This is a genomic window from Pseudoalteromonas sp. NZS100, assembly GCF_015864815.1.
Taxonomy (GTDB): Bacteria; Pseudomonadota; Gammaproteobacteria; order Enterobacterales; family Alteromonadaceae; genus Pseudoalteromonas; species Pseudoalteromonas distincta.
In genome coordinates, this window is record NZ_JADYWM010000002.1 from 112,996 (window position 1) to 170,666 (window position 57,671).

At 40.4% G+C, this 57,671-nt stretch carries 49 protein-coding genes and 1 pseudogene (3 of these 50 cut by a window edge); 23 read left to right on the forward strand and 27 right to left on the reverse strand.

What is annotated here, in order from left to right:
• On the forward strand, positions 1-4 hold the 3' end of the coding sequence (locus I6E69_RS02340; protein ID WP_101216351.1) for a 2OG-Fe(II) oxygenase. Its footprint begins 359 nt before the window's first position; only the last 4 of its 363 coding nucleotides appear in the window; its start codon lies beyond the left edge, outside the window; it ends in the stop codon at positions 2-4.
• A protein-coding gene (locus I6E69_RS02345; RefSeq protein ID WP_197120552.1) for a DUF1272 domain-containing protein crosses the window boundary here: on the forward strand, positions 1-246 show its 3' portion. The gene continues 3 nt to the left of window position 1, outside the view; the window shows 246 of its 249 coding nt (coding positions 4-249); its start codon lies beyond the left edge, outside the window; its stop codon occupies positions 244-246. Before I6E69_RS02340 ends, I6E69_RS02345 begins: the two co-directional genes overlap by 7 nt.
• Positions 247-289: 43 nt before the next feature.
• Positions 290-592: a hypothetical protein gene (locus I6E69_RS02350; protein WP_004334655.1), complete on the forward strand. Its 303-nt coding sequence runs from the start codon at positions 290-292 to the stop codon at positions 590-592.
• A gap of 127 nt (positions 593-719) precedes the next feature.
• On the opposite strand, the gene I6E69_RS02355 is transcribed toward I6E69_RS02350, so the two are convergent.
• The 7 genes from I6E69_RS02355 to I6E69_RS02385 form a co-directional block, all read right to left on the reverse strand.
• Positions 720-2,003: an allantoate amidohydrolase gene (locus tag I6E69_RS02355; protein WP_197120553.1), complete on the reverse strand. Its 1,284-nt coding sequence runs from the start codon at positions 2,001-2,003 to the stop codon at positions 720-722.
• Positions 2,004-2,017: 14 nt separating this feature from the next.
• The gene (locus tag I6E69_RS02360; protein ID WP_004334657.1) at positions 2,018-3,247 is read right to left on the reverse strand and encodes an alanine--glyoxylate aminotransferase family protein; all 1,230 of its coding nucleotides are present in this window, start codon (positions 3,245-3,247) and stop codon (positions 2,018-2,020) included.
• Positions 3,248-3,250: 3 nt separating this feature from the next.
• Entirely contained in the window at positions 3,251-4,075 is an 825-nt protein-coding gene (locus tag I6E69_RS02365; protein ID WP_197120554.1) for a sulfite exporter TauE/SafE family protein, read from the reverse strand.
• On the reverse strand, positions 4,063-5,646 hold the full coding sequence (locus I6E69_RS02370) for a gamma-glutamyltransferase family protein (RefSeq protein ID WP_197120555.1): 1,584 nt from the start codon (positions 5,644-5,646) through the stop codon (positions 4,063-4,065). The genes I6E69_RS02365 and I6E69_RS02370 overlap by 13 nt, the downstream gene beginning before the upstream one ends.
• Positions 5,643-6,845 (reverse strand): amidase family protein, encoded by a 1,203-nt coding sequence (locus I6E69_RS02375; RefSeq protein ID WP_197120556.1) that lies wholly within the window; start codon positions 6,843-6,845, stop codon positions 5,643-5,645. The genes I6E69_RS02370 and I6E69_RS02375 overlap by 4 nt, the downstream gene beginning before the upstream one ends.
• A gap of 409 nt (positions 6,846-7,254) precedes the next feature.
• Entirely contained in the window at positions 7,255-7,737 is a 483-nt protein-coding gene (locus I6E69_RS02380; protein ID WP_039488377.1) for a putative 4-hydroxy-4-methyl-2-oxoglutarate aldolase, read from the reverse strand.
• Positions 7,738-7,740: 3 nt separating this feature from the next.
• On the reverse strand, positions 7,741-8,394 hold the full coding sequence (locus tag I6E69_RS02385; protein ID WP_004334664.1) for a TetR/AcrR family transcriptional regulator: 654 nt from the start codon (positions 8,392-8,394) through the stop codon (positions 7,741-7,743).
• Positions 8,395-8,839: 445 nt separating this feature from the next.
• Between I6E69_RS02385 and yddG the strand changes: the two genes are divergently transcribed.
• On the forward strand, positions 8,840-9,757 hold the full coding sequence (yddG, locus tag I6E69_RS02390) for an aromatic amino acid DMT transporter YddG (protein WP_197120557.1): 918 nt from the start codon (positions 8,840-8,842) through the stop codon (positions 9,755-9,757).
• 56 nt (positions 9,758-9,813) lie between these two features.
• Here the strand turns inward: yddG and I6E69_RS02395 are convergent, their stop codons facing one another.
• Positions 9,814-10,329: an ankyrin repeat domain-containing protein gene (locus tag I6E69_RS02395; protein WP_197120558.1), complete on the reverse strand. Its 516-nt coding sequence runs from the start codon at positions 10,327-10,329 to the stop codon at positions 9,814-9,816.
• Positions 10,330-10,457: 128 nt separating this feature from the next.
• Complete coding sequence (locus I6E69_RS02400; RefSeq protein WP_197120559.1) at positions 10,458-11,984, reverse strand: catalase; 1,527 nt, start codon at positions 11,982-11,984, stop codon at positions 10,458-10,460.
• Between the two features lie 427 nt (positions 11,985-12,411).
• On the opposite strand from I6E69_RS02400, the gene I6E69_RS02405 reads away from it, so the two are divergent.
• The 5 genes from I6E69_RS02405 (at position 12,412) to I6E69_RS02425 (ending at position 19,238) form a co-directional block, all read left to right on the forward strand.
• Positions 12,412-13,086 carry an HAD family phosphatase gene (locus I6E69_RS02405; RefSeq protein WP_197120560.1) on the forward strand — a complete coding sequence of 225 codons (675 nt, stop codon included), beginning with the start codon at positions 12,412-12,414 and terminating at the stop codon, positions 13,084-13,086.
• A 210-nt stretch (positions 13,087-13,296) separates the two neighbouring features.
• Positions 13,297-15,018, forward strand: a complete 1,722-nt coding sequence (locus tag I6E69_RS02410) for a cytosine permease (RefSeq protein WP_004334683.1) — start codon at positions 13,297-13,299, stop codon at positions 15,016-15,018.
• Positions 15,019-15,065: 47 nt separating this feature from the next.
• Positions 15,066-16,589, forward strand: a complete 1,524-nt coding sequence (locus I6E69_RS02415; protein WP_197120561.1) for a mannitol dehydrogenase family protein — start codon at positions 15,066-15,068, stop codon at positions 16,587-16,589.
• Between the two features lie 2 nt (positions 16,590-16,591).
• Positions 16,592-17,509, forward strand: a complete 918-nt coding sequence (locus I6E69_RS02420; protein ID WP_007584308.1) for a carbohydrate kinase — start codon at positions 16,592-16,594, stop codon at positions 17,507-17,509.
• Positions 17,510-17,768: 259 nt separating this feature from the next.
• A complete protein-coding gene (locus I6E69_RS02425; protein ID WP_182711730.1) occupies positions 17,769-19,238 on the forward strand; it encodes a carbon starvation protein A in 1,470 nt (489 codons plus the stop codon).
• An 82-nt stretch (positions 19,239-19,320) separates the two neighbouring features.
• Here the strand turns inward: I6E69_RS02425 and I6E69_RS02430 are convergent, their stop codons facing one another.
• Entirely contained in the window at positions 19,321-19,839 is a 519-nt protein-coding gene (locus tag I6E69_RS02430) for a TetR/AcrR family transcriptional regulator (RefSeq protein ID WP_002960086.1), read from the reverse strand.
• Positions 19,840-20,230: 391 nt separating this feature from the next.
• On the opposite strand from I6E69_RS02430, the gene I6E69_RS02435 reads away from it, so the two are divergent.
• From I6E69_RS02435 to I6E69_RS02445, 3 genes are all read left to right on the forward strand, one after another.
• A complete protein-coding gene (locus I6E69_RS02435) occupies positions 20,231-20,851 on the forward strand; it encodes a glutathione S-transferase family protein (protein WP_182681513.1) in 621 nt (206 codons plus the stop codon).
• A 49-nt stretch (positions 20,852-20,900) separates the two neighbouring features.
• Positions 20,901-21,593: a cupin domain-containing protein gene (locus I6E69_RS02440; protein ID WP_182681514.1), complete on the forward strand. Its 693-nt coding sequence runs from the start codon at positions 20,901-20,903 to the stop codon at positions 21,591-21,593.
• Positions 21,594-21,714: 121 nt separating this feature from the next.
• Positions 21,715-22,095, forward strand: coding sequence for an STAS/SEC14 domain-containing protein (locus I6E69_RS02445; protein ID WP_002960091.1), 381 nt, complete (start codon positions 21,715-21,717; stop codon positions 22,093-22,095).
• Between the two features lie 95 nt (positions 22,096-22,190).
• On the opposite strand, the gene I6E69_RS02450 is transcribed toward I6E69_RS02445, so the two are convergent.
• Positions 22,191-23,078 carry a LysR family transcriptional regulator gene (locus tag I6E69_RS02450; protein ID WP_138490298.1) on the reverse strand — a complete coding sequence of 296 codons (888 nt, stop codon included), beginning with the start codon at positions 23,076-23,078 and terminating at the stop codon, positions 22,191-22,193.
• 119 nt (positions 23,079-23,197) lie between these two features.
• Here I6E69_RS02450 and I6E69_RS02455 point away from each other — a divergent pair, with 119 nt between their 5' ends.
• The 3 genes from I6E69_RS02455 (at position 23,198) to I6E69_RS02465 (ending at position 25,239) form a co-directional block, all read left to right on the forward strand.
• Positions 23,198-24,076, forward strand: a complete 879-nt coding sequence (locus I6E69_RS02455) for an MBL fold metallo-hydrolase (RefSeq protein WP_197120562.1) — start codon at positions 23,198-23,200, stop codon at positions 24,074-24,076.
• Between the two features lie 40 nt (positions 24,077-24,116).
• On the forward strand, positions 24,117-24,767 hold the full coding sequence (locus I6E69_RS02460) for a DsbA family protein (protein WP_182695368.1): 651 nt from the start codon (positions 24,117-24,119) through the stop codon (positions 24,765-24,767).
• An 82-nt stretch (positions 24,768-24,849) separates the two neighbouring features.
• Positions 24,850-25,239: a nuclear transport factor 2 family protein gene (locus tag I6E69_RS02465; RefSeq protein WP_197120563.1), complete on the forward strand. Its 390-nt coding sequence runs from the start codon at positions 24,850-24,852 to the stop codon at positions 25,237-25,239.
• 45 nt (positions 25,240-25,284) lie between these two features.
• Here I6E69_RS02465 and I6E69_RS02470 read toward each other — a convergent pair whose 3' ends face one another.
• From I6E69_RS02470 to I6E69_RS02480, 3 genes are all read right to left on the reverse strand, one after another.
• A complete protein-coding gene (locus tag I6E69_RS02470; RefSeq protein ID WP_197120564.1) occupies positions 25,285-26,232 on the reverse strand; it encodes a carbohydrate kinase in 948 nt (315 codons plus the stop codon).
• 113 nt (positions 26,233-26,345) lie between these two features.
• Entirely contained in the window at positions 26,346-28,742 is a 2,397-nt protein-coding gene (locus I6E69_RS02475; RefSeq protein ID WP_182692364.1) for a TonB-dependent siderophore receptor, read from the reverse strand.
• Between the two features lie 171 nt (positions 28,743-28,913).
• Positions 28,914-30,140 carry a sugar MFS transporter gene (locus tag I6E69_RS02480; RefSeq protein WP_197120565.1) on the reverse strand — a complete coding sequence of 409 codons (1,227 nt, stop codon included), beginning with the start codon at positions 30,138-30,140 and terminating at the stop codon, positions 28,914-28,916.
• 176 nt (positions 30,141-30,316) lie between these two features.
• Between I6E69_RS02480 and gtfA the strand changes: the two genes are divergently transcribed.
• The gene (gene gtfA, locus I6E69_RS02485; RefSeq protein WP_002960098.1) at positions 30,317-31,789 is read left to right on the forward strand and encodes a sucrose phosphorylase; all 1,473 of its coding nucleotides are present in this window, start codon (positions 30,317-30,319) and stop codon (positions 31,787-31,789) included.
• A gap of 95 nt (positions 31,790-31,884) precedes the next feature.
• Here the strand turns inward: gtfA and I6E69_RS02490 are convergent, their stop codons facing one another.
• Entirely contained in the window at positions 31,885-32,916 is a 1,032-nt protein-coding gene (locus tag I6E69_RS02490) for a LacI family DNA-binding transcriptional regulator (RefSeq protein WP_197120566.1), read from the reverse strand.
• A 452-nt stretch (positions 32,917-33,368) separates the two neighbouring features.
• On the opposite strand from I6E69_RS02490, the gene I6E69_RS02495 reads away from it, so the two are divergent.
• Positions 33,369-34,241 (forward strand): trypsin-like serine protease, encoded by an 873-nt coding sequence (locus I6E69_RS02495; protein ID WP_197120567.1) that lies wholly within the window; start codon positions 33,369-33,371, stop codon positions 34,239-34,241.
• 152 nt (positions 34,242-34,393) lie between these two features.
• Positions 34,394-34,687 (forward strand): annotated as a pseudogene (locus I6E69_RS02500) (peptidase); the annotation flags it as partial.
• Between the two features lie 51 nt (positions 34,688-34,738).
• Here the strand turns inward: I6E69_RS02500 and I6E69_RS02505 are convergent.
• From I6E69_RS02505 to I6E69_RS02550, 10 genes are all read right to left on the reverse strand, one after another.
• Positions 34,739-37,672, reverse strand: coding sequence for a TonB-dependent receptor (locus I6E69_RS02505; protein WP_197120568.1), 2,934 nt, complete (start codon positions 37,670-37,672; stop codon positions 34,739-34,741).
• 65 nt (positions 37,673-37,737) lie between these two features.
• A complete protein-coding gene (locus I6E69_RS02510) occupies positions 37,738-40,398 on the reverse strand; it encodes a glycoside hydrolase family 16 protein (protein ID WP_197120569.1) in 2,661 nt (886 codons plus the stop codon).
• A 261-nt stretch (positions 40,399-40,659) separates the two neighbouring features.
• Positions 40,660-41,451 carry a sterol desaturase family protein gene (locus tag I6E69_RS02515; RefSeq protein WP_197120570.1) on the reverse strand — a complete coding sequence of 264 codons (792 nt, stop codon included), beginning with the start codon at positions 41,449-41,451 and terminating at the stop codon, positions 40,660-40,662.
• The gene (locus I6E69_RS02520; RefSeq protein ID WP_197120571.1) at positions 41,444-42,124 is read right to left on the reverse strand and encodes a CDP-alcohol phosphatidyltransferase family protein; all 681 of its coding nucleotides are present in this window, start codon (positions 42,122-42,124) and stop codon (positions 41,444-41,446) included. Before I6E69_RS02520 ends, I6E69_RS02515 begins: the two co-directional genes overlap by 8 nt.
• A gap of 32 nt (positions 42,125-42,156) precedes the next feature.
• On the reverse strand, positions 42,157-42,795 hold the full coding sequence (locus I6E69_RS02525; RefSeq protein ID WP_024595098.1) for an ATP-binding cassette domain-containing protein: 639 nt from the start codon (positions 42,793-42,795) through the stop codon (positions 42,157-42,159).
• 71 nt (positions 42,796-42,866) lie between these two features.
• Positions 42,867-44,621, reverse strand: coding sequence for an ABC transporter permease (locus I6E69_RS02530; protein ID WP_197120572.1), 1,755 nt, complete (start codon positions 44,619-44,621; stop codon positions 42,867-42,869).
• Positions 44,618-45,952: an ABC transporter substrate-binding protein gene (locus I6E69_RS02535; protein WP_197120573.1), complete on the reverse strand. Its 1,335-nt coding sequence runs from the start codon at positions 45,950-45,952 to the stop codon at positions 44,618-44,620. The genes I6E69_RS02530 and I6E69_RS02535 overlap by 4 nt, the downstream gene beginning before the upstream one ends.
• Positions 45,939-46,757 (reverse strand): DUF547 domain-containing protein, encoded by an 819-nt coding sequence (locus I6E69_RS02540; RefSeq protein ID WP_197120574.1) that lies wholly within the window; start codon positions 46,755-46,757, stop codon positions 45,939-45,941. Before I6E69_RS02540 ends, I6E69_RS02535 begins: the two co-directional genes overlap by 14 nt.
• A gap of 2 nt (positions 46,758-46,759) precedes the next feature.
• Positions 46,760-48,913 (reverse strand): FAD-dependent oxidoreductase, encoded by a 2,154-nt coding sequence (locus I6E69_RS02545; protein WP_076924241.1) that lies wholly within the window; start codon positions 48,911-48,913, stop codon positions 46,760-46,762.
• A gap of 19 nt (positions 48,914-48,932) precedes the next feature.
• Positions 48,933-51,293 (reverse strand): TonB-dependent siderophore receptor, encoded by a 2,361-nt coding sequence (locus I6E69_RS02550; RefSeq protein WP_197120575.1) that lies wholly within the window; start codon positions 51,291-51,293, stop codon positions 48,933-48,935.
• A gap of 418 nt (positions 51,294-51,711) precedes the next feature.
• Here I6E69_RS02550 and I6E69_RS02555 point away from each other — a divergent pair, with 418 nt between their 5' ends.
• Together I6E69_RS02555 and I6E69_RS02560 are read left to right on the forward strand one after the other, a co-directional pair.
• Positions 51,712-52,125 carry a hypothetical protein gene (locus I6E69_RS02555; protein WP_096794390.1) on the forward strand — a complete coding sequence of 138 codons (414 nt, stop codon included), beginning with the start codon at positions 51,712-51,714 and terminating at the stop codon, positions 52,123-52,125.
• Between the two features lie 287 nt (positions 52,126-52,412).
• Complete coding sequence (locus tag I6E69_RS02560; protein ID WP_197120576.1) at positions 52,413-54,929, forward strand: plasma-membrane proton-efflux P-type ATPase; 2,517 nt, start codon at positions 52,413-52,415, stop codon at positions 54,927-54,929.
• A gap of 124 nt (positions 54,930-55,053) precedes the next feature.
• Here I6E69_RS02560 and I6E69_RS02565 read toward each other — a convergent pair whose 3' ends face one another.
• The gene (locus I6E69_RS02565; protein WP_024600492.1) at positions 55,054-55,479 is read right to left on the reverse strand and encodes a hemerythrin domain-containing protein; all 426 of its coding nucleotides are present in this window, start codon (positions 55,477-55,479) and stop codon (positions 55,054-55,056) included.
• Positions 55,480-55,930: 451 nt separating this feature from the next.
• Between I6E69_RS02565 and I6E69_RS20585 the strand changes: the two genes are divergently transcribed.
• The 3 genes from I6E69_RS20585 to I6E69_RS02580 are packed head-to-tail and all read left to right on the forward strand — an operon-like array spanning position 55,931 to position 56,653.
• Complete coding sequence (locus I6E69_RS20585) at positions 55,931-56,080, forward strand: hypothetical protein (RefSeq protein ID WP_231619689.1); 150 nt, start codon at positions 55,931-55,933, stop codon at positions 56,078-56,080.
• Between the two features lie 59 nt (positions 56,081-56,139).
• Entirely contained in the window at positions 56,140-56,397 is a 258-nt protein-coding gene (locus tag I6E69_RS02575; protein ID WP_024591905.1) for a hypothetical protein, read from the forward strand.
• 37 nt (positions 56,398-56,434) lie between these two features.
• The gene (locus I6E69_RS02580) at positions 56,435-56,653 is read left to right on the forward strand and encodes a DUF6500 family protein (protein ID WP_024600489.1); all 219 of its coding nucleotides are present in this window, start codon (positions 56,435-56,437) and stop codon (positions 56,651-56,653) included.
• Positions 56,654-56,689: 36 nt separating this feature from the next.
• Here the strand turns inward: I6E69_RS02580 and I6E69_RS02585 are convergent, their stop codons facing one another.
• Positions 56,690-57,671, reverse strand: partial view of a GGDEF domain-containing protein gene (locus tag I6E69_RS02585; protein ID WP_197120577.1) — the 3' portion only. The gene runs 938 nt beyond the window's last position; 982 of the gene's 1,920 nt are visible here — the last part of the coding sequence; its start codon lies off the right edge, out of view; its stop codon occupies positions 56,690-56,692.

Consider the following 57,671-nt stretch of genomic DNA (forward strand, 5'->3'; position numbering starts at 1 on the left):
CTAGATTTAAGACCTAATTGTGAATGTTGTGATAAGAATCTACCTGCACAGTCCACAGAGGCTTTTATTTGTTCATTTGAATGCACATTTTGTTCTGGCTGTGCTCAAACGGTGTTAAATAACGTGTGCCCAAACTGCTCAGGTAATTTGGTTCAGCGGCCAATTCGCCCTTTGGCTGCACTAAAAAATTACCCAGCATCGACTAAGCGGGTGTTAAAAGAAAGTGCTTTTGCGCCAAACACATAAGAACACAAAGTATAATAATTACATTTCTGGGTATGGAGATCTGATGAGAAAATCCTTTGAATTTACTATTAAGTCAATCAAAGTTAAAATAATTAACACTTGGTTTAGTGGTGCTAAATTATATGTGAATGGTGACTTACGAGATACTGACAAAACTTTGTTAGCTATTAGGAATAATACTTTACTATCTGCAAATTTAGGTGAGTTGGGTGTTCTAGAAATCAAGCCATTATCGGGTTTAATTACCGTCGAAATGGATGCATATTTGGTTAATGGTACAAACATTCAACATGTATATAGCTCACATAAACGCCTTAGCCTAAAAGAGCAAAGGGCAGCCCGATAAAGCTACTTTAAATAACGTATATTCCTGCATTTACCTGCCTTCAGTAATAACCTCCAAATGACTTTGAGGAGGTTTAAGCCCCTAAGCATACCAAGTTAATATACTTGGTTTACTCGATTACCTTAAATCACTCACACTCTTTCACATAAAGTAAAAGCGCGCTGTACATTACACTTAGTGCCTTTGTTACATCGCTGTCGATAACCGCTTCTGCTGGGTGATGGCTTATACCGCCAGGGCTGCGTATAAACAACATGCCAACGGGGCAAATTGGAGCGATTGCCATTGCATCGTGCCCTGCGCCTGAGGCAAGTGAAGGCGATGCTTGGTTATTGAGTTTACATGCGCTTGAAAACAAATGCTGAATAGTGGTGTCGCACGCTACGGCATCGGCGGCATGCGTCCATTGCCAATCAAGCGTTAAATTGCGTTTGCTTGCTATAGATTGTGCGCTGCTTTGTATGGCGCTTAGTAAGTTAGCGAGATCGGTGTCGCTTTGTGCGCGTGCGTCTAGGCTAATGGTCGTTTTACCTGCAATCACGTTTGTAGCCCCAGGGCGAGACTGTATTTTCCCTACGGTGGCAACTTCGCCATTTTTAGCATTACTTGCTAGTTTTTCAATTTCGGTTACTAATTCAGCGCAGCCTGCTAACGAATCCTGCCTCAAGTTCATTGGCGTTGTACCCGCATGACCGCTTTGGCCTGTTAGGGTAAGCATGGCGCGCTTTGCTCCTGCGATTGCAGTTACAACTCCTAACGCCTGATTAACCGATTCGAGTACAGGACCTTGTTCAATATGAGTTTCCCAGTAACCTAGTAATTCGTTTTTGTTTAGTGCGGCCTTTGCATAGTCGTTGGGGTTTAAACCAAAGTCCAGCATGGCTTGGCGCATAGTTATGCCGTTTGTGTCTTCAATGTTTAGCCACTGTGGGTCAAATTCGTTAGCGAGGGCTTTTGAGCCAATTAAAGTGGTGGCAAAGCGGGTGCCTTCTTCATCGCAAAAGCCCACTACATCTAAATGAAAGGGCAGGTCGAGTTTTAACTTATGTGCAAGCGCTGCAATTTCTATCCCCAGTAGTACACCTAAAATACCATCAAACGCACCTGCGTTTGGTACTGTGTCGAGGTGCGATCCTATAATTAAACGTTTAGCATGTGGGTTTGATGATTTTAGTCGCCCCCAAAGATTGCCCACTTCGTCTTGCCACGATTGCATGCCTGCCTCAACCATCCACGATGCAGTAACAGCATTACACTCTTTGTGCTCTTTTGATAAGTACACGCGGTGAATACCGCCTTGCATTTGCGATAATGCGCTGAGGGTTTTACAGCGAGATAAAGCGCGTTTTGCGTATTCATCAGCAAGTTCTTTGTCTAATAAAGGGCTGTGTTGTGGGCTTACAATCGTCATGCTAAATCCTTTTTTTATTTATAGTGAGCAAGGGCGGCAATGGCGGCTTCGCCTTTAGGGCCTTTGTAACCGTTGGCATGTAAGCAAGCGTCTAAGCTTGCAAGTGTTTGTAATACAGCATCTTTGCGGGCATTGTAGCCCATAGTGCCAATACGCCAAATTTTGCCATGCAGCGGGCCAAACGAGGTGCCAATTTCTATTCCAAAATCGGTTAGCATTTGTCCGCGTACGTGATCGGCATTAATGCCCTCGGGTATATACACACCCAGTACGTTGTTCATTTTATGTGTTAAATCACCAAATACATTTAAGCCGAGCGCTTGAATGCCTGTTAGCATGGCATCGCCATGTAATTTGTGGCGCGCTACGCAGTTATCCACGCCTTCTTCAATGACTATGCGGGCGCATTCTGAGGCGCAGTACAGCATGCTGGTGGCTTCGGTATGATGGTTGAGGCGCTCCTCTCCCCAGTAATTCATGATCATGCCTAAATCAAAATAGTTTGAGCGTACAAAGGGTTCTGTGCCGTCGGTATGGTCGGCCGTGCGAATACCTGCTTCTACCTTTTTACGTTTTTGGATCCACTCGGCGCATTTGTCGCTAAGCGTTAATGGCGCAGACCCAGAAGGTCCGCCTAAACACTTTTGCAGACCAACAGAAAGTGCATCGAGTTTCCATTCATCGGCAGGAAGTTCGTTACCCACAATAGATGCGGTGGCATCGCAGTAAAATAGTACATCGTGCTTTTGGCAAATATCGCCAATATGCTCAAGAGGTTGGTTCATGGTGGTGGATGTATCGCCTTGTACCATAGCAAGTACATGGGGTTTTACATCAACAATGGCTTTTTCGATTTGCTCTGGCGTAAACACTTCGCCCCACGGTACTTCTATTGTGTGCACCTTTGCGCCAACACGTTCTGCTATTTCAGCAAGTAGGTGGCCAAAGCGCCCCATAATTGGTACTAGTACTTTATCGCCTGGGCGTAAAATTGAGCATAATACGGCTTCAATCCCTGCGCGCGATGTGCCATCTATTAGCATGGTCCATTCGTTTTTAGTTTTAAAAATTTCGCGGTAACGCGCCATGGTTTCGTTCATAAAACCGGTCATTACTGGGTCGTATTGGCCTATAAGCTGCGCCGACATAGCACGTAAAACACGAGGGTCGGCATTAATAGGGCCTGGTCCCATTAATAAACGCTGTGGTGGGTTTAAGGTTTGAACTTGCGTGTTATTAAACATATTTTAGGCTCCCAGAGTCTGAATGAGCATGCGAATACCGGTTATCATTAAGACAACGGCAAAAGCGCGTTTTAGTTGTTTTTGGTCCAGCTTGCTACCAATTTTTACGCCAATAGGTGCAAATAAAATAGTCAGCGGAATAATAAGAAAAAAGGCCGGGAGGTTAACCAACCCCCACGTACCTAGGGGAGCATCGGTTGGCGTTGTGCCAATACTTAATAAGGTAATAACACCTGGTAGCGCAATTAATAAACCAAAAACGGCCGCAGTTCCTACTGCAACATGGGCGCGTACATTAAATGCGTTTAGCATAGGTACGCCAATAGTACCGCCACCTATGCCAATCATTACCGACAAACCACCTACAATACTTGCCATAACGCCTTGACCAAATTTACCTGGCAGTTGTTTTACAAGCGCGGGTGCGCCGGCTCTAAATAACATGTTAAGGCTTACCAAAATGGCAATGCAGGCAAACATGAGAACTAATGCGTTACCGCGAACGGTATGAGCAATAATACTACCGACTACCGCCATAACTAATATAAACGGTGCCCAGTATTTTATTAGCGCAAGGTCAATATTTCCTTTGCTATGATGCGAGCGAATAGATGAAAGCGAAGTAGGTACTATGGTTGCAAGTGATGTGGCGGTGGCTATCATCATTGCCGACTCTGGGCTTACGCCAAAACCTTGCAGTAAAAAATACAGCACAGGGACGATAACAATACCGCCGCCTACACCAAAAAGTCCTGCTAAAATACCGGCAAAAATACCGGTTGCTATTAAGGCTACTATAATTGGCCATTGATTTATTATTTCTGACATTGTGTTCCTGCTGTAGTTACTGTTGCACGTCCATCTGAACGAGGATCTGTTGCAGCTTCAAGGCGTGTAGGTGTATCTAAAATAGCCCCAGCGTGCCCCATCATTTCGTTATTATTATCAACGCTTACCCAATCGTGGTCACGTTGATTTAATTCATGTTCTATATGAAAAACTAACTCTTTTTCAATTTTTAAATTTGTACTTGTATCGCCCCATGTACGTCCAAGTAACCAACGAGGGTCGCTAATCGCTTGTTTTATTGATTTATTTCGCCATGCGTAGCCTGCAAAAACAGCGGCTTGGGTTTGTGGTTGCCCTTCACCGCCCATTGTTCCGTAAGCAAGTCGACGACCATCGCTAAACTTTGCCAGTGCTGGGTTAAGTGTATGAGCGGGCTTTTTATTTGGAGCAAGGGCGTTGGTATCTTGATTGTTTAAACTAAAGCTTAAACCACGGTTATTCCACACAAAGCCGCCTTCACTCATTAATATTCCGCTGCCAAATTCCCAGTAAATACTTTGGATAAAGCTGACTAATTGCCCGTTTATATCTCTGGCTGCCATCCATACAGTATCGCCAGGCTCTGCGTTAAATGGCCATTTTTTGGCTTTACTCATATCAATATTATTAGCAAGTTCGCTTAAGCGATTATCGGTTAGTGCGTTTTTATAATCGTCTCCTAATGCTTCAGGGTCAGCCCAAAGGGTAGGGCGATGGGTAAAGCTTTGTTTAGTTGCCTCAACAATTAAATGTGTCCAGTCGGCATCGGTTTTAGCTAAATGCTTTAACTTATTTACGGCACCAATTATTTGTAGTGAATGCACGCCTTGTGTTGGCGCGGGTAAGTTGTAGCAATTAATACCACTGAGGTTTGCATTTAGCGCAGTAACTACCTCGGCTTTAGTATTTGCAATGTCACCTGCGGTAATTGAGCTGCCTGCTTTTGCTAAGTCGGCGGCAAATGAGTTGGCAAGTGCGCCTTCATAAAATGCGTTTAAACCATGCTTTGCTAGGTATTCAAACGTTGCTGCAAGTTTAGGGTTTTTAAAATGTTGACCTGCTTGCAAGGGCTTGCCATTGGGTATGTAGAGGCTTTTAAACGCCTCATTGGTATTGTTAGCAGTGGCTAGTTTTTCGCAGCCTGCTTGCAAGCTTTTTGTAACTGTAAAGCCCTCGCGCGCAAGCTCAATAGCGGGTGCTAAAATTTGTGACAGTGGTAGTGCCGCATGCTCATCTAGTTCAAGCGCTTTTTGCCAGCCGCGTATTGTGCCCGCTTGAGTCAGTGCGCTTAATCCGCCGCGCTCTGGTATTTGCGTGAGCGTGTTATAGGGCGTTGTATTAGTTGCTGCGCGGCCGCAGGCGTCAATAGCGGTAGGCGTTTTTTGGTTTGGGTTATCGATAAGCCAAAAGCTGTCGCCACCAATTGAGTTCATATGTGGATATACGACGCTAATCGCAGCAGCAGCCGCTACCATAGCCTCGGTAGCTGTACCGCCTTGTTTTAGTATATTTATACCCGCCTCTGTTGCCGAAAAATGAGACGCGGTAAATGCAATGTTGTGTGTGGTCATGCCGATGTGTCCTGTTTAAAGTGTGCAGCTAGGGGCTTAACGCAAGCAAGTAGGCTTTTATCGTTACCGTGGCTCATCATTAATGAAAAACCATACGGATGATCATTTGCTAAATCAGCCAGTGGTAAATGCACTTGCGCTGAGCCACTAAGCCCTGCAATTGCCGAAAGCGTAATAATTTGCATGCGTAAGGCGCTTGTGTCGGCGCCTAATTTAGGTGCGGTTGTGGGGGTGGTTGGCAAAAATAAACAGCTGTTTGTATTTAGGTTTTTAGCTATTAGTGTTTGCCATTGGGTTTGCACTTTTAGTGCTTCTTGTTCTTCTTGATCAGTTAGGGCAAGCGCCATATTAAAACGTGCCGCAATTGCTGGAGCAAACTGGGGAAGTTGCCCCTGCAATTGAAGCCAATCTTTATGCGTTTTTGCGATTGCTCGCCCTTGCAGTACTCTAAAACTATCAGCAAGTTCATTTAATAAGTTGCTGTTAGGTAGTTCAAATTCTTTATGGTGCTTAAAATTAGGCTTGGTTTTTTCAAGCAATTGTTTAAGTGGGGCTTGTAAAGCAGAGTCAACGAGTTCAAATAACGGCTCGCAAATAACTAAGGTATCAACGTTATTAATAGCTTGATTTGGTAGCAGTACATTACCTACATCGCTTAATAGCTCAGCGCTTTGGGTAAACCAACCTATGGTATCAAAAGGGGGAGCCAACGGTATTAGGCCGTCTTTTTCAATCACGTTATGGCTTGGCCTTATGCCATATAAACCACAATAGCTGGCGGGTATTCTAATTGAGCCGCCGGTGTCGGTGCCTAAGCCAATATCAGCTAAGTTTGCAGCAACTGCAGCAGCAGACCCCATACTCGAACCACCGCAAGCATGCCCTTTTAATTTAGGATTTTGCGCAGCGCCATAATGTATATTATTACCCTCTAAGCTATAAGCTAGCTCGTCAGTATGGGTAAAGCCTATAAAGTTACAACCAGCGGTCATGAGCTTATTAACCGAGCTTGCCGTATTTTGAGCCGGTTTAGCTGTTTTAAACCAGTGTGGGTTGCCTGCGCTGTTACGCTCGCCCTTTACTGCAAATACATCTTTTACAGCTAAGCGATTGTTTGCAAGCACTCCAGAGTGGTTTGTTTGCCACAGGGTAGGACCGTGATTGCAAAATATACCTTTGTTGTTTTTTTTATCACTCATTTGCAGCTCATTATCATAAAACTGACCAAGTACTTACTTATTAAGTTAAGAGTGATTAAAAAGCGGGCTGGTTATTATTATTATGAATACCAATTTTATTAAAAACATGATCATTTTATCGGATTAAATAGCGCACTCACTGCGTCATTTTCTTCGCGTTATAATAGATCACTAATTTAATGTAATTGGTATAACTCCGCTTTTTAATCGGTAGTTTTGATTTTATAGTGCTTAGACTAAGCAAGAGGAATGCCATAAATTAAAATCCTGTCCAACTGGTCAGGTTTTGTTGGGTTATATGAGATTTGTAAATGTGGGCTATAGAAATAGTGAGATTAAAATGAGCTAAAACAAACCAATTTGGTGCGCAGATGCACCAAGTTGGTCTTTATTTATATGGTTTTGAGTGCTAAATAAGGGGCGTTTTACTGATGATTAAACCGTTAATATCGGCGTAAACCCAATCGTTAGGTTCTATGGTGGTGCTAAGCATGGTAATAGCTTGGTTTTTATCACCAAAGCCGCGCTTTAAGGTACTACGTGGTGTAGAGCCTAGCGCCATTACAGGTAAGTTCATCGTGGCAAGTATTTCTATATCTCGGCAACAGCCATTTATTATTACGCCTTCCCAGCCATTACTTAAGGCACGCTCAGCCATAATATCGCCTATAAACGCAAAGCGTTTGCTCGCAAACCCGTTTATAACCAATACTTTACCTTCACCATTTTCATGTAATATATCGGCGGCAAAAGAGTTGTCTTCTGGGCAGGTAACGGTAACTACTTTGCCATAAAACGTGGTTTTTTTACCAAAGTGATAAAGGCCGCTGTCTGCTACTTGTACGTTATCGCGATGATCGTCAAATAAATCGGGTGTAGTAAAGGATGTCATGGGTTAAGTCTCACTTTGCTCAGGTATTTTAAGACCAATACCTTTTAAAATTATGTGGGCAATTGATTGCGTAATTTGTGCCACATCGGTTTCGTCGTACTCTAATTTGTTCATTACGAGTAAAACCTCAGCCTGAAAGTCGGCGTAATATTGTGTGGTAGACCAAATAGTAAAGAGCAAATGGTAGGGGTCAACCTTATCCATTTTATCTGCGTCCATCCATGCTTGAAGTACATCAACCTTTTGTTTAACCCAAGGGCGGGTATTGGTTCTAAAGTAGTTTTGTAAATAGGGTGCACCGCGCAGTATTTCACTAGCAAATAAGCGAGATTGCATTGGCTGATTTACGGCCAGTATTACTTTGCTTTTAATATAGTTATAAAGCACGGTAGCTGGATCGTCGTTAATTGTGACGTTATCAAGCCCTAAGTTCCAATTAGCTATTATGCGGTCAATCACAGATTCGTACAGACCATCCTTACTTTTAAAGTAATACAAAATATTAGCTTTTGGCACCTGCGCTTCTTTAGCAACCATGCTCATACTTGCTCCGTCGTAACCTAATTGCGAAAACAATTGCTCGGCGGCATCTAAAATTAGTTTTTGGTTTTTCTCGCGTGTCACTTCTTTTTTATTTGGTTTTATTTGTGTGGTCATTATTGAGTTTGCGTGTTTAACGTATTGATTGATTGTAGCTTTACTGACCAAAAGGTCAATTACTAAAAAGGGTGAATGCTAAAAACAAACGAGAGGTTTAAGCTATTAACTTTAGGGTCTGTTGAACTTTGCGGATTAAAATTTGTTCAAACTAGGGGCTATTTAATCGCGGCGCGAGATTTGTAACCTAGTGGGCTAAGTAAAAACCGAGCAACAAAGAGTAAGTAGCCCCTAGGAAGAACCCTTTGGGCAGCGCCTGTTTGGCATTAATGCTACGTTATCGCCCATTAATGGGGAATAACCACACTATATAGGCTCTGCCTTGCCTAAATACCAAACAGACTGCTGCAAATTTAACCTTGAAAGATCAACAGACCCTTATTGTTTAATTAAATAATTACTGTTAGTTTAGTTTCAAATTTACGAGTAGTACTTTAGGTTTAATATGGAGTTTTTAAGCAAAAATAAATACACGCTTTATGGAGTCGCGGCCATATTACTGTGGAGTTGCTTAGTTGCATTACTACGAGATATTTCTGAGTTGTTTAGCCCTATTGGTGGTGCGGCGGCTATGTATTCTGTCAGTGCGATATTTTTAATTTTGGTTATGGGAGTGCCCAAGTTTAGTGGGTTTTCAAAACGTTACTTGGTAATAGGTACTTTATTATTTGTATCGTACGAAATTTGTTTGGCGCTTTCTATTGGTATGGCAAATAGCCGTCATCAGGCAATGGAAATGGCGGTTATTAATTATTTATGGCCCACGCTGACTATACTGCTCTCTATTATTGGCCGTAAAAAAGTAAATTTCTGGGTTTACCCAAGCATGATCATTGCTTTTTTAGGCGTTGCTTGGTGTATTACGGGCGATCAAAAAATGTCACTCGATACGCTTGTTACTAACTTTGCTGATAATCCTGCTACTTACTTAATGGCATTAGCTGCAGCGTTTATATGGGCTATTTATTGCGTAGTAACGCAAAAGCTGAGTAATGGTAAAAATGCCATTACGTTATTTTTTGCGGTTACGGCAATGAGTTTGTGGGCGCAATATGGTTTTAGTAATGAAGCGCCATTAACGTTTTCACTCAGATCAAGCATAACATTGCTATTAGCTGGTGTAGTCGTGGGGAGCGGTTATGCACTGTGGAATCAAGCTATAATTGGCGGTAACTTAATGCTGTTGGGGACGCTTTCGTACTTTACACCGGTGTTTTCTACTATTATTTCGGCGTTGTATTTATCTATTACGCTGAGCGCTTCGTTTTGGCAAGGGGTTGTACTGGTAACAGTGGGCTCGCTAATTTGCTACTTTGTAACGCGAGAAAAGCCTAAACAACCTCAAATAGCGTCTGCAACATAAGACTAATTTTATTAAAAATAAGCCCTATTATTTTAGGGCTTTTTGTTGCGTGCAGATTATTTTGCATTATTTACCTTTGCTAGTAACTCTATAACTTTTTGTTGACCAAATGTTTGTGCAAACTGCTCGGCTGTTTGACCGGCTTTGTTTTGATGCGCGTTGTCGCAATCAAGTGATACGAGTGTTTTAGCTATACTAAATTCACCTCTAAAAATAGCGGCCATTAGCGCTGTGTTGCCACGGTTATCTTCTAGACAGGCATTAGCGCCTAAGTGTAAAAGTGTGTTAACCGTGTTTTTATTACCATGGTAGGTAGCAATCATTAACGCGGTGTAGCCTTTATTGTTGTAACTGTCGATAGGAATACCGGCATTTACAAATTGCTCTATTACAGCTGTGTCGTTTGTGCGTGCTGCGGCAAAGTAATAAGCAAATAAACTATCGTATTGAGTTTTTGCAGAATGTTGGGTTTCAGATTGCGGACTAGGTGTTTGTGTATCTGATGTATTTTGAGCGTAAACGCTACTGGTAAAGCTCAGAAATAGAGCGACTATAATTAATAAATTACGCATAACAATTGTCTCTTATAAAAGAGGAAGGGGTTTATTCCTTCCTCATGATTGTGGTTGTTTTTATAGCTGCTTAGTTGGGACTAATTTTACAACTGATTACTTACAGCTAGTTAATTACAACTAGCTACTTACAAGTTAGCGGCTAGTTGTTTAACCATTTTAATATCGCCGTTTACAGCTTTAGTTAAGCGTGTACCGTACTCGCTATCAGCTTTGTAAAAGTGACTAAGCATTTTGTGTTTAACACTGCTGTTTTGCACTTTGCCTAAATCGCCTGCTAGGTTATTAATTAGGTTTGTACGTTCTTGCTTGCTAAAACCACGGTATATAACACCTGCTTGCGCGAAGTTTTGCTGCTTTTTAATCGCGGCTTGTTGTACAAAGCCTTTTAGCTCTGTGTTACTTCTACGTGCAATTGGGTTTTCAGCTACGTTTTCTTGGCTTGGCTGGTAGTTCACATTGCTTGTAGTGTTACCAATATTCATTGCGCCGTCTTGGTTGTAGTTAACCACTTCAACTTTTGCACGGTTAATTGGCAGTTGCTGGTGGTTAGCACCTAGGCGGTACATTTGTGTATCAGCGTAAGAAAACATACGACCTTGTAATAGTCTGTCTTCTGATGGCTCAATACCTGGAATAATGTTTGCCGGTGCCATTGCTACTTGTTCTGTAGACTGGAAGAAGTTAGTTGGCATACGGTTTAGGGTCATTGTTCCTACTTTAGTTTCTTTAATGTCTAACCACATTTTTGTTGCATCTAATGGGTTGTAATCAAAGTCATCAAGCTGCGACGGATCAAGCGTTTTAATGTATAGATCCCACTTAGGGAAGTTGCCTTTACCAATTTCGCTGTAAAGGTCGCGTGTTAAGTGTTGGAAGTCTTGGCTTTGCACTTTAGCTACTTCTTTTGCGTCAAGGTTATCAATACCTTGTTGGCTTACCCAATGAAACTTAACGTATTTAACATCGCCCGATTTGTTAATCATTTTGTATGCATGTACACCCCAACCGTCCATTTTACGAAGACTTGCTGGTGTACCGTAGTCGCTGTAAACCCACGTTAGCATTTGTGTAGAACCTGGTTCGTGCGAGAAAAAGTCAAATACACGGTTAGGATCTTGAATGTTATCAACCGGTGATGGCTTTAACGAGTGAACCATGTCTGGAAATTTAATCGCATCGCGAATAAAGAACACCGGTAAGTTGTTACCTACTAAATCCCAGTTACCTTGGTCTGTGTAAAACTTAGTTGCAAAGCCACGTGGGTCACGCAGTGTTTCTGGGCTGCCTTTTGAGTGAATTACTGATGAAAAACGAACAAATACGTCTGTTTCTTTACCAGCTTGTGCAAACGGTGCTGCAATTGTTAAATCGTCTAGCTCTTTTGATGCTACAAACACACCGTGTGCGCCGGTACCACGAGCATGCACAACACGCTCAGGAATACGCTCACGTGCAAAGCGTTGCAGTTTTTGAATTAGTTGCACGTCTTCTAGTAATACACTGCCACGTTCGCCAGCAGTAATTGAATTTTGGTTGTCGCCAACAGCTGCGCCGTTATCTTTAGTAAGAGTTGTTGCTGCGCTTGCCGGTAATGCCATCGCAAGTGCCAGTGCAGTTAGTGTTAATTTTGTTTTGTTTATTTGAGTATTCATTGTCGACCTCATCTATTTAAAAGTGCCGGCAGTGGTGCAGGCTGTTAATCTGTTAACGATAGTATTAATTTTATTAACTTCGGTAAAACTGATTAATTAGATTGATGTGATTTGTAAAACAGATGAAATGAATTTGCAGATACACTTTTTACATTAATGTAATTTTTTTACTACGACCTTAGTCGCAATATGCTTTTATAAAATTTATTAAATACAAAGGTTTTTAGTTTTATCTGGCGGTATTTTCACCAAGCTGGTGCGTTTTATACTTACAGTGTGTTGACATATTCGCGCAATAAAGGGAATATGCTCAACCAGTGAGCTTATGCTCATTGCTGAGTTGCACTAAAAAGTTGCACAATATTAATCGCGCTTAACTCGTTATACTTAAATTAGCTAAACCAAACAGTGTTAATAAGGTGACAAGATGAATACTAATATTGAGCTAGTGATATTTGATTGTGATGGCGTTGTTATTGATAGCGAAATTTTAAGCGCACAAGTACTCATTAATATGCTTGTTGAAAAAGGCGTTGAGATTGACCGCGCTTATGTACAGCAACACTTTTTAGGCTGCAACTTTAAAACAGTAAGCCAAAAAATAGCGGATGCATTTAATGTCACTCTTCCTGAAAGCTTTGAAGGTGACTACCGCGAGGCACTATTAAACGAATTTGAAACCGGACTAACCACGACTGATGGTATAGAAGACGTACTTAACAATTTAGCTGTGCCTATTTGTATAGCTACTAGCAGCAGCCCAACACGCACCGCAAAAGCGTTGAGCGTAGTGAGTTTAAGTAAGTACTTTAGCGATATGGTTTTTACCAGCAGCGAAGTTAAGCGTGGTAAACCGGCGCCTGATTTATTTTTACATGCAGCTAAGCAAATGGGTGTAAAGCCAGAGCATTGCTTAGTAATTGAAGACAGTAAAGCCGGCGTAAATGCAGGAATTGACGCCAATATGCAAGTACTGCATTACAGCGGTGGGCAACATATGCAAGGCTCTGTTAATCATGTACACAGTGCTTACCCAAATGTTGATCATTTACCGCATTGGCAAGATTTTTTTAGTGCATACCCTGCACTTAAAAAGCAGTAAACACGCAGCTTTTTAAATAAACAAAGTTTTAAACACGATTTGCTCGCCTTACACACTGACAGGCAAGCAAACGCAAAATATAAATGTAGATGGTTTTGCTTTACTAAAAATAAAAAAAAACATGGCAAAACATCATGCGTTTATAAGCCAAATTATAAAAGGCAAAGTATTTAGGTATTAAATGCTTTGCTGTTAACAATAGGAAATACCATGGCAACGAGTCCACACACACAAACATTTAAAGATGTAAACGAAGAGCAACTTCCTGTTGCTAATAATAAGCTTCACGGCTGGAAGCATTTTGCAGGGCTATACGCTGGCGAACATGTTGCGGCTACTGAATTTGTTATTGGTGCAACGTTTGTTGCATTAGGCGCTTCAACCATCGACATTCTACTTGGTTTATTAATAGGTAACCTGTTAGCAATGTGTTCTTGGTGGCTAATTACTGCACCCATTGCAGTAGAAACCCGCTTAAGTTTATATAACTACTTAAACAAAATTGCTGGTAACTCAATGACCAAGCTCTATAACTGGGCTAACGTGGTTATTTTTAGTGTTATATCGGCCGCGATGATCACGGTATCCTCCACCGCCGTGCGGTTTTTGTTTGATATACCTGCGCAACTTGATTGGTATCCAAATAGCTTTTGGTTTGTAGCCATTGTTTTAGCTGTTGGCTCTATTGTTGTATTTGTTGCGATGTATGGCTTTTCTACGGTTGCTGACTTTTCAAAGCTGTGTGCGCCGTGGCTATTTGTTATATTTATTGCAGGCTCGTTCGCGTTATTCCCTGAGCTTTCAAATCACGTATTAGGTTCTACCTCTTTAACTAGCTTTAGCGACTTTATGACCATAGGCGACTCCTCCATATGGACGGGCACCAATGCCGATGGTGAAAAGGGCATTGGCCTATTAGAAGTGATTGGCTTTGCATGGGCTGCTAACTCAATAACTCACTTTGGTTTAATCGACATGGCTATTTTTAGATTTGCTAAACGCAAAAGCTATGGTTTGTTTTCTGGTGTGGGCATGTTTTTTGGTCATTACTTAGCGTGGATCTCTGCCGGTATTATGGGCGCAGGTGTTGCGGTATTACTTAAAACAACTATTTCATCACTTGATCCGGGCGATGTTGCATACCATGCATTAGGTTGGACTGGTTTTGTTATTGTAATTATTGCCGGTTGGACTACAGCTAACGCAAACCTTTACCGTGCAGGCCTTGCAGCACAATCTATATTTGTTAATCAATCACGTGAACGCACAACCGCTATTGTAGGTGTTGTAACCGTAATTATTGCGTGTTTCCCGTTTGTATTTTCTCAAATGCTTCCGCTACTTACATACGCAGGCTTATTAGTTGTACCAGTAGGCGGCATTGTGTTTGCTGAGCATGTGTTATTTCCTAAAATTGGCCTAACACGTTACTGGGCTAAATATAAAAATATTACCCGCAGCGTACCGGCTATAGCATCTTGGGCGTTAGCACTTGTGTTTGGCTTTGGCTTAAACGCAATTGATGTAATGTCGTTTTACTACTTGTTTATTCCTACATGGATTTTCACCATTGTTGTTTACACGCTTTTAGCTAAAAAATACGGCGCTGGTGACGATTACACACAAGAAATTGCAGCAGAAAAGCAAGAGCAACGTGATATTAAAGAATATCAAGCAGCTGAGGCTAAAGACATTCCAAAGCCAGTAATTGACAGCTCTGTATTTACAAAAGTACTTAACGCGGTTTCTACTGTTTCGTTGGTTATTATTTTTATATTTGCCAGCCAAGTGATGTTTTTCAGTGAAACTATGAGTATGTACAGCGCTAATAAATCGCAATTCGAAATAGCCTGTTTTATTTGTACTGTTATTTATTTTGTTACTGCGTACTGGTCGTTAAAGCGCCATAAAGTACTCAATACAGCATCGTAATACAGTATCGTAATTTATATTTTATCTTTGTTTAGTAAGGTCACACCATGACACAATACCAACACACTGACGCTCTAGTTACAGGGCTAAACCAACAGAGCTTGGCTCAATTACCAAGCCATGTTGATACACCAACCTACGACCGTAGCGCAGTTAAAGCCGGTATTGTACATATTGGTGTGGGCGGTTTTCATCGTGCTCACCAAGCAGTGTATGTTAACGAGCTTTTAAAAACTCCGGGCTCTGAGCAATGGGGTATATGTGGTGTTGGCCTTTTAGAGGGTAACCGTGGTCTGCGTGATATTTTAAAGCAGCAAGATTACCTTTACACGCTTACTGTTAGACACCCAGACGGTACAATAGATAACAAAGTAATTGGCTCAATGATCGACTTTTTGTTTGCTCCAGAGGACAAACAAGCGGTAATTAATAAGCTAGCGCACAGCGATACTAAAATTGTGTCGCTTACTATTACCGAAGGCGGTTACAACTTTAACCCTGCAACGGGCGAGTTTGATTACAGTAATCCAGATATTATTAACGACATTAACAACCCGAACGACCCAATTACAGCGTTTGGTTACATTACTGCTGCGTTAAAATTGCGTAAAGAGCAAGGCCTAGGTGCGTTTACAGTACAGTCGTGCGATAACATTCAGCACAACGGTAACGTAACACGCAAAATGCTTTTAGCCTTTGCTACAGAACAAGACAAAGACCTAAGTGAGTGGATTGAGCAAAACGTATCGTTTCCAAATGCGATGGTTGACCGTATTACACCGGTATCTAAAAAGAGTGATATTGATTACGTGGTTGATGCATATGGTGTTAGCGACGAGTGGCCAATTACCTGTGAGTCGTTTACACAATGGGTAATAGAGGACACATTTAGTGATGGTCGTCCAAATTGGGATGTTGTTGGTGCTCAGTTTGTTACTGATGTAACGCCTTATGAAACCATGAAAATACGTTTACTTAATGCAGGGCATTCTGTACTTGGTTTATTAGGTTCAATCCATGGCTACGGCACTATTGACGAAACGGTATCGGATGAATTATTTGCCACATACCTACGTGCTTTTATGGATAAAGAAGTAACGCCAAATCTTGAACCGCTTGAAGGCATTGACCTTGAAAGCTACAAAGATACGTTAATAGAGCGTTTTGCTAATCCTAATATTAAAGACAGCCTAGCGCGTATATGTAGTGAAAGCTCAGCTAAACTACCTAAGTTTTTAATTGCCACAATTAACGAAAACCTAGTACAAGGTCGCGATGTATCACTGGCAACGCTTGTTATTGCTACTTGGTGTTTATACAGCGATAAAGGTTTAAGTGAAAACGGCGAGCAACTTGAAATTCAAGATGCGATGCACAAAGAGCTTAATTCTTACGCGCAAGAGACTCAAACTAGCCCGATTGCATTTTTAAAGTTAACGAGCTTGTTTGGTAAGCTTGAGCATAACGAAACGTTTACTGCTGAATATAAAAAGTCGATTGCTGCGTTGTATGCACCTAATAGTAAAATTAAAGCCATTATGCAGGCTGTACTTGATCAAAAGAGTAACTAATTATGAGCATTTTAATTAATCATAAATCAGGCGAAAACGTAAGTGTTAGCTGCTTTGGCGAAGTGCTGTGGGATTGTTTTGATTCAGGTAAACGCTTAGGTGGCGCGCCACTTAACATGTGTGTGCGTATTAACTCACTTGGCATTAAAGCCGACATGATCAGCGCTGTTGGTAACGACGAGTTAGGCGCTGAGTTACTAGGCGAAATTACTAGCAAGGGCGTAAGCTGCGAATACATTGCTATTAATAGTGATAAAAAAACTAGCACGGTTGAGGTAACGCTCGACAGTGGTGGCTCTGCAAGTTATGAAATAGTGGCAGACACTGCGTGGGATAATATAGCGCTTACCGATGAGTTACTTAGTAAAGTTAAAAGTAGCGATGTATTTGTATTTGGCAGCCTAATTGGGCGAAGCGAAGCGTCTTTAGCTACGTTAAATCAACTAGTTGATGTAGCAAACTTTAAAGTATTTGACGTAAATCTACGTGCACCGCATTACAAGCTAGAAACACTTGTAGATTTAATGAATAAAGCAGACTTTATTAAGTTAAACGATGAAGAGCTATACGAAATTGCAAAAGCGATGGGTTGTAAGTTTCATTCGCTTGAACAAAATTTAGCGTTTATAGCACAGCAAACAAATACCGATTACTTATGTGTAACCAAAGGCAGCCACGGTGCTTTATTAACAATCAAAGGCGAAAATTTTTATAATTCAGGTTATTTAATTAGCGTAATTGACACTGTTGGCGCAGGGGATTCGTTTTTAGGTTCGTTAATTTATCAACTTTGTAGCAACGACGACGCGCAATATGCCGTTGACTTTGCATGTGCCGTTGGAGCAATGGTCGCCGAAAGTTCTGGTGCAACACCTACTTTAACGCATCAACAAATTAGTGAGTTTATGAACCCACTTTAAAAAAACATTGTGTGTGAAAGCGGTTATACGTAAAAGTTTAACCGCTTTTTTTGTGCCTAAAATAAGACATAGGCGATAAGTGAGTGTTAAGTGCGCAGGTTGCGTAAATAGTGGCTTATATCGATTATTGTATTAGCTAAACGTCTTATTGTTTGAGGGTTAAAGCTTTGTTATCGTTCGTCGATTATTCACGGATTGAAAAGGCGGGGCGACACACAATGCGCTCTATAACTAAAATACAAAAAGAGAAACGTGCTTTATGATCATCTTTTTTATCTGCCTCACTATTTTAATACTGGGCTATAAGTTTTACAGCCCATTTGTTGAAAAACAAGCCGGTTTGGATTCAACTGCTGACACACCACAAAAACGCTTTAGCGAAGGTGTTGATTACGTAGCTATTCACCCTGTACGAGCATTTTTAATTCAGTTTTTAAACATTGCTGGCGTAGGTCCAATATTTGGCCCAATTTTAGGTGCTTTATACGGACCCGTTGCACTAGTATGGATTGTACTTGGTAATGTGTTAGGTGGCGCTGTACACGACTTCTTCTCAGGTGTAATGAGTATAAAAGAAGACGGTAAAAGCCTACCAGAAATCGCAGGCCATTATTACAACGTCGTATTTAAAGGCTTTATGCTTGTATTTACTGCCATGCTACTGTTTTTTGTAGGTGTAGTATTTATTATGAGCCCTGCAGGTTTGCTAAGTAACCTTGATTTTTTTGAAGGTACAATACTGGCAAATAATACCTTTTGGGTACTTGCCATTTTAGCGTATTACTTTTTAGCTACCTTGCTACCAATTGATAAAATTATCACTAAGTTTTACCCAATTTTTGGTGCGCTAATGATTGTAATGACGGTGGCAATTGCTATTTCATTACTTATTAATGCGCCGCACTTACCGGTACCAAGTGACTTTTTAGCTTACTTTGAAGCTGACCACGCACATGACTTTTTAGAGCCAAACCCAGATGGACTACCAACGTGGCCACTGTTATTCATAACAATTACCTGTGGTGCTATTAGTGGTTTTCACTCTACTCAAGCGCCTATTATTGCGCGTTGTTTAACTAACGAAAAATACGTACGTCCAGTTTATTACGGCGCTATGATGTGTGAAGGTATTGTAGGTTGTGTATGGGCACTTGCTGGTATTGCAGCATTCCCTGATGGTTACGCGGGCTTAAAAGCGTTGCTTGACCAAGGTGGTCCAGGCTTAGTTGTTAACCATGTAGCTAACAGTTACTTAGGCGTATTTGGCGGTATAATGGCAATTATTGCAGTAGCCGTATTCCCAATTACTTCTGGTGACACAGCGTTCCGCTCACTACGTTTAACAGTTGTTGATGCGTTTAATATTCCACAAAGTTTACGTAATCGCTTATTAGTGGCGGTGCCTATACTTGCTATAGCGTACTTTATGACGAAGCTCGATTTCTCATTAATTTGGCGCTACTTTGCATTTTCAAACATGCTGCTTTCTACAAGCGTATTATGGCTTGCCACTAAGTACTTGTTTGACCGTGGCACATTCCATTGGATTGCCAGTGTTCCTGCTGTTATAGCAACAGCGGTAACGGTTTCTTATATTGGCACTGCAGCAATTGGCCTTAACTTATCAAGCGATTTAGGTAAACCTATTGGCGCTGTGGTAACAGTGATTGGCTTAATTGTTTTAGCAATTGTGCACTCTAAGCATAAAGTTAAACCAACAGCGGCTTAATAATCACATAAGTTATTTCAAGCATTAAAAAGCGAGCTATTGTAATCAATAGCTCGCTTTTTTTGTGTACTAAATTTAGGTATTACTGAGTTGCAAGTTCAAAGTAACTATTATCGTCGAGCGTTTTGCTTATCATCATAGCACCCTCAAGCAGGCTCACTGTTTGAATAGCTGCTTGAGCGGGGTTAGGCTCACCATTAGCTAAGTGTGCAGCGCTAAGCCATGTTAGGTTTTGATTAAAAAAGCGCTTTACTTCAAGGCGTACTTTATCTGGAAGGCTATCGCTTTCGGCTCCTAGTAAACCACATAAACACATTTTTTTATCGGTTACTAATGCACGTCTAAAAAGCTGTGTGTACACATCAATAGGATTTTTACCGTTTGCTTTAAGCTCGCTTGGCTCGCCTAACGCTGCTAAAAAAGAATCAGTATATTGATGAGCAAGCTCTGCACCTAAATCGGCCTTAGTCGGAAAGTGGTAGTGTACACTGGCGCTTTTAATGCCGACTTCGCAGGCTAGCTCTCTAAAACTAAAATTACTGTACCCGCCAAGGCGCACCTTATTTTCAGCGGCTTTCAATAAAGCTTCTTTTTTACTCATTTTTAATATTTCCTATCTGCAGTAATACCAGTTTTATTAAAAACATGATCATTGTATCGCATTAAATAACTTACTAACTGCGTTAAAAATTATTCACACAGAACAACTGCATGTCATAATTTTCGTCTTTTTCATTGCGCTATATTCTTAGCGCAATAATAGATCACTTATTTAATGCAATTGGTACAGCAAAATTATCGACCAGTAGGTAGTTATTTACAAGTGTTTTTATTTTTAAGTAACTCCATAATTTTATTGTGAATTAAGTTAAATCCTATAAATCAGAAAAATTTAAACGTTGACTTAAATTTAGTTTAATATTATAAGCTACCTACCAGTAGGTAGGTTGCTACCGTTGGCTCACTTTTACACAATAAAGATAGAGATTGCTATGAAAATTTATGATGTAGAAAACTTTCCAAACCCACTTCGTGTTCGTATCGCTTTAGCTGAAAAAAATGCCACTTCAAATGTTGAGTTTGTACCTGTTGATTTATTAAATGGTGAACACAGAACAAAAGCCTTTTTAGCTAAAAACCCATTAGCAGGTGTGCCCGTATTAGAGCTAGATGACGGCACGTTTATATCAGAAAGTACCGCTATTACTGAGTATATTGATACCGCATTTGAAGGCCCATCTTTAATGGGTGAAACCGCAAAAGAGCGTGCAGTAATTAACATGATGCAAAAGCGTGCAGAATCTATGGTGCTTGACGCTGTGGCAACTTACTTTCATCATGCAACTGATGGCTTAGGTCCTGAGCTTGAAACATATCAAAATGTGGCTTGGGGTGAAAAACAAGGCGAAAAAGCGCGCCAAGGGTTTAGCTATTTTAATGATGTACTAGCGCAATCGGCGTTTGTTGGCGGCGAGCAGTTTAGTATTGCTGATATTACATTGTATGCTGGGCTGGTATTTGCTGGATTTGCACAAATAGTAATCCCAAATGAGCTTACCCATTTAGTTGCATGGCAAGAAAAAGTAGCAAAACGCCCAAGTGTTGCAGCTTAATTAGGTTATTAATTTAAAATTTAAGTGAAGTTACGCTTAGGAGCCAAATATGAAAATTGCTGCCGATTTTAGTAAACGAGTTGTGGTACATAGCGAATCGCTCCCGTGGGTTGCATCGCCAATGGCGGGCGTTGATAGGCGAGCGCTCGATAGAGTGGGCGACGAAGTTGCTCGCGCAACGACCATTGTTCGTTATGCACCTGGCAGTGAATTTTCGCCGCATGTACATACAGGCGGTGAAGAGTTTGTTGTGCTTGAAGGGGTATTTCAAGATGAGCATGGTGACTTTGCGGCAGGTTCTTATATCCGTAATCCACCGCAATCAAAGCACAAACCGGGATCTGAAAATGGCTGCGTTATATTTGTAAAGTTATGGCAGTTTCAACCAGATGATCGAACGCACGTGCGTTTGCAAACAAACTTGATGCAAAGTACGGTGCATCCTAGTTTCAAAAATGTTGCCGTAACCCCTTTATACAAAGACGACTTTGAAGAGGTAAGCTTGTTGCACTTTAAGCCTAACGCTTGCATGATTATAAACGCAAAAGGTGGAGCAGAGCTGCTAGTACTTGAAGGCTCATTTGATGAGCAAGCCGATACCCTTATAAAAAACAGTTGGTTAAGAGTGCCTATTAATAGCTCCGTTAACGTTAAAGCGGGAAGTAATGGTGCAAAAGTATGGCTTAAAACGGGCCATTTAACTGATGTAGAAAATCAGATATCTCGCGTACAAAATGTGTGATTGAGTCGTTTATTTGAGATTATTTATTAATTTAGTTCAAGACTATTTATTGATTTAGTTCAGGACTAATTAATTTTAGAAGGTGTACTTTTACCACTCAGCCTATTTAAGGAGAGCAGTAATGGTACACACAACACATGGTTTATCTATTGGTCTTGAACGTGCGGGAAGAGAGTTTTTTTTAAAACTTAAAGCCGTTGGTACGCTTACTCACGACGACTACAAAATAATTACCCCAATGATAAACTCAGCTCTTGGCGAAGTTAAGCACCCAGTTGTGAATGCATTAATAGACGGTAGTGAACTTGAAGGTTGGGAACTACGCGCAGCCTGGGATGACTTAAAATTAGGTGTTAAACACTCTAAAGAATTTAAAAAAGTAGCTATTTACGGTAATAAAGAGTGGCAAGCTCGCATGGCAAAAATAGGTAACTGGTTTATATCGGGTGAGGTTCAATACTTTGAAAATGCTACCGCAGCCATAGATTGGTTAGACGAATAATAAATCTCTTCTTTCAAAAAATAGCGCTTACTAAGCGCTATTTCAACTCTTAAATAAAGGACTTATAGCGAACGTTTAATAGTTTTCGCTTATTGTTAAGTATCAATTTTATCAAAATACGTTACTAAGCTGTCAATAAATGAACGAAGTGCAAGCGACTGATGTTTCCTGGAGCGGTAAATACCGTATATGCTCAAAGTTTGTGGTTTAAGGTGTGGTAGTAAATGTATTAACTTTCCATTATTTATATATTTCTGCGCAGCAAACTTAGGTTGTAGAGTTATTCCTTGATTATTAAGAGCAGCTTTTAACAGTAAGCTCGAATCATTAGCACTGAAGTTACCAGCAATCGCTACAGATACGGGTTTTTCAGGGTGTGAAAAATGCCACATACTTTTTTCAAACCTTGAATAGTTTAAACAGTTATGGCGACTCAAGTCATCCGTAGTTATAGGCTTAGAGTTTTTTTCTAAATATTCTGGGCTTGCACATAATACTGAATGGCATTTCCCAAGTGGGCGAGCAATTATATTAGGATCTAAGTCATTGGTAATTCTAATTGCTAAATCTATTCGCTCTTCTACCAAATTTGTAACGTGATTACTAATTTGTACATCAATACTGACTTCGGGATGAGCGTGTAAGAATTGTTGCAACATATCTGGTAGTACATCATGTGCTAAAAAAGGCGAGCACGACAACCTAATTTGCCCGTTTAATCTGTTATTACTTTCTATCGGCGCACTAATGTTTTGGGCGATGGCAATGAGCTCTCGGCTGTGATTAAGTACTTTTTCACCCTCTGATGTGAGTGTTATTTTTCTTGTTGACCGATGGAGTAGTTGGGTATTTGCCCACTTTTCCATTTGATTCAAATACCGTGTAACCATAGATCTAGACATATCTAAAGCACGGGCAGCACCGGCTAGACTTTTCTGCTCTACAATTTTTATAAATACATCAGCTGCAATAATTCTATCCATTCACTTTGCCTATATGTTCGATTTATGCAACAGACAGTTGCATTCTGCCTAGTTTTTCATTCTTAAATTGCAACATACAATAGCCTCATCCTAACGAAATAACAAACAGGCTACTGAGAATGAAAAAAGTTAAACACGTATTAGCAGCAACAGCTTTATTAGCAAGCACATTAATGCAACCGGTATTAGCGCAAAGTGAATTAGTTGTGGATGTATATAACCCACAAGACAAAAGTATTTTTGCTGTTTCATCAAGCATTATAAGTGGTAATAACGAAGTGTTATTAGTGGATGCCCAATTTCAGCGTAATGATGCACAAGCATTGGTTAAAAAAATAAAAGCGAGCGGTAAAACATTAACAGCTGTTTATATTAGTCACAGCGACCCTGATTTTTACTTTGGTTTAGATGTAATTAAAGCTGCTTTTCCAAAAGCAAAGTTATTAGCGACTAAATCAACAGTAGAGAATATTAAACGCTCAATGCAAGGAAAGTTAAATTATTGGGGGCCTATTTTAAAGAGCAATGCACCTAAAGAACTTATTTTGCCAGAAGTAATGCTATCAAATAGCCTAACTATAGATGGGAAAGAAATTATTATTAAAAATTTACAGCATGATCCAAAGCATACTTACCTTTGGATCCCTTCTATAAAAACAGTGCTGGGTGGGGTTGTAGTATTTGATCAAATGCATGTGTGGTTAGCCGATTCGAGCACTGCTGCAGAGCGTCAAACTTGGCAGTCAACATTAGATAACATCGAGAATTTAAAACCTCAGACTGTTATTCCAGGTCACTTTTTACAGGGCAGTAAACAAGACCTTTCTGGTGTGTCATTCATGAAAGGGTACTTAAATAAAGCGGATAGCGCTGCAAAAAATGCAAAAAACTCAGCTGAATTTGTAGAGATCATGACTCAAGCTTACCCTGATTTAGGTGCAAGAAGCATTTTAGAGTTGGGCTCAAAAGTGGTTATGGGTGAGATGCAATGGCACTAAGTGCCCTTGCGTTAAGCAATTATTTAGATAGGAAATATTAATGAAAAACGTAACGTTACATATAATTGTTGACCCTTTATGTGGTTGGACTTACGGCAGCGTGCCCTTGATCACCGCTGCTGAAAATATTGATGGTTTAATTGTAAAAGTACACAGTGGAGGTATGCTAACAGGTGATAATGTCAAACCTGTAACTCCTGCATGGCGTGAATTTGCACTTAAAAACGACAGTGTCATAGCGAAGAAAACCGGTCAGGTATTTGGTAGTAACTATACTGATGGGCTTTTAAAAACCAACGATATTATACTCAACTCGGCTCCGGCTATTACCGCTATATTGGCAGCGCAAGAGCTTGGTATATCAGGTGGGGAAATGCTTAATAGTATTCAACATGCTTATTATGCTCAGGGTAAAAACATTATGCAGCTGCATGTACTGACTGATATTGCATTGGAGCTGGGTTTAAACAAGGCCTTATTTGAAACCCACTTTAATGCGCTAGAAGGCGGTGCAACAGATCAACATATAGCACAAAGCCGAGGCTTATTGCACGATATTCATGGGCAAGGTTTTCCTAGTGCAGCATTTGAATTTAACACAGGTAAGTGGCAAAAAGCCGATATAGCCCATTATTATGGAAAAACTGAGCAGTGGGTTACCTACTTACAGCAATCAGTTGCGCTAGTATAGTGCGATGAAATTTCTAAATAATAAAGCTGTTTATATTACAGCTTTATTGAGCTTCCTTTTTATAGTGCAAGGGTGTGCAAAAATGAACAACATAGACATAATTAAAAGTACGTATGAAGGCAAAACATCGCAAGAGAATGGGCAAAATTTAGTTGCTCATGCAAGTGATACTATTACTTGGAAAGAGGCTGACGGTTTTGCTTATGCTGGTACATACCATGGTATGAATGACATTACTGAACATGTTTTTCAAAAGCTTGCAAGCGAGTGGTATAACTACACGTTTACGCCACAAAACTACTTATCCCAAGATAATACTGTTGTAGTGTATGGCACGTACTCTGGTACTTATATTAAAACGGGTAAAAAAATGCAAGCTAGGGTCGCGCATATTTGGCAGCTTAAAAATCAAAAAATAACGCACTTTGAACAAATAGTGGATAGTAAAATGGTGTTTGATGCTATGCAGTAACTACGCGTTACTGCATATATTTGAACTTAAAAAACATTAGGTCTATTAAAGTACATCAGCCAGCACAGGTAATGCCGGAAATGCCCCTTTAGCTAAACACGCTTTAGAGCCACATTTAAGAGCAAAGTGCAGGGCGCCTTTTACGCTCGCTTTATCATTTAGTTTATCTGCTAGTGGTAAATCACTTCCTAAGTTATTTAAGTAGTATAAAACCCCCGCTATAAATGCATCACCTGCGCTTGTTGTATCTACGGCGTTTATTTTTGGTGCCGATTCGTTAAGTGTAAATGCGCTGTGGTAAACCGTGGCAGGCTCTGGCCCATCGGTTAAAAACACCAGTTTTACTCCGGTATTTAATAGCATTTGAATGTATTTTTCACCGCTTGTATCGCTATGCTGGGCTAAAAAATTAAGTTCATCACGCGAGAGTTTTACTATGTCACAATAGGTGTAACAGGCTTTTACATTGCTTGCTATATCGCTTGTGTTTTCCCACAAGCTGTAGCGTAAATTCACATCAAAACTGACGAGCTTATTATTCGCTTTTGCAAGTTCTAGCGCTTTAACCGTTGTGTTGGCAATTGCTGATTCGGTTAATGTGTTTGAACAAAAGTGGAGTGTGCTTATTTCTTGCCAATTTATATGCGCTAAATGCGCCTGCGTTAATAGTACATCGGCTGTATTATGGCGATAAAAGCCAAAACTACGCTCGCCGGTTTCATCAAGGCTTACTATAACCATGGCGGTTTGTGAGCCTGCAATGGTAAATAAATAGTCTGTATTTACATTGTATTGCGCTAATGCATTACTTAATTGATTGGCAAAATGATCGTCCCCTTTACCACCACAAAATGCAGCCTCTGCGCCGAGTTTTGCGTAGCCAACAGCTACATTGGCAGGCGCGCCACCTGGTATAGGTAAATAGGCCGAGTTATTAGCATCTTGTGGCAGCATATCAATTAATAGCTCGCCTAAGCACAGGAGTTTAGTCATTTGGAATATCCTAAAAAGCCTAGCAAGGCTAGGCTAAAAAACGTGAAGGGTGTTATTTATTCATACTTTAAAAGGCGCTACAGTGACTACTCACCGCAGCGCAATACACACATTTAGTTAAAAGCGTATTTTAAAGTTACCGACGTTGTGCGGCCGTTAATAGTACGGGCACGAATAATGTTATTTTCAGGTACTGAACCTTCTTCTGCTTCTGTAATACCTACTGTATCGAAGAGGTTATTCACATTAAGCGCAATATTAAGGTTTTCAGATAAGTCATAGCTTACAAAGCCATTTACCTGTGTGTAGCCGTCAAATTGTAGATCGTTATTATCTTGAGCGTATGCATCGGTAGTACCAATGAAACTTACCCCTGCAGCGCCTTTTTCATAGTTGTAACGTGCCATTAATGAGTAAATTAAATCGGCTTGACGACGTGGCGTATTACCTACAACATCTGGGTTAAGCGCATCTTTTGCTATTTCTGCATCGGTCCAAGTTAAATTACCGCGAAAATCCCATGCATCAATAAAGTAAGTAGATTCTATTTCAATTCCTTTTGCTTCGTATTCACGGTCAAAAAACGTTTGTGATGTTGCTTCAAAATTTTGCTCTTCAGTTTCGGCAAAAAACGCAGTAGCAAACACTGATAATGAATCAAAGCGCTTTTTAACACCAAACTCAAACTGGTTTACTTCATCAACAGCGTCTTCTTTTGCAACAGAGCCGTCGGCGCGTACTTTACCAAATAAAAGACGGTCAGCATTTGCACGCCCACCTTTACTAATACGTGCAAACGTAGCAAGGCTTGGATCAATTTGATAATTAGCACCAATTGAATAAGAAGAATAGTTCCAGTCATAGTTTACTGGGCTGGCGTTGGCAATATCAATACCTGCAACGTTTTGCTCAGGGATTGATATTTCACCGTCGCGGTTCATATCTACAGTTGATGTTACGGCACCTGCATAGTTACCGCGAGCTTCGCCACTGTCGTAACGGGCACTTGCATCAATGCTTACGTCGCCTAATTTAGTAGAGAATGCAACGTATGGTGCACGGGTGTCGTACTCTGTGTCGTAATCACGTTGGCAACAGTTTCCCCAGTAAGGTGTGCCATACGCATATAAACCATTTTCTGAAAATTCAGTACCGTCAGCAGCAGTAACATTTAATAATGCTGCATTGTCGCCTTTAAGCTCCATAAGGTATGAATTCCATAACCACGACATAGCAATATTTTGAGTTGACGCGTAATAACCAAAGGTAATGCTGGTGTCATCATCAAACGATTTAGTTAGTTTAAAGTCGTTTACTAATGAATCGAAGTCGTTCATTGTTACGTCAAAGGTATGAATTCGCATAGCGAGGTCGTCGTTAAATGCAGCGCCCGTGTTTGCGTTACTGAGTGTTGCGCCTACACCACCAATGCTCTGTGCAATAGATGATGCGCTGCCAACCTCAGCAGGAATAAGCGAGTTAAAGTTGCCGCTTATTGATGATTTACGAAAACGGTTTTCGATACGCCAATCGTTATCTAAATCAAATACAGCTTCAAAACCAACAGAGTCAACCTTTGGATTCATACCATCGCGAATATCGCCGCTACTGATTTGGTTTTCACCATTTAAACGTACTGTTTTAGTAAATAACGCTGAATGAGGTGTGTCTGATTGCGCATCAAATCCAGCAATAGAGTCACCATTTGAGTACATTGGCATTGGAAGGTAGCCAACACTCTTATCGTCTAAGTGTTTGTAGTAAAGGCGAACGTAACCGTTGTCGAAATCTTTAGTAAGGTTAGCTTTTATTTGGCCACCTTTATTAGACGTGTAACCTGTTTCGCGCGGGCCTTCCCCTTGTCGAACAAAACCACCAACATGAAAACGCACGCTATCGGTTAAGTAAGTGCCGTATTCAAAGTCTGTACGAACGCTGTCGTAATCTAAGCCAAGTGTTGTAGATACACTGCCAGATTCGTTTTCGCCATTTTTAGAGATAAAGTTAATAATGCCACCAGGTGCATTACTTGCTGCAGTAGATGCTGAGCCACCACGAATCGATTCGATAGTTTGCACAGTGTTATCTAATCGCATAAAAATATCTGAATTACCAAAAGCGATATCACCGTATTGCAGTACAGGTAAACCATCTTCTTGTAATTGTAAAAATTTTGCACCGCCTGAAGCAACTGGCAGGCCACGAACAGCAATATTTGCATTACCTTCGCCACCTGTCGATTCTGCACGAATACCAGGAATGATTCTAAAAGCCTCGGCTGTTGAGCGAGGAGTAGACACCTGAACTTGTTCAAGTGATACGCTACTAACTGAAACGCTTGAAGCCATGATTGTTGTTCGACGTGGTACGCCGGTTACAACTATTGTTTCAAGACCTTTGTTTTGTGATGCTTCAGGTGTTGCTTGGTCTGTTTCTTGTGCGTTAACGCCTTGACTTACGGCAAGTGCTAAAGCGCTGATTAAATATAAAGGTGTATTGTGTGTTGTCATGTGAACGCCTCGTTGTGTTGATCCCAGTAGGATTTGTTATTTTCACTTAATCGATTAAGTAAAAATAACAAATATTTTACAATAAGCAAATTATTTTGTGTTTAATTTGCTCTTTTATTATTCATATGTTGATTTTAAAAGTATTTTTTATTGTATTGAGATACAAATTTATTAAGCTGTTGGGTTATTTTCTTGTAAAGCACTCATTGATGGGTCGCGTAAATAATTGAACAACATAGCTACAAATAAAATCACGGCAAACCCTGTTGCTAAGTAAAAGCCATAGCGCACATGGCCAAAGTAATCGCTGATCATACCCATAAATAAAGGAGCTAAAGCAGCCGATAATGCGGTAAAAAATAATATAACGCCGGCCACGGCTCCATGGCGCTCAGCAGGAAAACACGATATACCTTTAGAGTTTAAAGTTGGGTAAACCATAGACATAAATAAACCTGAAAGAGGTAGTAACCCTACAGCCCAGTCAACGCCACCAATAAGTGTACCCACATAACAAAGCGCAATACCTAAGCTTAAATAAGCCATAACACCTTGCCAGCTATAACGATTTAGTAACCATACGGCAATAAAACGACCTGCAGCACGTAGTATAAAAAATATAGTAAGTGCATAAGTGGCAAGGAGTGGCCAAGAGCCTGTGTAGTCCTTTAATAGCGTTGGCATCCATACATAAATAGCCACTTCAGTCGCTACATAAAGTGCAATAGCTAAAGAAAAGCCAAGTGCATAAGGGTTTTTTACCATTTTCATGGTGGTGGCCAAAGAGGCTGGCTTTTCTGTTGTTTTAACTACGTCAGGGTAGTCTGCGCGCCATGCTAATAAAGCAAGGATTAAACACATTACGCCCGCAGTAATATACAGGTATGTCCAACTAACGTTTTGCACTAATAAAATACCAACTAGGGCAGGACCTACAATAGCGCCAATGCCAAAAAAGCCCTCAACCTTGTTCATAGTTTTAGTATGGTCGTCGTTACTATGAGAAATATCGCCAAGCAATGCCAGCGCGCCGGTTTTAAATAAACCAATGGCCAGGCCTATGCAGCAAAGCAATACTAAAAAGAAGGTAAAACTGGTGCTAAATGCAAATAAAAAACAACTCGCAGAAAATATTAATAGACCTAGCATAATGGTTTTTTTACGACCAAGGCTGTCAGCTAAAAAGCCTAAAAATAATCCACTAAAGGCTATTAATGCCATGGGAGCGTAATGAAATGCACTAGCTTGAGTCATACTCAAACCGAAATCTTTTATAAGTTCGGGGATTATCATGCCGACTGCGTCAGAGGTCATGGCAAACATAAAAAACATCATGTATGTAAGCCAGCGTATTTGTTGCAGTGGGTCGCTGCTTACGTGTGTGTGTGATTTTGTCATGTGTTTATTCCTCGTTAAATTCTCTATTAATACTTCGTAAGTCAGTCAGTTGCTTACTGTAGTATTACGTGAGACACGAAATTTGTATGTAAAATTATTAAAAATTACTTGTAAATTCTTACTCGCTAGTTAAAGATATATCTTAATCGATTAAGTTTCAACATGGTAATCACACAATGATGAAGAATAAAGTTCAATTGATCACATATGCTGATCGAATCACTGGCCAAAATATAGGCGCGCTAACCACACTTTTAAACGGCCCTTTAAAAGGCGTATTTGGTGGTGTGCACTTATTGCCATTTTACAATCCTATTGATGGCAGCGATGCTGGCTTTGACCCTATTGATCATAGTGAAGTTGATTCTAGAATAGGCACTTGGGAAGACATACAAGTATTAGGTAAAGATCTCGACTTAATGGCAGACCTAATTGTTAACCATGTATCGGCACAGTCTTTTCAGTTTCAAGATGTACTAGCAAAGGGTAAGCAATCAGAATTTTGGGATTTGTTTTTAACCAAAGATGATGTATTTCCAAATGGTATGAGCGAAGCTGAGCAAAAAGCAATTTACCGCCCACGCCCAGGTAGCTGTTTTACCCCAATGAAATGTGGTGATGGTAAAACGTATGACTTTTGGACGACTTTTACCGATAACCAAATTGATATAAACGTAAAAGTAGAAGCCGGTGTTGCGTATTTAAATAACGTACTTACTAAATTTTCGGCTAACAATGTAAATATTATTCGTTTAGATGCGGCGGGTTACGCCATTAAGCAAGCTGGCACTAACTGCTTTATGCTTGATGAAACGTTTGGCTACCTAGATAACTTATCTAAGCAAGCAAACGATTTAGGCATGGAAACCATTGCAGAAATTCATAGCCATTATCAAACTCAGGTAGAAGTGGCAAAACGCGTAAATATGGTTTACGACTTTGCGTTACCACCGCTTATTTTACACAGCTTATTTAACAACGATGTAGATGCACTGCTCAAATGGTTACAAATTTCGCCACGTAATTGCTTAACCGTACTTGATACACACGACGGTATTGGCATTATTGACGCAGGTCCAATGGGCGACAAACCAGGGCTATTAAATGCACAGCAGATTGATAACCTAGTAGAAACAATGCACGCCAATAGCAACAACCAAAGCCGCCAAGCTACTGGCGCTGCGGCGAGTAATGTCGACTTATATCAAGTTAACTGTACGTACTACAACGCATTAGGCGCTAAAGACTTTGATTACTTACTGTCGCGTGCAATTCAATTTTTTGCACCAGGTGTACCACAAGTATATTACGGCGGCTTATTTGCTTGCGAAAACGACATGGAATTACTGACAAATACAAATGTAGGCCGTGATATTAACCGCCCATATTTAGATGCAAATATAATCGACAAGGCCTTAAATAAGCCTGTAGTAAAAGGTTTAATTGAATTAATTAAAATTCGCAATTCACACCCTGCATTTGCAGGTGAATTTAGCGCCCAAGGTGAAGGCAGTATGTGTTGTTTATCGTGGCAACTAGATGAGCAAACTATTTCACTTACTGTTGATTTTAAATTACGCCATGCACTTATTACGCAAGTAAACGGTGATGAAGAAACAACGATTAACTTAAATTCATTTTTAGCTTAATGTTAAAAGAGTAATTTACAAACGTCATGTAAAGCAAAAGCCAAGCTACTTAAGCTTGGCTTTTTAACACATAAAACTATTACAAGGTTTGTAAGCTAACTACTCGCACCAATCTCTAATTCGTAACTGACTTCCTGAGTTTTTTCTTCTTTAGAAATAAATAATTCAGCGGCTATAACGCCTTTTTCTTGGCTGTTTTGATGAATAGTGGTGAGGCGAGGTACAAACCGGGCTGCTTCATCAATACCATCAAAGCCCACAATACGCAGTTCTTCACCTATTTTTATGCCTTGTTTTATTGCTTCTCGCATTGTGGCAAGGGCAATTAAATCACTCATACAAATAATAATGTTAGGGCGAGGGGAGGCACTTAAAACCTCTTTAGCAGCAATATTAGCAAAACGCTCGCTACTTTCAGGAATGTTCCAAATACGATCGTCAGCCACCGTAATATTTGCCTCGCTTAAAGCGCGTTGATAACCACGTAAACGTTGATGCGAAATAGATTGCCCGGTTTCAAATTCGTGATGCTCATACACGCGGCACAATACGTTTTCATCAAGTAGCCTAAGCCCTAATATAGCCACTTTATCGTTTTGATTATGTAGTACGTGTTTAGCAATTTCGTAACTTGCTTGCTCGTTATTAATATTTACAGAGGCATTGCGAGCAATATCAAAATCAATTGTCACTACATGTTTAGACACTGTTTTTAACTGCTCAACTAACGCGTTATTACGAGGGCGGCCATAACAAATAAAGCCATCTACAAAGTCGACCACGTTGTTAAGGTTATCGCTATTACCTGAAAACAATAAAACATTAATGCCATTTTTTTCAAGCACCGAGGTAACACCGCGCATAAAGCTACTAGCCACAGGGTCCGACACCATGTATTCCACACTATCGGGCAGCACTAAAGCGACAATATTAAATGTGCCATTACGCAACGATTGCGCGGCCTTATTAGGCCCGTAATAGCCCAAAGTTTTACACGCTGCGAGAATATCGTCTCGGCGTTTAGCCGATAGCTGATCAGGGCGATTAAACGCATTAGATACTGTCGCGTTAGACACACCTAACTCTTTAGCAATACTTTTAAGGGTCCAGCGGGTTTGCTTACTCATACCAATTCTTTACTCAATACTCATGTTAATAAACTAACATATTCAGGGCGTTAGCAAAGTAAAAATTAAGAGTATTTACCTTAGGTGTTTTTATCGTACTTTTTACAACCCGTTTAACACCTCCTTAGAGCACAGGCGCTTTTTGAAAAGTGTGTAAAGATGATTATATGAGCAAGTTTTTATAGTTTATTCGCTTTGTTCAAGAGGAAATTTTGCTTATCTGGAATATTATTTATCTTCTCCATTTTGGTGTGTTTTTACAATTAACATATCAATTCGCACTTAACTATTTGTTTACACAAATTTATTTGATGGCTAAGATAAATGTATCGTAATATTTGGATATTTGTCGGTTTAGTAAAACGACAAATGTCGTAGATAAAATTGTCAGGTACGAATGTTAAGCTCAAGGGGTTGACGTTTTTTCTGTCACTTATGATAAGGATGTTTAAATGAAAAAATTTATTATTTTTGTGTTGATGATTGCATTTAATTCGCAGGCAGTTGTTAAGCGCCATGATATTAAGCCTGAGCTGTACGAACTAAAAAATGCTCCAGAATACTATGTAGATATGCCCTTTGAAGGGACAGCTGTTTTAATAGATAAAAATTGGTTGTTAGCTCCCGCACATGTAATTTACACATTTTATTATGATTATCTTGGAAAACCTATAGAAGTAGGTGGTATCGAAAATAAAATCGATAAAATAATTTTTCACCCAGAATATGTCCAAGACCAAACTGACTGGGGGGATAGTGATCCTCAACCATTGATGGATTTTTTAAATAGCCATAGCGATATAGCATTAATTAAACTTACCGATTCAGTAGATCATATTAATCCAATTAGACGTTTTTCTGGAAAAACAGAATTAGGCCTCGAAGTTACTGTATACGGTAAGGGAGCGGTAGGTAATGGTTTAACTGGAGAATTAAGAGAGACAAAAAACGCCGGTTTTTTAGAAAAAGTTTACAACTGGTTTCGACAAAAATTTACAGACTTGGCACCGACTCAAGAATTTAGGCAGCTTAATTATTACAACAATGTTATCAGTAAAGTTGATGAACGCTGGATTAGATTTAAATTTGACGCAGACGAAACAGCTCTACCTTTGGAGGGGACTATTGGCTCTGGGGATAGTGGAGGTCCTGCAGTCATATTTACCGAAGACAAGCCAATCTTAGTAGGTTTAGCCAGTTGGGTGGAAATAGACTCTGCGTTAAATCAATTCATTCCCGGAAAATATGATTCAGTCGCAGTTTTTGTCAGAGTGTCATCCTTTAATGAATGGATCGATAAAGTAATAATAGAAAATGGCCATTAAGGTACAGAGTTGCAATAACATTGCACCGGCAAGAAGATTAAAAGGAAAAATATAAATGGCTAATTTTACGTCGTTCCATATTATAACCGATCTTGTATTGCTCTGCGCTTTACTACTATCACTAATTATAAATGCTGCACAAGAACCCATTCTACCTACTACCCTGAGCAGTGCCGCCGCAATGTGCGAGTGCTTGTTTAGATGCGCTTGATAAGTTTAAGCTTTTTGAAAATACAACGTTATTTGGTGCACCAAGTAGCGCTGATTCTATGTATATGGAGGTACGCTTAGCCGATTTACCTTCAGGGTTGGGGAAAGTGATTGTATCTAACAAAGTATACGTAAACAGAGCGCGAGGGGCAGGGGATTTTTACAAACCCGATGTGGCGTATAACGGCCTTGATTGGACAGCCAATGTGTTGCTTGAGCAAATAAAAACGCTATAAAAAAAGCCGCTTGTTGTAACAAGCGGCTTAATCTTCTAACTAGGAAATAGTTTAGAACGTGTAACGAGCACCAATTGAGTAACGAGGACCGTATTGATTAGCAAATAAGAACTGCTCTTCGTAACGTCCGTAACCTTCTTCGGTTGCATTGTTTAAGTTTATGCCATCAAAAAATACCGTTACGTTTTCGTTTACATCGTAGTTAACGCTCATATCCCATTGGCCGTAGGCTTTAGCATATTGCGGTGGCGCATCGGCTGAGCCTTGTGCTTGGCCAACACCAATTAGATACGAGTCGCGCCATGCGTAAGTAATTTTAACTGATAGGCCGTCTTTTTCGTAAAAGCCTTGGAAGTTAGCTGAGTCACTTAAGCCTGTAAGCGGTGCTTGTTGATCAAGGCTTTCGCTATCAAATTCAACGTCGCCATCTACAAACGTTGCGTTAACACCAACACCAAAACCGGTTTCACCAATTAAGTGCTGAACAGCTACTTCAAAACCATCTACCGATTTACTGTCGGTGTTTTGTGGTTGGCTAATATTCCATGTAATTAGCGGATCGTCGCTGTTTGGTTCAATAACGCCATTTGCATTGCCGTAACCGCTGGCAATCATTTGTGCAAAAATAGCGTCGGTTGTTGCTTGCTCACCACGTGATTCAATATCGCTTACGGCTTGTAAGTAACGAGGGCCGTTTAAAATATCGTGCAAGCCATCAATAGTAGTTTGCGTAATAGTGGTTTGAATAAAGTTATCAACGTCTTTTTTAAAGTAACCAACAGATGCGTAGCTGCCTTCTGCGTAGTAATACTCAAGTGATAAATCAAGGTTTGTTGATTCAAACGGCAATAAGTTTGTATTACCTTGGCTACCTGTACGAGAACCTGGTTTTGGGCTGCCTGTTAAGCTGCGGCCACCGGCTAAATTACCTAGTGGTGCACGCGACATTGTTTTACCCCAAGATACGCGGGCTACTACGTCTTCAGTTAAATCAACACTTACGTCGATTGAAGGCAGTAAAACATCGTAATCACCTTGTTGCTCTAAGAAGTTATCATCGCCGCCAGCAGCGTATTGCATGATCCACTCTGAAGCGCTGATCCAATTAACTTGATCTTCAACGCGTTGGCGCACAGTACTGGTTACGTCTGTTTGCTCATAGCGTAGGCCTGCATTTACTTTTACGTAGTAGTTACTTACGTCAAATTCCCAGCTTGATTGAACGTAAAAGCTATTAGTGATTTCTTCTACGTAGCTCTCGCTATCTATTCCGTCTGCGTATGCATTAGCAGCATATGCATCGCCACCTGTTACATCTGCTGTTAAGTAAGCAATTTGGCGTGCAACAGCTTCGTCAAAATCGTAGGTATAGTAGTAACCAGGTTGTAAGTTGCTGCCGCCTCCTTCAAATTGATCTAAAAGGCCCGATGTATCGTGGCGAGTAAACATGCTATCTGGGAATATTTCTGTATACGATGGGTTAAAGCCTGGACCACCTACTAAACCACTCCATGCGGTGTAACCACCGGTGTTTTGTTCTGTACGTGATGCGCCAAATTTTACTTTAACTAAACCAATGTCATAACTTTCGTTATACCATGTTGTATGTAGCTGTAATTGCTCAATGTTTGACTCACCTGGCGAGTGGGTAAACTGACTAAAGTTTGAATCAATTTCGCCAGGCGTTAATTCACTTGTGCCATTTAACCAATTAACTTGTGCACTGGGTACTTCGCCCGTGCGGTAATCATAAATTTTATTAGCTAGCTGATCAGAACCTAAAATTACTTGGCCGGCACTTCCCAGCCCATTGTCGGCGCCGTTATCAGTTTCGTTTTTAGAGTCGTGGTAATCAAGCTCTACGTGCCACGTGTCGCTAATTTCCCAATCTAGGTTTAAACCAAGTGAGCGTGCTTTTACTTCTGAAGTGCCTTTATTAGCTGTGAATGACGCATCGTTACCGCTAATATCAGCATAAACAGCTGTACCATTTTCATCTAGCTCGTAGCCATTAATATTGCTACCAAAGTCGTTCCAAATACCCCAACCAATGCTTTGAGAGCCAGTTACAGCTTTACTTGCAGTGTAATCAAGTGTTGCTACAAAGCCATCTACCGGTGCGTATTGAAAAGTAACTTGTCCGTTTGTACGTTCACGTTCTACATCTTCAATAGAGTAATTCATGTCTTTAGGGAAGTAGTAGTTACCTGCAGGGTCTGTGCGGTTATCAACGACGTTGCTGCTATCTAATTCAGGTAAGTCTACGTTTGCCTGCCAGCCTTGAATATTGGCACTTTGTTTTTGAAAGTCACGCTCTTGGTGCGAAAATGAAAAACCAAAACCAAAAGTGTCATCTACAAAAGTATTGCTGTAAACAGTAGAAAACTCTGGTGTTACGTCATCGCCAGCTTCGTTTGACGAGTCGTGGTTTGCTTTAACGGTAGCTGAAAAGTTTTGACCCGGCTTTTGAAAAGGGCGCGCAGTAGAAATATTAACTGTTGCACCTAAACCGCCGCTAGGCACGTCTGCACGTGCTGTTTTAAATACTTCAAGGGCACTTACGCCCTCAGAGGCAACGTTTTCAAGATTATACGAACGTGTATAACCTGTGCCCGGCATTTGGCGGCCATTTAAGGTTATTAAATTAAACTCAGGGCCAAAACCACGTACTGTAATTTGGCTACCTTCACCGTTTGCGCGACTAACAGATACACCGGTAATACGTTGTAATGATTCTGCTAAGTTGGTATCTGGGAATTTACCCATTTCTTCAGATGAAATGGCATCTACAATACCAGAAGAGTCGCGTTTCATATCCATAGAACGAATAAGTGAACCACGAATACCTTTTACTTCAATAACTTCTACATCAGATGAAACGCTTGTTTGTGCTTCTGCCGCAATAGCTGTGTTTAATGTGCTCGCAGCAATGATGAGAGACACAGAAGCCGCAAGTTGGCTCTTTTTAAAATTGAATGTGTTCATAATAGCTCTGCTTTATAAAATGTTGTTGTGTAGCAATAGGCGCTAAGCGCCTATTGGTGTGTGTTTTATGGATTTGCAATAATCACGTTGTCTATACGGTAAAGCGCGCCATCGCCCATGTCCCAGCTAGGAAAAACCATAATTACGTTTAATGCGCTAATGTCTAAGCCTGCATCAAACAATTGCTGAAGAGGGAAGGTGTATGTTTGCCATTCGCCCGTTACAGGTGCCTGGCCTTCAACACTGCTTGATAAAGCTAGCTCTACGGCACTCGATGTACCAATTGATTCAATTTTAAATAGCCACTGAGCGTCAATATCTGAAGGCGCTGATACAACTTTCATATCAAATTGAACTACACCATTTTCAAGTATTGCAGAGGCATCGAACGATACGTCTTCATCAGCAATAAAGCCCATTACTGTAGCAGTAGAACCAATGCTAAATTGCGCTACTGCTCCATGCGCGTCATCATCGGTTTCTGTTGTTGGTGTAGAGCCACCACAACAATCCCAAACACTCCACTGATCGGCAGCTGCATCTTTAAATACAGTAAGCTCACCCGTTGCAGCTGGCGCTGCATTTGGATTATAAATCTTAACGTTATCTACACGGTAAACAGAGCCTTCACCTGCACCCCACGCTGGGAAAATCATTAATACATCTATAGTACTTACATCTAAGCCAGCAGCTGCAAGATCAGACAATTTAAATGTATATGTTTGCCACTCGCCTGTAACTGGCGCTACGCCTTCAACACTTGCCGTTAATTCAAGCTCTACTGCAGAGTCGCCGCCATTTGACTCAACTTTAAACAACCACGGTGTAGCTGGATCGCTAGGAGTAGAGGTTACTTTTAAATCAAATTGAATAACGCCTTCATCTAAAATGCTACTAGCGTCAAACGATTCGCCTGCGCCTCCTGACGATGTGCGGCTATTAAAGCCCATCACAGTAGGCTCTGCACCAATGCTAAACTCTGCGGTTAGACCATGTTCTTCATCATCCATAGCTTCAACAGGGGTTGAGCCACCACAACAATCCCACATTGGCCATGCTAGATTTTGCTCATCAGTAAAAATAGTAAGTTCAGGTGATACGCCTAAGTTATCTTGAGTAATCTCAACATCGTCAATTAAATAAACAGCGCCTTCACCTGCGCCCCATGTTGGAAACACCATGATCACATCAATTGCACTGATATCTAAATCTGCAGCATCTAAATCTTTTAGTAAAAATGTATAAGTTTGCCATTGGCCAACAACAGGGCTTACGCCTTCAACACTGTCTGTAATCGGCATTTCTACTGCGCTAGAACCTTCATTACTTTCAAGTTTTACAAGCCAAGCTGCATCAGCTGTGCTTGGTGCATTTGTTACTTTCATTTTAAAGCGAACGTAACCTTCATCCAGCATTGGAGATGCATCAAACGGGCTGGCTTTTCCTGCTTCGTCAGTAATAAAAATTTCACGGCTAATAAAGCCCATTACAGTGGGTTCTGCACCTACTACAAATTCAACTACATCACCTTGGGTTTCATCTGCAACAATAGCGGGAGTAGAACCACCACAACAATCCCATGCAGGCCAATTTGGATTAAATGACTCACCAAAAATAGTTAGTGGTGTTGCAATGCCTGTCGAAGGTGGGCTAGGAATTGGTGCATCGCCTTCAAGCAAAGCATCGTCTAAGCTATTGTAGCCTGGGCGAATAGTTTCACAGCCTTTACCTGTTTCAGGGTTTGATGCACATTGATAAACACGTACGTAATCAATAGCAAAGGTTTGGCCGTTTTCAAATGCGCTAGCGTCTACACCTAAATCATTTACGTTTTCAGGCCAGTCACCGCCTACTGCTAGGTTTAGCAATAAGTGAAAGTCTTTATCAAATGGTGCGCTATCCCAATGCGTTGTAAGTTCGCCAGAACCTTGTTCAAAGTATTCTGCAAACCAACCACGATGTTTTAGGCCTACAGCCTCACCACTTGCATTAGTACGAACTTCTGATTGACGCTGAGTTGCATAAAGGTAACCGTCTACGTACCAGCGAATTTCGCCTTCTTGCCATTCAACAGCATACGTGTGGAAATCATCTGCTGGATTAGTATCTTCAGGGAATTTGTATTCTTGCCCTGTGTAGCTGTTATCTGGCCACGCGCGTCCGTAATGAAGGGTGCCATGGATACTAGACTCTATGCCGCCGTCTTCATCTGGTGTTTTAAGGTTTACTGATTCTAAAACATCTATTTCGCCAGAACGAGGCCAAGTGCCGTAAACTTCATCAGTTGGCAGCATCCAAAATGCTGGCCAGCTACCTTGTCCTGATGGAAGTTTGGCGCGCACTTCAAAGCGACCATATGTAAAGTCGGCGTTGTAACGCGTATTTAAGCGCGCTGAAGTGTAAGGTTTTTCTGCACCCTCTTCAGCGGGTAGGGCAACAATGTTTAACACACCGTCTGCAATAAATGCATTTTGCTCACTGTCGGTGTAACACTGTTTCTCGTTGTTACCACCGCCATCGCAGTTTAATTCATAGTTCCATTTGTTTGTATCAATGGCTGAGCCTTCAAACTCGTCGCTCCAAACCATTTGCCAATCTGATACTGGCTCAGAGGCATCTACATTTTCAAAATTTGATTTAGTGGCAGAGTCACCACCACAGCCAGCTAACGTAACTAAAGAGATAGCGGCAAGTAAACGTGTAATGTGCGTTGTTTCAATGTTCATAACTGAACCCCGGTTTCAACAGATTATTGTCAGATTAATTGTTTTTTGAGCTTTGTTTTTCATGCTGTAAGCGCTTACATTTTAGATTGTGTTTTGTAAGCGCTTACAAATGATATTGTGGAGTGTGCAAATGGTCAACATATTTGTTTATTTTATTTACAATTAGTTTACGGTAAGAGGCGTTTTAGTGTTACTTAATTCATAATAGGCTCTTTAATAAGAGCCTATTAAATATAGGACTAATCCGAGAATGTACGCGGTTTACTTATTTTTAAATGGCATGATCAATAAACCCCAAAGCGAGGCATTTTGCTTTTGGCTTGGGTATTCTTTTAAGCCAATATTTATATCTGCGTCGGCTTTTTTTGCTTTATCTTTGTAGCTACCAAATAATTTATCCCACCAAATTACACTAAAACCATAGTTTGAGTTGGTTTCACTAACCACTTGGCTATGGTGAATTCGATGCAATATTTGCGTCATTAATATTAAACGCAGTGGTTTTTCAATGGCATTAGGTAGGCGTATATTTGCATGATTAAATAATGCTAGACCATTAAGTGCTATTTCAAAAATAAGTACCGCAATGGCAGGTATGCCAAGAGCTGTTACTGCAATGAGTTTTATAAGTATGCTCAGTACAATTTCGATAGGGTGAAAGCGCAAGCCCGTACTTGTATCAACATGCGCATCGGCGTGGTGAACGCGGTGCAAGCGCCATAAAATAGGCACTTGATGAAATAATCTATGCTGCCAATAAATTAATATATCGAGTAAAAGTATGCTCAATATAATAATTAAACTGCTTGGTAGGGCTATTTGATTAAATAAGCCAATACCGTGCTCTTGATTGTAAAGTGCAACAGCAGTTAACCCAATAGGGACCACTAAGCGCGCAATAACTGATGAAGCAAACACTAATCCAAAATTAGCAAACCAACGTGTACTGCTTTTAATAGGTGCTTGGCGAGCAGGCTTTTGCCATTCAAGCAGCATCATTATAATTAAAATGCTAAAAAAGAAACCTAAACGCCACCATACTTCATTAGTCATCTATTACCTCAGAATTTGCACTGCTAGGCACGTTTTCAGCTGCTTTGTTAGCATCGGCTTCTTGTTGCTTAAGCGTGTGATAACCGCCATGTATACGGGTAAAAATAGTTATGCCACACGCAATAGCAAAAATACTCGCCATAACCGCAAAGTGCTGCGGCCAAATACAAAATGCAATAAATAGCGCTATTGTTTCAGTGCCTTCGGTTAAGCCGTTTAAGTAGTAAAAACTTTTGTATTTAAATTGCGGTTTTTCGAGTTTAAATTTTTCTGCGGCAATCGCAAAAGCTAAAAAGCTTGAGCCCGTACCAATAAAAGTGGCAAGTAATAACGATCCCGCTATCGCGTTTTGCTCAGGGTTTGCCAAAATAAAGCCAAGCGGAATAGCCGCGTAAAATAAAAAGTCGAGTGTGATATCTAAAAAGCCACCCGCGCTTGAACTTTGGTTTGCATAGCGTGCTAATGCGCCATCAAGTCCATCTAAAATTCGATTTAAAGCAATGGCCACTAATGCGCCGTACCACATTTCAAACGCCAGTAATGGCACGGCTAATAAGCCAACTAAAAAGCCTACCACGGTGAGCTGATCGGCGGTTATGCCGCGTTTATGCATAAGCATAACCACAGGTGTTAAAAGTGGCTTAATTACAGGGGTGATAAATTTGTCTAGCATGTTTATTGCCTTATGCGTTTAAAGCTATGTATTTAAAGTGCGCTACTTAAAGTAATGAGTTTGCCATTTGCAGCGTCGGCGTCGCTATGGTCATGAGTTACCATAATTGCAGGTAGCTTATGATCGCGTATTTGGCTAAACACGAGTTCGCGTGTATCAACACGCAGTTGGGTGTCGAGTTTGCTAAAGGGTTCGTCGAGTAAAATGGCTTTAGGTTCGCTCAGCAGCATACGTAATAATGCAACACGGGCTTGCTGCCCGCCCGACAAGTTATCGGGGTGGCGATTGCCCATATCTTTAAGACCGACTTGCTCAAGTGCGTGTGCTATTTTTTCAAGGCGTTGTTTTTTATTACCTTTAGGCATTGCAAATGCAATGTTACCAGCAACAGTTAAATGCGAAAACAATAAAGCGTCTTGATAAAGCACTCCAATATGGCGCAAGTGCGGAGGGGTGTTATCGATATTTTGACCATTAAGCCACACCTCTCCATTGGCCTTAAAGCTACTTGGTAAAGTACCCGTAAGCCAATTTAATAAGCTTGATTTACCACTGCCCGATGGGCCCATAATAGTCAGAATTTCACCGCCATTAACTTGCTCGTTTAAGCTAAGTAGCAGCTCATTTTGGCGATAAAGCTGACAATTTTTAATCTGTAACGATGACTGCATTAAAAAACCTTAACCCTGATAGTGTTAAACATGGGAGCTTTAAATATGTGCACGTTTAAACTCGCGTACTTTTAAGAACGTGCACTTTTGAAAAAATATTTAGGTAAACCCCATGCCAGTATAAATCCAATAAGCGGCAACGCCATTTGCATAATAGCGTACACGGCACTGGTGCGTCTGCTTGCGCCATTGGCAAGCGTAACGGCTTCGGTTGTTATTGTGGCTATGCGCCCGCCGCCAGCTAAAAGCGTGGGGAGGTATTGTCCAAAACTAATTGCTAAGCCCAGTGCGGCTGCAATTAAAATAGGGGCAAACAACTGAGGTAGTTTTACTTTAAAAAACACCTTGCATGGCGCTGCGCCTAGGCTTGCTGCAACATGAGCAAAACGAGGATCTAAGCGCCTATAACTGCTCGCAAGTGACAAAAACACATAAGGCAACACAAACAGTAAATGCGTAAGTACCACATTAAAAAATGCGGCTTGGTTATTTACCAATTGTTGTATCCATACTAGCCCAAACAAAAAGGCAATACTGGGTACTAATAACGGTAAGTAAATAATTAAACTGGTAAAACGAGAAATCGGTTTGTCGCTCAATTGCTCTGATTCTAAACACAATAAAGTAAGAATAATGGCAAATAATGTGGTTACTAAACCGATTGCTAGGGTATTAAAAAGCGGGCTGCTCATTTGCATTAGCGCACTTTTAAAATGCAGTAGTGTAAATTGCTCAGGCATTGCATCTGGAAAGCGCCAAAAGCCTGCAACCGACCACATAACTAAACCAATAAGCGACAACAGTATAAAGCCAATTACTAATGTGGTGAGTACGACCGTTATTTTTTGCCAATAAAATCCACCGTATTCGCGCACTCCATTAGTGAGGGAGTCGCTAAATAGCACTTTTACGGCCTTTTCTGCGCCAAGCCAAAGGGCTAATAACCCACCTGTAACAGCCAGTTGTAATAAAGCGCCCGCTGAGGCTTTAATGCGCAGGTTTAAATCAACATCGTTAAACCAATGCATTATTGCAACGGCTAACGTGGGTGGTGTATTTGGCCCTAAAATGAGTGGCATTTCTACACTGGCACTTGCATAGGCAAGCACTGCTAAAAGGGGCAAACGCAGCAGCGGATAAAGGCTTGGCAGTATTACTTTAAAAAAGGCGGTCATTGGGCAATAACCCAAGTTAAGCGCAACCTTATGTTGTTGGCGTAATTTTTTGCCAAGCTCAGGTTGAGCAAGTACGCCCAGTGCCATTAGTAATAAAAAGGGAAGCTCTTTTAGTGTTAAGCCTAAAATAATACTAATACCGAATGAATCATGCGGAAACATGCCGTTTGGCGCAAGTTCCCAGCCGCTTAACCAAGGCGACGCTAAGCGTGAAATCATACCTGAAGGGGCAATTAAAAACCCCACCGCAATAGCCGCTGCGGCATGAGGTATAACTAATATAGGGCTCAATAAACGCTGAATTCGGTTAAGCCACGGGCTATTAAAAAACGCAGCTAAAATCATTAAAGTAATGATAAATGCAAGTAAAGTACTTATTAAACCCGTTGCAACGCTTAAGGTAACCATTTGGGTAAGGCCAGGTGTTTGCCAAAGGGCATTAAAACCTTGCAAGCTAAACGTTGTTTGCTCAAGTACGGGCGCATAACCAAAGGCAGGCAGCAATACGCTAATTAAGCCACCAAGTACGGGTAGTATAAGTAAAGCGAGTAAAAATCGCGGGCTAAATTTTACAATGCGCGTAAACATATCGGCGCTGCACTGCGTTGTTGCTTTGGTATTAATCGGTACACTTTTTGAAATAACACTCATTGGCTTACTCCATAACGAGTTTGCCAACCTTGCATAATGGCGTTTACCCAGCTTGGATGAGGTTCGCTCAATGTGCGTTTAATACTGTTTAAAGGCAGTGCACTTGGATGTGGTTTAGCTGTTTTAAATAAGGCTTGCTGATCAGGCGTTAACGTTGATTGAATAAGTACGCTTTTATCGCCCCATATATGCGCTTTTTGTTTTTGAGCTTGCGCCTCAGGGCTGAGTAAAAAATTAGCCACTAATTGCGCACTTTGCTGGTGGCTTGCATTGTAAGGGATTGCCACAAAATGGGTATTACTTAAACTGCCATCACTCATTGCGTAACTGCGAATGCTGTTTGGTAAGTCATAGCGTTTTACAGCTGCCGGTACTTCAGGTGCTGAAAAAGTAAAGGCTAAACTCAGCTCTGTATCGTCCACAAGGCGGCGCATTTGAGCACCACTTTGCATAAAATGAGTGCCAGCACGCCAAAGAGTTGGGTGTAGTTTATCTAAAAAGTCCCACAGTAAGTTTAACACTTGCGCCGTATTTTTAGTTGTAGCTGGTTGGTTTAGCTGCGCTTTAATGTTTTCGCTGCTGTGCTGATGCAGCACAACTAAGGCGTATTTTAAAAAGCTCATACCTAAAAAGTCAGGCGGCTTTGGGTAACTAAAGCGACCAGGGTTTTGTGCGCTCCAGTTTAGTAATTCGTTTAATGTCGTCGGCAATTTATTGTTTGCCTTACCATTTATTGCAATGCTGTCGTAATAAAATGTAAGTGACGCTTGCCCCCATGGCGCTTCCATCCCATTGGTAGGTAAACCAAAATCAAAGGTTACAGCAGGGTTATTAGCCGGATCGGTTAATGCAAAGTAGGGGAGTTTATTTGCCCATTGCTTTAAAAGCAGAGAGTGCTCACTCATGGTGGCAAAGTTAGCTCCGTTGATCCACATTAAATCTACGCTGCCTTGGTTGTTATTGTTTGCTGATTTTTCGGCAAGTACACGGCTTACTGCTTCGCTGGTGTCACTTAATTTTACATGTACCAGGTTAATGTTGTACTTAGTTTTAACTTGCTGCGCTGCCCATTGAATATAAGCATTTATTTGCGCGTCGCCACCCCATGCATAAAAGTATACATCTTGATTGCTACCAAGTGTTTGAACTTGTTGCCAGCGAGATCCCTGTTGTGTGTTTATTACTAAATTACTTTTACTATTTGAGTTAATAACGGTATTAGCAAACGCAGTGCTCGAAAAAACAGCTAAATTTGCGATTGCACAAACGCAAAACGCGACACAGCAAAAGCTGTATCGCGCCAGTGTTTGCCAAAACTTAATGGCGAACATTTAAATCCCAGTTATAGTCTAAAAATTTAACTTTCATGTCATCATTTTTAAGTGCTTTTTGCTGAGCGGGTATCAGTTTAAGTGCGTCGCTATATTGCAGGAAAAACTGCTGTAGCGTGTTTGCACCTCTAAAACCTTTTTCAAAGTCATCGCCGTACCATTTAAATATTGAAGACACGCTTAGCGTATTTTCTTGAGCCATATTGCGTGTCATATCTGATAAAAAGCGCACTGTTTGCTCTTGCAATTGGCTCTCTAAATCAGTGGCTGTATAGGCTTCTTCTCGAAGCGCTGGGCAACCAATACTCGCGCAATTTACTGCAAAGTGAATACGTGGGTCGTTGTATTTACCGCTGCCACGTATTAAACCATGCTCTATATCATCAAGGCTGCGAGTTTTGCCAAGTAATGGCACAAACTCTTTACTCCATGGTGAGCTAAAAAAGCTCCCTAAGTCTTTAATTGACTTAATATCAGGGTACTTAGTTAATATAAGTTCAACAGTCCACGCATTATAAGCATTGATTAAAAAAGCGAGTTGCTTAGGCTTTTCCCACGCGTCAAATTCGCTTTGCGTTACAGCCGTTAACGAATCTAAATACGTTTTTAGCTGTGCATGCTCACGTTTTATAGCAGCGTAATCAACCTCAGTACTGTGATTATGATTAATAGCGACAACATGCTTATTTAGCAATGCATTCCAGCTATCGTGCATGTTTTGGGCTTGGGTCGAAAATGATGTTGCAAACGATGTTACAACTAAAGCCGAACCAAGTAGCAATGCTTTTAGAGGTGTTTTAAACATAATTAACCTCGACGCCAAGTGTGGTATTTTTCAAGCAAGTTAAGCACTTTTTCAGGTGCATGAGCGCGTTTCCACTCACCTGCTGCGTATTTGTTACCTTCAGCCCAAGTAGGGTAGCTGTGTATAGTACCGAGTATTTTGTTAAGACCTAAGCCGTGTTTCATTGCCAGTACAAACTCAGCAATTAAATCGCCAGCGTGTTCAGATACTACGGTAACGCCCAATATTTTGTCTTTGCCTTTGGGTGTAATCACTTTAATAAAGCCTTTTGTAGCGCTGTCGGTAATTGCACGGTCTAGCTCTTCAAATTCAAAGCGAGTAATTTCGTAATCTATGCCTTTGTCTTTTGCGTCTTGCTCGTTTAAGCCAACACGTGCAACTTCTGGGTCAATAAACGTAGTCCACGGAATAACACGGTAATCTACTTTAAACTTTTTAAGGTTACCAAATAAGCCATTTACCGCTGCGTACCAACCCTGGTGGGCTGCCACATGTGTAAACTGGTATGGACCTACAATATCGCCTGCTGCAAAAATATTTGGGTATAGTGTTTCTAGGTATTCGTTAGTTACAACAGTACGGTTTGTTTCTATGCCTAGCTCTTCAAGGCCATAACCTTTAAGGCGCGCACTTCTTCCAACGGCACATAATAGCTCGTCATATTCAATATCTATTTCTTTGTCGTCATGCTTAACAACAATATATTTTTTACCATCGCGCGTTTCACAGCGAAGTGCTTGGTGCGATGTTAAAATATTAACGCCACTTTCGGTTAACGCTTCGTGAGCAAAAGTAGACACTTCAAGGTCTTCTTTGATCATGATGCGTTCGCTCATTTCAATTTGTGTAACACTTGAACCTAAACGTGCAAAGCTTTGTGCTAATTCGCTACCAATTGGACCGCCACCTAGTACTACAAGTTTTTTAGGTGCCTCATCCAGCTCTGCAAATTTATTCCACAATGTATCGCTTGTTACATAGCCTGTTTCTTCAATGCCAGGTAGTGGCGGTACAAATGGGCGTGCGCCAGTTGCAATCACAATAGTACGAGCGGTGAGTGTTTGCGTGCCACCGTCGTTAAGTTTAATTTCTACAGTCCACGGGTCGATTAATTTACCGTAACCTTTTACAACATCTACGCCTAAGTCGGTGTAGCGCTCAACACTGTCGTGTGGTGCTACATCTGCAATTACTTTGTGTACACGTGCCATTACTTTTTTGAACGAAAACTGCGGTGTTGCGTTTTCTAGGCCGTAGTTTTCACCGTGGCGAATTTGCTCTGCAATTTTAGCGCTTTTTATGACTGCTTTACTTGGAACACAACCGTAGTTTAAACAGTCACCGCCCATTTCGCCCGCTTCAATAAGGGTTACTTTTGCTTTAACAGCAGCAGCAATATAACTTGTTACCAAACCACCTGCGCCTGCACCAATAACAATCATGTTACGGTCGAATTTTTTAGGCTTAGTGTAGTTTTTGTATACGCGACGTTTTTTAAACACGTTTAAGATTCCTTTAGCAATGAATGGGAAAATGCCCAATAAAGCGAATGATAAGATTAAGTTGAATGATAAAATTCCAGATAAGCTCTCTATTTGCGCCAGTTGCGTACCTGCGTTAACAAATACAAATGTACCGGCGAGCATACCTGCTTGGCTTACCCAGTAGTAAGTCCAAGACTTTATTGAAGTAACACCCATTAGTAAGTTGATTAAAAAGAACGGAAACACCGGCACTAATCTAAGCGTAAATAAGTAAAATCCACCTTCTCTTTCAACGCCTGCATCAATGGCGGCTAATCGCTCAGGAAAACGTTGTTTAATAGTGTCACGTAGTAAGTAACGCGATACTAAAAAGGCAAGTGTTGCGCCAATAGTTGATGCAAAAGATGCAACCAATAAGCCTTCAACTAAGCCAAACAATGCACCTGCGGCAAGTGTTAAAATAGCGGCGCCTGGTAAAGAGAGAGCAGTTACTACTACGTATAGTAAAAAGAACCCACCAATAACGAGTAACGGTGACTGCTCTTTGTATTGGTTAAACTGATCCATCGATCCTTTTAAGCCATCAAGCGTAAGTAGTTGGTGTAAGTCAAAATGAAAGAACAGGCCGACGGCGGCCGCTGCAATCAATAATAAAAATATTTTTTTAATCATGTTCTCTCTCAAACCGCTCTTAAAAATTATGGGTTAGTGTTAATTTTGCGTTTATTGGCAATTCAGGAAATGCCAATGTTGCACCAAAGTAACCGCCTTCAAATACTGGGCGCCAGTTTTTTTGATTCGTCACGTTGTTCACATCTAATCGTAACTTGGTATTAGGCGTAAAAGCATAGCTAGTATTTACGTTTAGGGTGTACTGATCACGAATTTTTACTGTCGCCAAAAAGTCTAATGGGTAACTCTTTGTATATAGACCTGAAAAACCCGTTTGCCATTTCGAATTAATTGAATAATTTCCGTTAAAGCTGAAAGATTGCTCAGGGATGCCCTGAACTTGGCGGTTTGAAGGTGCAAACGCGGTAAAGCTAGGTGCGCCAACACTGGTACCTGCAATAATATCTGGACGTGAGTTGTCAAATGCATCTGCTACTTGCGCTGAATCTTGGCTACTTGCAGAATTATCGTAGCGAGCATCAATATAGCTGTAGCCGGCACTTAACCAATAAGGGTAAGCATCATAGAATACTTGGCTTTCAAAGCCGGTAGTACGAATGCCGGTATTACTACCATCGCGATTACGTAAACTACGACGTTGGCTAAACACTGCACCATCGGCGTACCAATCACTGTCGGTTGGTGCGTATTTTAAACCGAATTCAACTAAGGTATTTTCGGTTGAAAAGTTTTGCGCGCTAATCGTGTTGTCACCACCAAGAGACGTGCCGCCAGCCATGCTATTTGATGTGGCTTCGTTGTAACTTGCTGCACCATAAGTGGTGTAATCACCATTTAATCGGTAATTAAAGCTTACTTGCCCCGAATGTAGCTTATCGTTAATGCTATCACGAGCTGCAATTTCACCCTCTGGTGCTATTGGGTCGTGCGCGTCTACGTCATAAAAATCAATGCGGTAGCCAACACTTGTATGAAACTTATCAGTCCAATCTGAATCTTGCTGAATAGCAAAACCCGTTTGCCATGAGCGCGAATCGGTAGTGTCTGATAAGTTAAAGTCGCCGCTGCCATCGTTATTAATATCGTACTGACCACCAGGGGATACAAATACACCTGGACTAATTTCAATTAAACGCGCTTGTTGTGCATCAGTTAAAGGAATGCGGCGATTTGAAATTGGGCCAGTTAAATCAATAGGTAGGTCGGCTTCTGTTGTAAATTGGCTGTAGCCTAGCACGCGGTTGTAACGCACATCAAAAGCAAAAATTGTTTGCTGTTCGTTGCTCCATTGGTAAGTCAGTTCGGTACGGTTCTGCGCGGTATCGGCACCATCTATAATTTCAACAAAGCTATTTTGTGCAATTTCTTCGCGTTGTAAGTGCTGAAAATACGTAATGTTTTTTATTGATGCGTTGTTTGAAAGTTCACGCTTATAAATACTGTGTAGTAAATAAGTAGTGGCTTCGTTTTGATTGTCAGGGTCGGTAAGTACTGTACTACGGTCTATTTTTACTTGCCCAGTAGGTGAAACAATAGAACCTGCCGCTGGAACTGTACTGCCATTTACTTGCACGCCTTGGCCGGTAATATAAAGGCCATTATCTATTAGCGCTTGAGTAGGGCGGTTAATACCTGCGTTATCGGTAAATTCAACTTGGTATAACTCAAAGTTAATATCCCAGCTGCTCTTGTCATCAGGTAACACCCTAAGTGCTGCAAATAGGCTGTCGCTTTTCGTGCCCGAAAAGTCGTAGTAACTGCCGTTATCAATGTGTTCAGCGCTTACTCTAAAACCTACTTTGTCTTTTACTATAGGTGCACTGTAATCAACTAAAACACTGTACTGATCCCATCGTCCTGCAGATACCGTTGCTTTGCCTTTACTGTCGTCAGTTGATGCTTTTTTAGAATGTAAGTTTACAAAACCACCGTTGCGTTGGCTTGAACCAAATAATACCGGTGGCGCGCCTTTTACTACATCTATTTGTTCTATAGAGTTGAACGATAACGGCACACCAAAGCCATTATTACCTGCTTGGCGGCGTGTACCATCTTGGAAAAGCTCACCTAGTTGCCCACGAATAGTAGGTAAACTTGGTGCCCCAAAACCACTGGCTGAATAGGTATTAGGGCTGACTGCAAGTACGTCTTGTAAAGTCGTAATATTGAGTTGTTCTATTAACTCGCTTGAAATTGGTGTTACTGAACGGGCTATATCTCGTAGAGCTAAGTTGTCGCCAAAAGGGCCGTCTACAGTGGCATTTTTAACTGAAAGACCTTGAGATTTAATAACTTGGCCTGCCACCTCAATACGCTCAATTGCGCCTTCTTTTGCTGATTTTGATTCTTTGGCTGCAAAAGCATTAAGTGGTGTATTTAATATGGTGGCTAGGGAAAGTGCTAAATATGCGTGTTTCAAACGTTTTCTCTCTACGGTTAAAATGTTGTTGGCGATAAAGACCGAAAGGATTAAAAATAACTTTCAGTAAAATTTTGATTCTTTTTGTTTTTTAGAACATAACAAAACAGATGCATTATAAAGATGGTAATTAAGTAGTATTGTTTTATTAGTTGATAAAATACTAATACAGCGATTGTACTAGAGTGAATGTAAATATATGCTTTTAATAGAATTTTTAATTATAGACTACTTTCAACCTGCTAACATTTTAAAAGAGTTAACTTTTATGCAGCATTTTTTAAATTACTTAAATAAGCTTCACTTTTAGTACTGCATGGCTTAACTAATGAATTTAATTAAAAATTTTTGAAATAAAAAATAACTTATACGGTCTAGGTTACTTCTAAGTTTATTAATATTCATTTAAGGAAATTTTATGACAGGTTCAATGAATTCTGATGTGCAAAACCGTTTGCAGTGGTCACTTTTATCTTTGCGTTTAGGCGTGTTTATTGTAATGGTTATGTGGACATTCGATAAGTTTGTTAATCCTGGACATAGCGCACGTATTTTTGAACATTTTTACGGTATTAGTGGCTCTACAGATATAGTGGCTTACATTATTGGTGCGGTGCAGTTAGTGCTTGTTTTAGCATTTTTAGCGGGTATTAAAAAACGCATTACTTATGGTGTGATTTTTGTGATGCATGGTTTGTCTACGCTTTCATCTTACAACCAGTACATAGATGGCTTTAACAACTTATTATTCTTTACTGCATGGCCAATGTGGGCTGCGTGTTTTGCACTTTACTTATTACGCGACCAAGACGTAAAATTTACTGTAAAGTAATAAAACAATAGTTATACCCTTAAGGTTGTAGCTAAAAATACATTGGGCTGAGTTGCTTGCTATTTCAGCCTAATGTATAGCCTTTGAGCACTTCTTCTAACAATCCAACCTCTTTGTCATCTTCTAAAAATAATCCTTTTTATATTATTTCATCCTAAATATTGCGCTAGATCAAAGTTAATATATTTGTAAGAACAATATCGACAGCTTTAGTTTATGTTAGCTATACGGTTAGTAGGTTTTAATTACCTCAAGTTATTCAACTCAATGTTGTATAGAAGGCTCGTATGGAAAAGGTTAAAATTTCGTCGGCGCATCAGTCATCAAATCGTTCAGAGAACAAGTCTTCACACAATCAAAATTGCGATGAATGGAGCAAGCTTGATTTAGTACAATTACAAGCAAAGCTAAAAACATCATCCGACGGGTTAAGCCAAGCTGATGCCACACAAAGATTGGCACAATATGGACCTAACGAACTAGTTGAAGAAAAACCAAATTTATTACTCAAGTTTTTATCTTACTTTTGGGGGCCAATACCGTGGATGATCGAGGCCGCTATTATTTTATCGGCACTTGCTAAACACTGGGCCGATTTTTTTATTATTCTTGTATTATTGTTGTCCAACGTATTGGTCGGCTTTTGGGAAGAACACCAAGCGGGTAATGCAATTGCTGCATTAAAAGCAAAATTAGCTAACAAAGCACGCGTTCGCCGCGATACTCAATGGCAAAACTTAAATGCCAGCGAACTTGTACCAGGTGATGTTATTAGAATGCGGATGGGCGATATAGTGGCTGCAGATGCGCGTTTGCTAGATGGCGATACAGTAGAAGTCGATCAATCATCACTTACGGGTGAGTCGTTACCGGTTGTAAAGTCGGCGGGTGAAACTGTTTATTCGGGATCTATTATCCGCCAAGGTGAAATAGAGGCAATAGTATACGCAACCGGCGCTAATACCTTTTTTGGTAAAACAGCACAGTTAGTACAAGGGGAGCGAACCGCAAGTCATTTTCAGCGAGCAGTGCTTAAAATTGGTAATTATTTAATAATGCTTGCTGCGGCTTTAGTACTGCTTATCGTTATTGTTGCTTTGTTTCGCGATGATCCAATGATCACCACATTACAGTTTGCACTCGTACTAACCGTTGCGGCAATACCAGTCGCCATGCCAACAGTGCTATCAGTTACTATGGCTGTAGGCGCTCGTTTATTGGCTAAAAAGCAAGTGGTTGTAACGCGTTTAGCTGCAATTGAAGAGCTAGCAGGTGTTGATATTTTGTGTTCCGATAAAACCGGCACATTGACACAAAACCTATTAACGTTAGGTGACCCGTTTTATATCGAAAACTCAATAAATAAAGGCTCTGCTGAGCAAGTTATATTGTACGCGGCATTAGCATCTCGCTCGGAAAATAACGATCCGATTGACTTAGCAGTATTACAAAGTGTAAAAGCTGAGCAGCATCTAGATTCTTATCATATAGAACATTTTCAGCCATTTGATCCTGTGAGCAAACGTACTGAAGCAATCGTTAAAAATGCTAATGGCAAAACGTTTAAAGTGACCAAAGGTGCACCGCAGGTTATTTTAGCTTTATCGGCTAATATTGAGGCAGTTAAAACTCAAGTTGAGACATCAATAGATGAATTTGCAGCACGTGGGTTTCGCTCTTTAGCGGTTGCTAAAACAGACGAGCAAGGTAAATGGCAATTTATAGGTGTATTGCCGCTTTTTGATCCACCGCGTGAAGAAGCTATACAAACCATTGCCGATGCAAAAGAAATGGGTATGAGTGTTAAAATGGTCACGGGCGACCAAGTGGCCATTGCGCGCGAAACTGCAAGTAAACTGGGTTTAGGGACAAACATTCTTGATGCTAGTGGATTTGGTGCAACTGAGCATCACCAAACAACGCAGTTAGATGATTCTATCGAGAGCGCTGACGGATTCGCACAAGTATTTCCTGAGCATAAATACCATATTATTGATGTGCTTCAGCATAGAGGGCACATTGTTGGTATGACAGGAGATGGCGTAAATGATGCGCCAGCACTTAAAAAGGCTGACTGTGGCATTGCTGTATCGGGCGCTACAGATGCAGCGCGGTCAGCAGCATCAATCGTGTTAATGACCGATGGCTTGTCGGTTATTATTGATGCAGTTAAAGAAAGCCGAAAAATATTTCAACGCATGAACAGTTACGCTATTTACAGGGTTGCTGAAACACTGCGCGTATTACTTTTTATGACAATGGCGATATTAATTTTTAACTTTTATCCGTTAACAGCAGTCATGATTGTGATGCTTGCTTTACTTAACGATGCCGCCATTTTGTCTATTGCATACGACAATGTGCATTATCAAAATAAGCCCGAAACATGGAATATGCGGCTCGTTTTGGGTATTGCATCTGTGCTGGGAATTGTAGGGCCAATTGCAGCCTTTGGTTTATTTTACTTAGGAGATAAAGTATTTGAACTCGACCGTCCTCATCTTCAAACATTAATGTACTTATTACTTTCTGTAGCAGGGCATTTGACTATATTTTTAGCGCGTACCCGAGGTCCATTTTGGTCTATTAAACCGTCTGCTATATTAATGGTCGCCGTATTTGGCACGCAAGTTATAGCAACACTTATTGCTGTTTATGGTATGTTTATGACCCCACTAGGATGGGGGTGGGCACTTGCCGTGTGGGCATATGCTTTGGTGTGGTTTTTTATTAACGATGGTTTGAAGCTAGTGGCTTATCGAATTTTTGATCCAACAGAAGCACCCTTGCTAGAGAAGAGTTAACGCATAGGCTTAAAAATGAAAAAATGGTTATAAGCCAAGTGGCTTATAACCAATAGTACACAAGGGAGTGTATATAAGGTGGTTCAATTATTTGTGAATAGAGTTACTCACAAATAAAAAGTATTTAGTGCATTGCATCGTTATATTGCTTTGCTAAGCTTTGTTTTTGCCCTTCGGTTAGTGCTTTACCCGCTAATTGAAATACTTCGTGTTCTTCTTCGCTTAAGTGATGATGTACCAAATGGTGCAGCTTTTTAGCTGCAACTAACCATGCAGACGAGCTCATTTCGGTATCTTCAAGTTGTTCAATTAATTCATCAATTTCGTGATGTTCAGCTACGCTGTGGCGCGCTTTTTCATGAGTTAAGTCATCAAACATAAGTGGGTTGTAAAAGTAACGTTCTTCAAATTTTGCGTGTTGTTCTAGTTCTGTTTTTAGCTCGTCCATTAGCGTGTGGCGCTGCTCTGTTTCGCCGTGCGTTTGAATAAGTGCATCTACTAATTCTCGTTGTTTGTCATGATCGTGACGTAGTGCTTCAAAAATATTCATAACTAATCCTTTTACAATTTATTTGCTTATATCACTAATGTGCAAACTAAATGCCAAATATTAAGTTGATGTATTTTATTGCTTTTATTTTTATTTTTTATTTTTATGCTCATATCACTGTAAATTTTACAGTGATATGAATGCAATAATTTCAGGATTTTACATAGTTCAATTATAAAGGGAGTATAAATCCCTACAGAACCTTACAAATATTTACTGGTTGTTTATTTTATTGCAGTGATAATGTAGCAACATTATTTAGGTACAACCTATATGTATTACTCCCACATATAATACCAATCGGTATAAATGCAGGTAGCACGTTAACTGAATAGGATAGTTTAAGGATGAACATAAAAAGCCCCATCGCCGCATTATTGCTGTGCGCTTTACTAAGTGCGTGTAGTACAACCCCGCGTTCTGACCCTAACTTATGCATTGAAGAGGCGAAATGGTTGATCGAAATGGCGCTCAAACAAGCTCAGAAGTTTATAATGAATGTATTAGCGCACAAATTAAAAAGGATGATAAAAATGACACTTTTTTTGATGCTATCGGTACGTTCTTTTTTGAATTTTTTGTAATGGTGGTAGAAAAGTAAATAGGCTAACTTGCAGCTGTGATTTAAATTAAATAAGTTGCGTAAAGATAGGATTAGTTATGAAGCAATTATTGATAGTAATTCCACTTTTTTTATTACTAAGCGCTTGTGCGGCACAGCCTTACGCAGGCTCGGCAAAATGTATGGAACAAGCAGATATTGCATACGAAACCGATACACGTAAAAATGAAACATTAGATAATGAATGTAAAGCTGCAAAAGTAAATACGCCTAATAAAGAGCTTGAGAATCATGGCTTGGTTGATAGAAGCCTTTTGCAGCTAATCGTTAGCTTTTTAAATGGTGTATTTCAATAGTACATATACAGTAAAAATATAACTAAATAAGGTATGTATGAGGGAAGAACTAAGAGCAAAAATAATTACCGTATGCGATAAAAAAATAGCAGTTAAAGGAGAAAATGTAGGGCTTTCTTTTTATGCATTTTTTGCCAATAAAAACGACGATCCAGAGCTACTTATGGAAGCTGCTACTTGGTGGATACACACCCATAAATTAGATCATTTTGTAAAAGCACATAAAATTAAGCAAATGGTTTTAGACGAACTTTAGTCAAGTAAATGAGCCAATACTTTTAGCTGTGTTTATTTAATCAACCACGACTTGGTTTCTTCCGTTTTCTTTTGCTTTATAAAGTAATTTATCTGCATGCTTAATAAGAATATCTAGTGTGCTTTTTAAAGGGCTACTTACAGAGGCTCCTGCACTAAAAGTAATTTTTATATCTGTAGGAAAGTCTTCTATATTACTGCAATGCTCGGCGAAGCTAATGGCGAGTCGGTTAAATATATCGCGAATTATTCGTTCATCAGCCGTATTTAGTGCAAATAACCATTCTTCGCCGCCGTAACGGCCAAACTGATGATCATCACAGAGTGTTTCTCTTGCAGCTTTTGCAAAGGCAATAAGAACTAAATCGCCAACATCGTGACCAAAATGGTCGTTAACTTTTTTAAAGTAGTCTAAGTCAACAATTGCTATAGTCATTTTACCTTCACCAAGTTTTGCTTCTGCTGCGCGCATTATTCCTCTGCGATTAGGGCAATTTGTTAGGTAATCTGTTAATGAAATATCGTGATACTTTTGACGTTGTCGAGCTTGTCGATAAAATAAAAATAACGAAGCAATCACTAAAATAAACGCAATAGCAGCGCTAAGTCGCCAAATTATTTTTTGATGATATTCTTCTTTAGCTTGTAGCTCACTAATATCTTTTGCGTACTCTAGTTGCTGTATTTTTTCTTCTTTTTCTTTTACTTCAAACTGTATCTGTAGTGTTTTTATATTATTTTCGCTGGTTGCTTCGTAGTGTTTTTTTGTATAAAGGAGCTTTTGTTCAATTGCTTCAAAAGCCTCGTCAGTGTGGTTAAGGCGTCGTTTTAGCTCATAGCGTTTACTTAAAAAATCGGCTTTATAAATACTGCGGCTGAATTTATCTAATTTTAAAAACACCTCATCGTTTGCTTCATTTGCTTGATCAAGTAAATCTAGTTTTATATATATGTCAGCTAACAAAATGAGCGATGCGAGTTGCATATCATAAACACCTGCAGAACGAGCAAGCTCAATG

What these genes read in the sequence shown, in the direction of transcription:
- I6E69_RS02350 (WP_004334655.1), top strand. Translation starts at nt 290, where the DNA reads ATGAGAAAATCCTTTGAATTTACTATTAAGTCAATCAAAGTTAAAATA.
- I6E69_RS02355 (WP_197120553.1), bottom strand. Translation starts at nt 2,003, where the DNA reads ATGACGATTGTAAGCCCACAACACAGCCCTTTATTAGACAAAGAACTT.
- I6E69_RS02360 (WP_004334657.1), bottom strand. Translation starts at nt 3,247, where the DNA reads ATGTTTAATAACACGCAAGTTCAAACCTTAAACCCACCACAGCGTTTA.
- I6E69_RS02365 (WP_197120554.1), bottom strand. Translation starts at nt 4,075, where the DNA reads ATGTCAGAAATAATAAATCAATGGCCAATTATAGTAGCCTTAATAGCA.
- I6E69_RS02370 (WP_197120555.1), bottom strand. Translation starts at nt 5,646, where the DNA reads ATGACCACACACAACATTGCATTTACCGCGTCTCATTTTTCGGCAACA.
- I6E69_RS02375 (WP_197120556.1), bottom strand. Translation starts at nt 6,845, where the DNA reads ATGAGTGATAAAAAAAACAACAAAGGTATATTTTGCAATCACGGTCCT.
- I6E69_RS02380 (WP_039488377.1), bottom strand. Translation starts at nt 7,737, where the DNA reads ATGACATCCTTTACTACACCCGATTTATTTGACGATCATCGCGATAAC.
- I6E69_RS02385 (WP_004334664.1), bottom strand. Translation starts at nt 8,394, where the DNA reads ATGACCACACAAATAAAACCAAATAAAAAAGAAGTGACACGCGAGAAA.
- yddG (WP_197120557.1), top strand. Translation starts at nt 8,840, where the DNA reads ATGGAGTTTTTAAGCAAAAATAAATACACGCTTTATGGAGTCGCGGCC.
- I6E69_RS02395 (WP_197120558.1), bottom strand. Translation starts at nt 10,329, where the DNA reads ATGCGTAATTTATTAATTATAGTCGCTCTATTTCTGAGCTTTACCAGT.
- I6E69_RS02400 (WP_197120559.1), bottom strand. Translation starts at nt 11,984, where the DNA reads ATGAATACTCAAATAAACAAAACAAAATTAACACTAACTGCACTGGCA.
- I6E69_RS02405 (WP_197120560.1), top strand. Translation starts at nt 12,412, where the DNA reads ATGAATACTAATATTGAGCTAGTGATATTTGATTGTGATGGCGTTGTT.
- I6E69_RS02410 (WP_004334683.1), top strand. Translation starts at nt 13,297, where the DNA reads ATGGCAACGAGTCCACACACACAAACATTTAAAGATGTAAACGAAGAG.
- I6E69_RS02415 (WP_197120561.1), top strand. Translation starts at nt 15,066, where the DNA reads ATGACACAATACCAACACACTGACGCTCTAGTTACAGGGCTAAACCAA.
- I6E69_RS02420 (WP_007584308.1), top strand. Translation starts at nt 16,592, where the DNA reads ATGAGCATTTTAATTAATCATAAATCAGGCGAAAACGTAAGTGTTAGC.
- I6E69_RS02425 (WP_182711730.1), top strand. Translation starts at nt 17,769, where the DNA reads ATGATCATCTTTTTTATCTGCCTCACTATTTTAATACTGGGCTATAAG.
- I6E69_RS02430 (WP_002960086.1), bottom strand. Translation starts at nt 19,839, where the DNA reads ATGAGTAAAAAAGAAGCTTTATTGAAAGCCGCTGAAAATAAGGTGCGC.
- I6E69_RS02435 (WP_182681513.1), top strand. Translation starts at nt 20,231, where the DNA reads ATGAAAATTTATGATGTAGAAAACTTTCCAAACCCACTTCGTGTTCGT.
- I6E69_RS02440 (WP_182681514.1), top strand. Translation starts at nt 20,901, where the DNA reads ATGAAAATTGCTGCCGATTTTAGTAAACGAGTTGTGGTACATAGCGAA.
- I6E69_RS02445 (WP_002960091.1), top strand. Translation starts at nt 21,715, where the DNA reads ATGGTACACACAACACATGGTTTATCTATTGGTCTTGAACGTGCGGGA.
- I6E69_RS02450 (WP_138490298.1), bottom strand. Translation starts at nt 23,078, where the DNA reads ATGGATAGAATTATTGCAGCTGATGTATTTATAAAAATTGTAGAGCAG.
- I6E69_RS02455 (WP_197120562.1), top strand. Translation starts at nt 23,198, where the DNA reads ATGAAAAAAGTTAAACACGTATTAGCAGCAACAGCTTTATTAGCAAGC.
- I6E69_RS02460 (WP_182695368.1), top strand. Translation starts at nt 24,117, where the DNA reads ATGAAAAACGTAACGTTACATATAATTGTTGACCCTTTATGTGGTTGG.
- I6E69_RS02465 (WP_197120563.1), top strand. Translation starts at nt 24,850, where the DNA reads ATGAACAACATAGACATAATTAAAAGTACGTATGAAGGCAAAACATCG.
- I6E69_RS02470 (WP_197120564.1), bottom strand. Translation starts at nt 26,232, where the DNA reads ATGACTAAACTCCTGTGCTTAGGCGAGCTATTAATTGATATGCTGCCA.
- I6E69_RS02475 (WP_182692364.1), bottom strand. Translation starts at nt 28,742, where the DNA reads ATGACAACACACAATACACCTTTATATTTAATCAGCGCTTTAGCACTT.
- I6E69_RS02480 (WP_197120565.1), bottom strand. Translation starts at nt 30,140, where the DNA reads ATGACAAAATCACACACACACGTAAGCAGCGACCCACTGCAACAAATA.
- gtfA (WP_002960098.1), top strand. Translation starts at nt 30,317, where the DNA reads ATGATGAAGAATAAAGTTCAATTGATCACATATGCTGATCGAATCACT.
- I6E69_RS02490 (WP_197120566.1), bottom strand. Translation starts at nt 32,916, where the DNA reads ATGAGTAAGCAAACCCGCTGGACCCTTAAAAGTATTGCTAAAGAGTTA.
- I6E69_RS02495 (WP_197120567.1), top strand. Translation starts at nt 33,369, where the DNA reads ATGAAAAAATTTATTATTTTTGTGTTGATGATTGCATTTAATTCGCAG.
- I6E69_RS02505 (WP_197120568.1), bottom strand. Translation starts at nt 37,672, where the DNA reads ATGAACACATTCAATTTTAAAAAGAGCCAACTTGCGGCTTCTGTGTCT.
- I6E69_RS02510 (WP_197120569.1), bottom strand. Translation starts at nt 40,398, where the DNA reads ATGAACATTGAAACAACGCACATTACACGTTTACTTGCCGCTATCTCT.
- I6E69_RS02515 (WP_197120570.1), bottom strand. Translation starts at nt 41,451, where the DNA reads ATGACTAATGAAGTATGGTGGCGTTTAGGTTTCTTTTTTAGCATTTTA.
- I6E69_RS02520 (WP_197120571.1), bottom strand. Translation starts at nt 42,124, where the DNA reads ATGCTAGACAAATTTATCACCCCTGTAATTAAGCCACTTTTAACACCT.
- I6E69_RS02525 (WP_024595098.1), bottom strand. Translation starts at nt 42,795, where the DNA reads ATGCAGTCATCGTTACAGATTAAAAATTGTCAGCTTTATCGCCAAAAT.
- I6E69_RS02530 (WP_197120572.1), bottom strand. Translation starts at nt 44,621, where the DNA reads ATGAGTGTTATTTCAAAAAGTGTACCGATTAATACCAAAGCAACAACG.
- I6E69_RS02535 (WP_197120573.1), bottom strand. Translation starts at nt 45,952, where the DNA reads ATGTTCGCCATTAAGTTTTGGCAAACACTGGCGCGATACAGCTTTTGC.
- I6E69_RS02540 (WP_197120574.1), bottom strand. Translation starts at nt 46,757, where the DNA reads ATGTTTAAAACACCTCTAAAAGCATTGCTACTTGGTTCGGCTTTAGTT.
- I6E69_RS02545 (WP_076924241.1), bottom strand. Translation starts at nt 48,913, where the DNA reads ATGATTAAAAAAATATTTTTATTATTGATTGCAGCGGCCGCCGTCGGC.
- I6E69_RS02555 (WP_096794390.1), top strand. Translation starts at nt 51,712, where the DNA reads ATGACAGGTTCAATGAATTCTGATGTGCAAAACCGTTTGCAGTGGTCA.
- I6E69_RS02560 (WP_197120576.1), top strand. Translation starts at nt 52,413, where the DNA reads ATGGAAAAGGTTAAAATTTCGTCGGCGCATCAGTCATCAAATCGTTCA.
- I6E69_RS02565 (WP_024600492.1), bottom strand. Translation starts at nt 55,479, where the DNA reads ATGAATATTTTTGAAGCACTACGTCACGATCATGACAAACAACGAGAA.
- I6E69_RS20585 (WP_231619689.1), top strand. Translation starts at nt 55,931, where the DNA reads ATGGTTGATCGAAATGGCGCTCAAACAAGCTCAGAAGTTTATAATGAA.
- I6E69_RS02575 (WP_024591905.1), top strand. Translation starts at nt 56,140, where the DNA reads ATGAAGCAATTATTGATAGTAATTCCACTTTTTTTATTACTAAGCGCT.
- I6E69_RS02580 (WP_024600489.1), top strand. Translation starts at nt 56,435, where the DNA reads ATGAGGGAAGAACTAAGAGCAAAAATAATTACCGTATGCGATAAAAAA.